The organism is Variovorax sp. dw_308 (genome assembly GCF_019207085.1).
Classification (GTDB): Bacteria; Pseudomonadota; Gammaproteobacteria; order Burkholderiales; family Burkholderiaceae_C; genus Variovorax.
Genome location: NZ_JAATOM010000008.1, coordinates 114,515 through 170,752 on the forward strand (window position 1 = coordinate 114,515; position 56,238 = coordinate 170,752).

General features: G+C 66.4%; 54 protein-coding genes (2 of these 54 only partly in view). 36 read left to right on the plus strand and 18 right to left on the minus strand.

Annotation, left to right across the window (positions count from 1 at the left end; translation table 11 throughout):
* A protein-coding gene (locus tag HCU76_RS17715) for a nucleoside deaminase (RefSeq protein WP_218510180.1) crosses the window boundary here: on the plus strand, positions 1–476 show its 3' portion. The gene continues 10 nt to the left of window position 1, outside the view; the window shows 476 of its 486 coding nt (coding positions 11–486); its start codon lies off the left edge, out of view; the stop codon is at positions 474–476.
* An 18-nt stretch (positions 477–494) separates the two neighbouring features.
* Here HCU76_RS17715 and dkgB read toward each other — a convergent pair whose 3' ends face one another.
* Positions 495–1,310: a 2,5-didehydrogluconate reductase DkgB gene (dkgB, locus tag HCU76_RS17720; protein ID WP_218510181.1), complete on the minus strand. Its 816-nt coding sequence runs from the start codon at positions 1,308–1,310 to the stop codon at positions 495–497.
* 41 nt (positions 1,311–1,351) lie between these two features.
* A complete protein-coding gene (locus tag HCU76_RS17725) occupies positions 1,352–2,626 on the minus strand; it encodes an MFS transporter (protein ID WP_371319847.1) in 1,275 nt (424 codons plus the stop codon).
* Between the two features lie 96 nt (positions 2,627–2,722).
* Between HCU76_RS17725 and HCU76_RS17730 the strand changes: the two genes are divergently transcribed.
* Positions 2,723–3,637, plus strand: coding sequence for a LysR substrate-binding domain-containing protein (locus tag HCU76_RS17730; protein WP_213952925.1), 915 nt, complete (start codon positions 2,723–2,725; stop codon positions 3,635–3,637).
* A gap of 111 nt (positions 3,638–3,748) precedes the next feature.
* On the opposite strand, the gene HCU76_RS36665 is transcribed toward HCU76_RS17730, so the two are convergent.
* A complete protein-coding gene (locus HCU76_RS36665) occupies positions 3,749–4,135 on the minus strand; it encodes a GNAT family N-acetyltransferase (RefSeq protein ID WP_256354268.1) in 387 nt (128 codons plus the stop codon).
* 252 nt (positions 4,136–4,387) lie between these two features.
* Here HCU76_RS36665 and HCU76_RS17740 point away from each other — a divergent pair, with 252 nt between their 5' ends.
* Positions 4,388–4,885 carry an I78 family peptidase inhibitor gene (locus HCU76_RS17740; RefSeq protein WP_371319848.1) on the plus strand — a complete coding sequence of 166 codons (498 nt, stop codon included), beginning with the start codon at positions 4,388–4,390 and terminating at the stop codon, positions 4,883–4,885.
* 178 nt (positions 4,886–5,063) lie between these two features.
* Here HCU76_RS17740 and HCU76_RS17745 read toward each other — a convergent pair whose 3' ends face one another.
* Positions 5,064–5,807 carry a hypothetical protein gene (locus HCU76_RS17745; RefSeq protein ID WP_218510182.1) on the minus strand — a complete coding sequence of 248 codons (744 nt, stop codon included), beginning with the start codon at positions 5,805–5,807 and terminating at the stop codon, positions 5,064–5,066.
* Between HCU76_RS17745 and dapF the strand changes: the two genes are divergently transcribed.
* The 27 genes from dapF to HCU76_RS17880 all read left to right on the plus strand — a co-directional run bounded on the left by dapF (position 5,806) and on the right by HCU76_RS17880 (position 36,095).
* A complete protein-coding gene (dapF, locus tag HCU76_RS17750; protein ID WP_213952929.1) occupies positions 5,806–6,681 on the plus strand; it encodes a diaminopimelate epimerase in 876 nt (291 codons plus the stop codon). The genes HCU76_RS17745 and dapF overlap by 2 nt on opposite strands.
* Entirely contained in the window at positions 6,678–7,367 is a 690-nt protein-coding gene (locus HCU76_RS17755; RefSeq protein WP_213952930.1) for a DUF484 family protein, read from the plus strand. The genes dapF and HCU76_RS17755 overlap by 4 nt, the downstream gene beginning before the upstream one ends.
* Positions 7,364–7,993 carry a YdcF family protein gene (locus tag HCU76_RS17760; protein ID WP_256354256.1) on the plus strand — a complete coding sequence of 210 codons (630 nt, stop codon included), beginning with the start codon at positions 7,364–7,366 and terminating at the stop codon, positions 7,991–7,993. Before HCU76_RS17755 ends, HCU76_RS17760 begins: the two co-directional genes overlap by 4 nt.
* Complete coding sequence (locus HCU76_RS17765) at positions 7,971–8,996, plus strand: tyrosine recombinase XerC (protein WP_213952931.1); 1,026 nt, start codon at positions 7,971–7,973, stop codon at positions 8,994–8,996. Before HCU76_RS17760 ends, HCU76_RS17765 begins: the two co-directional genes overlap by 23 nt.
* A gap of 22 nt (positions 8,997–9,018) precedes the next feature.
* Positions 9,019–10,227: a class I SAM-dependent rRNA methyltransferase gene (locus tag HCU76_RS17770; RefSeq protein WP_213952932.1), complete on the plus strand. Its 1,209-nt coding sequence runs from the start codon at positions 9,019–9,021 to the stop codon at positions 10,225–10,227.
* Between the two features lie 236 nt (positions 10,228–10,463).
* Positions 10,464–11,510, plus strand: a complete 1,047-nt coding sequence (locus HCU76_RS17775; RefSeq protein ID WP_213952933.1) for a GTP-binding protein — start codon at positions 10,464–10,466, stop codon at positions 11,508–11,510.
* 757 nt (positions 11,511–12,267) lie between these two features.
* Entirely contained in the window at positions 12,268–12,813 is a 546-nt protein-coding gene (gene dksA, locus HCU76_RS17780) for an RNA polymerase-binding protein DksA (protein WP_256354257.1), read from the plus strand.
* A 3-nt stretch (positions 12,814–12,816) separates the two neighbouring features.
* Complete coding sequence (locus HCU76_RS17785; protein ID WP_213952935.1) at positions 12,817–14,403, plus strand: STAS domain-containing protein; 1,587 nt, start codon at positions 12,817–12,819, stop codon at positions 14,401–14,403.
* A gap of 46 nt (positions 14,404–14,449) precedes the next feature.
* The gene (gene hslV / locus HCU76_RS17790; protein WP_213952936.1) at positions 14,450–14,995 is read left to right on the plus strand and encodes an ATP-dependent protease subunit HslV; all 546 of its coding nucleotides are present in this window, start codon (positions 14,450–14,452) and stop codon (positions 14,993–14,995) included.
* A 140-nt stretch (positions 14,996–15,135) separates the two neighbouring features.
* Entirely contained in the window at positions 15,136–16,464 is a 1,329-nt protein-coding gene (hslU, locus tag HCU76_RS17795; RefSeq protein ID WP_213952937.1) for an ATP-dependent protease ATPase subunit HslU, read from the plus strand.
* Positions 16,465–16,723: 259 nt separating this feature from the next.
* Positions 16,724–17,155 (plus strand): division/cell wall cluster transcriptional repressor MraZ, encoded by a 432-nt coding sequence (mraZ, locus tag HCU76_RS17800; RefSeq protein WP_213952938.1) that lies wholly within the window; start codon positions 16,724–16,726, stop codon positions 17,153–17,155.
* 8 nt (positions 17,156–17,163) lie between these two features.
* Entirely contained in the window at positions 17,164–18,087 is a 924-nt protein-coding gene (rsmH, locus tag HCU76_RS17805) for a 16S rRNA (cytosine(1402)-N(4))-methyltransferase RsmH (protein WP_218510183.1), read from the plus strand.
* A 7-nt stretch (positions 18,088–18,094) separates the two neighbouring features.
* Positions 18,095–18,436, plus strand: coding sequence for a cell division protein FtsL (gene ftsL / locus HCU76_RS17810; protein ID WP_218510184.1), 342 nt, complete (start codon positions 18,095–18,097; stop codon positions 18,434–18,436).
* A 1-nt stretch (position 18,437) separates the two neighbouring features.
* Positions 18,438–20,186 carry a penicillin-binding protein 2 gene (locus HCU76_RS17815; protein ID WP_218510185.1) on the plus strand — a complete coding sequence of 583 codons (1,749 nt, stop codon included), beginning with the start codon at positions 18,438–18,440 and terminating at the stop codon, positions 20,184–20,186.
* On the plus strand, positions 20,186–21,685 hold the full coding sequence (locus HCU76_RS17820; protein WP_218510186.1) for a UDP-N-acetylmuramoyl-L-alanyl-D-glutamate--2,6-diaminopimelate ligase: 1,500 nt from the start codon (positions 20,186–20,188) through the stop codon (positions 21,683–21,685). The genes HCU76_RS17815 and HCU76_RS17820 overlap by 1 nt, the downstream gene beginning before the upstream one ends.
* Positions 21,685–23,109 (plus strand): UDP-N-acetylmuramoyl-tripeptide--D-alanyl-D-alanine ligase, encoded by a 1,425-nt coding sequence (gene murF / locus HCU76_RS17825; protein ID WP_218510262.1) that lies wholly within the window; start codon positions 21,685–21,687, stop codon positions 23,107–23,109. The genes HCU76_RS17820 and murF overlap by 1 nt, the downstream gene beginning before the upstream one ends.
* An 18-nt stretch (positions 23,110–23,127) precedes the next feature.
* On the plus strand, positions 23,128–24,306 hold the full coding sequence (gene mraY, locus HCU76_RS17830) for a phospho-N-acetylmuramoyl-pentapeptide-transferase (protein WP_213952943.1): 1,179 nt from the start codon (positions 23,128–23,130) through the stop codon (positions 24,304–24,306).
* A gap of 7 nt (positions 24,307–24,313) precedes the next feature.
* Positions 24,314–26,437, plus strand: a complete 2,124-nt coding sequence (gene murD / locus HCU76_RS17835) for a UDP-N-acetylmuramoyl-L-alanine--D-glutamate ligase (RefSeq protein WP_371319849.1) — start codon at positions 24,314–24,316, stop codon at positions 26,435–26,437.
* The gene (gene ftsW / locus HCU76_RS17840) at positions 26,434–27,735 is read left to right on the plus strand and encodes a putative lipid II flippase FtsW (protein ID WP_218510187.1); all 1,302 of its coding nucleotides are present in this window, start codon (positions 26,434–26,436) and stop codon (positions 27,733–27,735) included. Before murD ends, ftsW begins: the two co-directional genes overlap by 4 nt.
* On the plus strand, positions 27,732–28,790 hold the full coding sequence (gene murG / locus HCU76_RS17845; protein ID WP_218510188.1) for an undecaprenyldiphospho-muramoylpentapeptide beta-N-acetylglucosaminyltransferase: 1,059 nt from the start codon (positions 27,732–27,734) through the stop codon (positions 28,788–28,790). Before ftsW ends, murG begins: the two co-directional genes overlap by 4 nt.
* On the plus strand, positions 28,787–30,244 hold the full coding sequence (murC, locus tag HCU76_RS17850; RefSeq protein ID WP_218510189.1) for a UDP-N-acetylmuramate--L-alanine ligase: 1,458 nt from the start codon (positions 28,787–28,789) through the stop codon (positions 30,242–30,244). Before murG ends, murC begins: the two co-directional genes overlap by 4 nt.
* A gap of 8 nt (positions 30,245–30,252) precedes the next feature.
* Entirely contained in the window at positions 30,253–31,263 is a 1,011-nt protein-coding gene (locus HCU76_RS17855; protein ID WP_345944606.1) for a D-alanine--D-alanine ligase, read from the plus strand.
* Between the two features lies 1 nt (position 31,264).
* Positions 31,265–32,062, plus strand: a complete 798-nt coding sequence (locus HCU76_RS17860; RefSeq protein ID WP_213952947.1) for a cell division protein FtsQ/DivIB — start codon at positions 31,265–31,267, stop codon at positions 32,060–32,062.
* An 18-nt stretch (positions 32,063–32,080) separates the two neighbouring features.
* Entirely contained in the window at positions 32,081–33,310 is a 1,230-nt protein-coding gene (ftsA, locus tag HCU76_RS17865; RefSeq protein ID WP_213952948.1) for a cell division protein FtsA, read from the plus strand.
* A gap of 192 nt (positions 33,311–33,502) precedes the next feature.
* On the plus strand, positions 33,503–34,714 hold the full coding sequence (gene ftsZ, locus HCU76_RS17870; protein ID WP_213952949.1) for a cell division protein FtsZ: 1,212 nt from the start codon (positions 33,503–33,505) through the stop codon (positions 34,712–34,714).
* A gap of 261 nt (positions 34,715–34,975) precedes the next feature.
* On the plus strand, positions 34,976–35,899 hold the full coding sequence (gene lpxC, locus HCU76_RS17875) for a UDP-3-O-acyl-N-acetylglucosamine deacetylase (protein WP_213952950.1): 924 nt from the start codon (positions 34,976–34,978) through the stop codon (positions 35,897–35,899).
* Between the two features lie 19 nt (positions 35,900–35,918).
* Positions 35,919–36,095, plus strand: a complete 177-nt coding sequence (locus HCU76_RS17880; RefSeq protein WP_213952951.1) for a hypothetical protein — start codon at positions 35,919–35,921, stop codon at positions 36,093–36,095.
* A 221-nt stretch (positions 36,096–36,316) separates the two neighbouring features.
* On the opposite strand, the gene ruvC is transcribed toward HCU76_RS17880, so the two are convergent.
* The 3 genes from ruvC to HCU76_RS17895 form a co-directional block, all read right to left on the minus strand.
* Positions 36,317–36,859, minus strand: a complete 543-nt coding sequence (ruvC, locus tag HCU76_RS17885; RefSeq protein WP_213952952.1) for a crossover junction endodeoxyribonuclease RuvC — start codon at positions 36,857–36,859, stop codon at positions 36,317–36,319.
* 224 nt (positions 36,860–37,083) lie between these two features.
* Positions 37,084–38,118: a phosphatidate cytidylyltransferase gene (locus tag HCU76_RS17890; protein ID WP_213952953.1), complete on the minus strand. Its 1,035-nt coding sequence runs from the start codon at positions 38,116–38,118 to the stop codon at positions 37,084–37,086.
* A 64-nt stretch (positions 38,119–38,182) separates the two neighbouring features.
* A complete protein-coding gene (locus HCU76_RS17895) occupies positions 38,183–38,944 on the minus strand; it encodes a 1-acyl-sn-glycerol-3-phosphate acyltransferase (protein ID WP_218510190.1) in 762 nt (253 codons plus the stop codon).
* A gap of 124 nt (positions 38,945–39,068) precedes the next feature.
* On the opposite strand from HCU76_RS17895, the gene HCU76_RS17900 reads away from it, so the two are divergent.
* The gene (locus HCU76_RS17900) at positions 39,069–39,749 is read left to right on the plus strand and encodes an AroM family protein (protein WP_218510191.1); all 681 of its coding nucleotides are present in this window, start codon (positions 39,069–39,071) and stop codon (positions 39,747–39,749) included.
* A gap of 183 nt (positions 39,750–39,932) precedes the next feature.
* Here HCU76_RS17900 and HCU76_RS17905 read toward each other — a convergent pair whose 3' ends face one another.
* The 4 genes from HCU76_RS17905 to HCU76_RS17920 are packed head-to-tail and all read right to left on the minus strand — an operon-like array spanning position 39,933 to position 43,688.
* A complete protein-coding gene (locus HCU76_RS17905; protein WP_218510192.1) occupies positions 39,933–41,975 on the minus strand; it encodes a PAS domain-containing protein in 2,043 nt (680 codons plus the stop codon).
* Between the two features lie 7 nt (positions 41,976–41,982).
* Positions 41,983–42,807, minus strand: coding sequence for a triacylglycerol lipase (locus HCU76_RS17910; RefSeq protein WP_218510193.1), 825 nt, complete (start codon positions 42,805–42,807; stop codon positions 41,983–41,985).
* Positions 42,808–42,816: 9 nt separating this feature from the next.
* Complete coding sequence (locus tag HCU76_RS17915) at positions 42,817–43,305, minus strand: hypothetical protein (RefSeq protein WP_218510194.1); 489 nt, start codon at positions 43,303–43,305, stop codon at positions 42,817–42,819.
* Positions 43,306–43,310: 5 nt separating this feature from the next.
* Positions 43,311–43,688, minus strand: coding sequence for a helicase SNF2 (locus HCU76_RS17920; protein ID WP_218510195.1), 378 nt, complete (start codon positions 43,686–43,688; stop codon positions 43,311–43,313).
* Positions 43,689–44,157: 469 nt separating this feature from the next.
* Here HCU76_RS17920 and HCU76_RS17925 point away from each other — a divergent pair, with 469 nt between their 5' ends.
* Together HCU76_RS17925 and HCU76_RS17930 are read left to right on the plus strand one after the other, a co-directional pair.
* Positions 44,158–44,964 (plus strand): alpha/beta fold hydrolase, encoded by an 807-nt coding sequence (locus tag HCU76_RS17925; RefSeq protein ID WP_218510196.1) that lies wholly within the window; start codon positions 44,158–44,160, stop codon positions 44,962–44,964.
* Positions 44,965–44,985: 21 nt separating this feature from the next.
* Complete coding sequence (locus HCU76_RS17930; RefSeq protein ID WP_218510197.1) at positions 44,986–45,753, plus strand: SDR family NAD(P)-dependent oxidoreductase; 768 nt, start codon at positions 44,986–44,988, stop codon at positions 45,751–45,753.
* 61 nt (positions 45,754–45,814) lie between these two features.
* On the opposite strand, the gene HCU76_RS17935 is transcribed toward HCU76_RS17930, so the two are convergent.
* On the minus strand, positions 45,815–46,573 hold the full coding sequence (locus HCU76_RS17935) for a response regulator (RefSeq protein WP_218510198.1): 759 nt from the start codon (positions 46,571–46,573) through the stop codon (positions 45,815–45,817).
* A 70-nt stretch (positions 46,574–46,643) separates the two neighbouring features.
* Positions 46,644–48,302 carry a PAS domain-containing sensor histidine kinase gene (locus HCU76_RS17940; RefSeq protein WP_218510199.1) on the minus strand — a complete coding sequence of 553 codons (1,659 nt, stop codon included), beginning with the start codon at positions 48,300–48,302 and terminating at the stop codon, positions 46,644–46,646.
* A gap of 302 nt (positions 48,303–48,604) precedes the next feature.
* Between HCU76_RS17940 and HCU76_RS17945 the strand changes: the two genes are divergently transcribed.
* The 3 genes from HCU76_RS17945 (at position 48,605) to HCU76_RS17955 (ending at position 51,463) form a co-directional block, all read left to right on the plus strand.
* Positions 48,605–49,489: a response regulator gene (locus HCU76_RS17945; protein WP_218510200.1), complete on the plus strand. Its 885-nt coding sequence runs from the start codon at positions 48,605–48,607 to the stop codon at positions 49,487–49,489.
* Positions 49,490–49,680: 191 nt separating this feature from the next.
* Positions 49,681–50,073, plus strand: a complete 393-nt coding sequence (locus HCU76_RS17950; protein WP_371319850.1) for an MAPEG family protein — start codon at positions 49,681–49,683, stop codon at positions 50,071–50,073.
* A gap of 28 nt (positions 50,074–50,101) precedes the next feature.
* The gene (locus HCU76_RS17955; protein WP_256354258.1) at positions 50,102–51,463 is read left to right on the plus strand and encodes an epoxide hydrolase family protein; all 1,362 of its coding nucleotides are present in this window, start codon (positions 50,102–50,104) and stop codon (positions 51,461–51,463) included.
* 275 nt (positions 51,464–51,738) lie between these two features.
* Here the strand turns inward: HCU76_RS17955 and HCU76_RS17960 are convergent, their stop codons facing one another.
* The 5 genes from HCU76_RS17960 to HCU76_RS17980 all read right to left on the minus strand — a co-directional run.
* Positions 51,739–52,524, minus strand: coding sequence for an IclR family transcriptional regulator (locus HCU76_RS17960; protein WP_218510201.1), 786 nt, complete (start codon positions 52,522–52,524; stop codon positions 51,739–51,741).
* 208 nt (positions 52,525–52,732) lie between these two features.
* Positions 52,733–53,482, minus strand: a complete 750-nt coding sequence (mtgA, locus tag HCU76_RS17965; RefSeq protein WP_218510202.1) for a monofunctional biosynthetic peptidoglycan transglycosylase — start codon at positions 53,480–53,482, stop codon at positions 52,733–52,735.
* Positions 53,483–53,491: 9 nt separating this feature from the next.
* Positions 53,492–54,331, minus strand: coding sequence for a shikimate dehydrogenase (gene aroE / locus HCU76_RS17970; RefSeq protein WP_218510203.1), 840 nt, complete (start codon positions 54,329–54,331; stop codon positions 53,492–53,494).
* A 46-nt stretch (positions 54,332–54,377) separates the two neighbouring features.
* A complete protein-coding gene (locus tag HCU76_RS17975; protein ID WP_218510204.1) occupies positions 54,378–55,232 on the minus strand; it encodes an energy transducer TonB in 855 nt (284 codons plus the stop codon).
* A protein-coding gene (locus HCU76_RS17980) for a ribonuclease catalytic domain-containing protein (RefSeq protein WP_218510205.1) crosses the window boundary here: on the minus strand, positions 55,229–56,238 show its 3' end. 1,045 nt of this gene lie beyond the right edge of the window; only the last 1,010 of its 2,055 coding nucleotides appear in the window; its start codon lies beyond the right edge, outside the window; it ends in the stop codon at positions 55,229–55,231. The genes HCU76_RS17975 and HCU76_RS17980 overlap by 4 nt, the downstream gene beginning before the upstream one ends.

Here is a 56,238-nt window from a genome sequence, read left to right on the forward strand (position 1 = left end):
AGACATTCATGCGGCGCGCCCTGGCGCTGTCGGCCCGGGCACTCGACACGCCCGGCACCGAACCCTTCGGCGCGGTGGTGGTGAAGGACGGCGCCGTGGTCGGCGAAGGCTTCAACCATTCGGTCGCACATTTCGACCCCACCTCGCATGGCGAGGTGGAAGCCATCCGCGACGCCTGCCGCAAGCTGGAGACGGTGGACCTGTCGGGCTGTGATCTCTATTCCTCGTGCGAGCCCTGCGCGCTGTGCGCGGCGGCGATGCATATCGTGGGCATTCGCAAGCTCTATTACGGTGCGTCGCTGGCGCAGTCGGGGGAGGCGTTTGCGGGTGTGTCCGCGGCCGACCGGCATCCGATCGACGTGGAGACCCTGCGTGCCGAAGCCGGCGCGCCGCTGCACAAGCGCGCGCTGCCGGCGGAGCAGAAACTGGACGGCGAGGCGATCCCCATCCTGCGCGCCTGGGCGGCCTCGCGATAGTTCGGGCGGCTCAGCGGCTCAGTCCCACAGCGGCGCGAGGCCGTCCGGGCTGACGAGGCGCTCCCCGCGGTCGAGCGCCGCGATCTGCGCCATCTCCTCGTTGCTGAGATGCAGCGCTTGCGCCTTCAGGTTGCTTTCCAGGTTGGCCGCTTTCGTGGACGACGGAATCACCGCATGTCCGAGTTGCATCGCCCAGGCCAGCGCCACCTGCGCGGTCGTGGCGCCGCGGGCCAGGGCGATGCGCTGCAGCACCGGGTCGCCCAGCACCTTGCCGTAGGCCAGCGTCATGTAAGAGCTGATGCCGATGCCCTGGCGGCGTGCAAAGTCCGCGAGCTTGCGGTTCTGCAGGTAGGGATGCAATTCGACCTGGTTTGTCGCGATCGCCTGCGCACCCACCGCGTCGATGGCCTGCCGCATCAGGTCGATGTTGAAATTCGACACGCCGATGCGCTTCGTCAGCCCCTGCGCCTTGGCTTCGGCCAGCGCGCGCATGAATTCGGCCACCGGCACCGCGTTGGCGGGCGAGGGCCAGTGGATCAGCGTCAGGTCGACATGGTCGGTGCGCAACTTCGCGAGGCTGTCCTTCAGGCTCTGCGCGAGCTTGGCCTTGGGATAGTTGTCGGTCCAGATCTTGGTGGTGATGAAGAGGTCCTCGCGCGCGACGCCGCTCTCGGCAATCGCCTGGCCCACCTCGGCCTCGTTGCCGTAGATCTGCGCCGTGTCGATGAGCCGAAAGCCGAGCGAAAGGCCGGTCTTCACCGAGTCGATGACGGTCTGGCCGGTCAGGCGGAAGGTGCCGAGGCCGAAGAGGGGAATGCTGTTGTTGGTGTTCATGGTAGGAGTATTTGAATGCGGGATTTGAAAGGGTTCATTCCTCAACGCAGCATGGAAGGGGAGCGAGGGCTGTGCGGGGGCACCCGCGGATCCGGCTTTGCCGGGCCGCCGGGTGCGCCCCCTGGAGGGGATGCGCCGAAGGCGCTGCGGGGGTGGGCCAGCCTGCGGTCGAGCACGCCGCTCCATTGCGTCAGCGCAAGAGACACCAGCACCACCAGCGCGCCGATCCAGGGCGTATGCATCAGCCCCAGATGCGTGACGATCAGGCCGCCGGCCCAGGCCGCGCCGGCAATGCCGAGGTTGAAGGCCGCGATGTTGAGGCCCGAGGCCACGTCGACGGCCTGCGGCGTGAAACGCTCGGCCTGCTTGACGACGTAGACCTGCAGCCCCGGCACGTTGCCGAACGCGACCGCGCCCCAGGCCAGCACGGTCAGCAGGGCCAGCCACTTGTGTGGCGCTGTGAAGTTGAAGACCAGCAGCACCACGGCCAGCAGCGCAAAGATGATGCGCAGCGCCGGGATCGGCCCCATGCGGTCGGCCAGCTTGCCGCCCCAGATGTTGCCGACGGCGACGGACACGCCGTAGACCAGCATCACCCAGCCCACCGCGCCGGGGCTGAAGCCCGAGACTTCGGTGAGGATCGGCGCGAGGAAGGTGAACGGAATGAAGGTGCCGCCATAGCCGATGGCCGTCTTGGCATAGACCAGCAGCAGGCGCGGCTCGGCCAGCACCTTGGCCTGTTGCGCCAGCGAGGCCGGCGGCGTGTGGCGAATGTCCTTCGGCACGAACATCCAGCTGCCGATGAACGCGATCACACCCAGTGCCGACACGGCCAGGAAGGTCTCGCGCCAGCCGAAGTGCTGGCCGATGAAAGTGCCCAGCGGCACGCCCGTGACCAGCGCCACGGTGAGGCCGGTGAACATGATCGCGATGGCGCTGGCGGCCTTGTCCCCGGCGACCAGCCCGGTCGCGATGGTCGAGCCGATCGAGAAGAACACGCCGTGCGCGAGGCCGGTGAGCACGCGCGCGGCCACCAGCGTCTCGTAGCTCGGCGCCTGCCAGGCCAGCAGGTTGCCCGCGGTGAACAAGGCCATCAGGCCGAGCAGCAACAGCTTGCGCGGCACCTTGCCGGTGAGCGCGGTGAGCACCGGCGCACCGATGGCGACGCCGAGCGCATAGAGGCTGACCAGCAGGCCAGCCGACGGAATGTCGATGCCGAGGTCCGCGGCAACGGTGGGAAGCAGGCCGACGATCACGAACTCGGTCGTGCCGATGGCAAAGGCGCTGAGCGTCAGCGCGAAAAGGGCAATGGGCATGAAAGGCAACTCCTGTGGGATGGCATGGAGTGTCGGCCGATCGTCTTTGCAGAAAAACCCGTCAGTCGGCACAATTCTGTTGACTGCGAGTCAACAATGAAAACTACCCTCGAGGAATTGCAGGCCTTTGCCGCCGTGGTCGGCACGGGCTCCATCACGGCCGCGGCCGACCAGCTGGGGCAGACCGTCTCTGGCGTGAGCCGCGCGCTCGCCCGCCTGGAAAAGAAGCTCGACACCACCCTGCTGCGCCGGACCACGCGCCGCATCGAGCTCACCGAGGAAGGCCATGCCTTCCTCGTCCACGCCCGCGCCATCCTGGCCTCGATCGACGATGCCGAGGAGCACATGGCCGCGCGCCGCCAGCAGCCCGCCGGGCGCTTGCGCGTGAACGCCGCCACGCCCTTCATGCTGCATGCCATCCTGCCGCTGGTGCCCGAGTTCCGCCGCACGTACCCGCAGATCGCGCTGGAGCTCAACACCGACGAGCTCAACATCGACCTGCTGGAGCGGCGCACCGATGTCGCCATCCGCATCGGAGAGCTGCGCGATTCCACGCTGCACGCACGGCCGCTCGCGATCAGCCGGTTGCGTGTGCTCGCAAGTCCGGCCTACCTCAAGGCGCACGGCCGTCCCAAGGCGGTGGCCGACCTCGGCAAGCACACGTTGCTCGGTTTCACGCACCTCGATTCCTTGAACCGCTGGCCCTTGCGCGGCACGCATGGCGACGAATGGGCCATCACACCGACGATCGGCGCCTCCAACGGCGAGACGCTGCGCCACCTGGCCTTGCAGGGCAGCGGCATCGTCTGCCTGTCGGACTTCATGACGGCCGGAGATCGAGCGCGAGGCGACCTGGTGCAGGTGCTTGCGAAGGACACCGTCGATGTGCGGCAGGCCATCAACGCCGTCTACTACCGCAACACGCAGTTGGCGGCGCGCATCGCCTGCTTCCTGGACTTCCTCGCCGCGCGCTTCGGCGGAGGGGCAGGGTGCTGGTCTCGGAAGGTGTGAAGATTTCGTAGCGAGGGCGCCGATGTCGGGTCGAGGACCGGAACCGCACTCTCGTGCGGTGAGGACCGCAGGCCCGAGATCGGCGTCCGCAGTAGAAAGATTCAGACCTTCTCAGGCGTCCGGCAAGGATTCGAGCTTGATGCGATAGCGCAGCTCGCGGTTGCCGCCGATGGCGGGCACGGTGATGAATTCCTCGACCAGCACGCCGCCGTTGCGCGCGATCACGCGTTGCGACGCCAGGTTGTCCGGCGTCGTCGTGATCTCGACGTAGCGCAGGCCTTCGGCGACTGCGTCGCGCAACAGCAGCCGCAAGGCTTCCGTGGCGTAGCCGCGCCCGCTCTTCCACGGCACCACGCCGTAGCCGATGTGGCCCAGGCAATACGGCGGCAAGGCGTTGCTTCCCTTCTGCCAGCGCAAGCCGATGCTGCCGCAGAACTCGCCGTCCCAGATCCAGCGCCGATAGCCCGGCAGCTTGGGCACGGTCGAGCCGTCGGGCATCGTCACCGGCGGGCCAGCACCTTCGCGGTCGACCAGGCCGGCCAGGAAGGCGTCCGCGTCGCGCCGTATCTGTTCGATTTCCTCGCGCCCGGCGTCGGCACGGAGGTTGTTGGGTGACCAGCCGCGCTCCAGTGCCGCGAGGTAGCCTGGCAGGAATGCGCGTGACCCGGCCAGACCAGGCGAGGCAATGATGAGGGCGTGCGGGTGTTCATCGCGTGACGGTAACTCGTGCGTGCCTGGGAACCACGGGAGGTGATCCTGCGCACCGCTATTTGGATGGCGATTGCCCCGCGTCTCGTCCGAGGCACCTTCGGCCTATGTCATGTCGCACAGAGGGGCACACCGCCAGTGGGACGGCCGGGGGCTACCATGCAAGCCATCGATAAATGGCAAAACGGGGAAACCATGAACTGGCTGGAACGCACGCAATTCACATGCGGACTGCTGCTTGGCGTGGCCACCGTGGCCGGCTGCCAGATGCGCGGCGACGTTCGGCCCTTGTCTTCCGAACTGCCGCCGCCGCCGAATTTCGCCGGCACCATGCCCCAGGAATGCCGCGCCACCGAAGCCCGCTTTGCGCTGGGCAAGCCGATCGACGCAAGCACACTCGAGGAAATGCGTCTGCGTGCCGGCGCCCGCAGCGCCCGCAGCGTGCGCCCGACCGATCCGCCCCCGCGCGACGTGGATGCCACTCGCCTGAACGTCGATATCGAAGCGAGTGGTCGCATCGTCGGCGCGCGCTGCGGCTGATGAGGGAGACTCTGATCAGGTCCCCCGCGGACCGCGCATCCTCTGCCCGGGCGGTCTGCGGCGTTGCAGATCCTCGCCATGGCTTGGGCCATGGCTGCGGTTTGCGCCTTGCATCCCATCCCGAGCCGAGGCGCGCGTCCTCGCGGGGGACTTGATCAGAGTCTCCTGAGCGCCGCCTTCAGTCGCTGACCTCGCATGCATTCGGCGCAAGCCGTCCCGACACGCCGATCGGCGTGCGGATGGCGATGCGCGAGCGAGGCATGTACCGGTGGAGCAGGTGCTCGATGTCGATGTAGCCACCCGCGTTCAGCCGCTCGACCATGCGCTCGATCATCTGCCCGTAGGCGCTGCGCACCACGGGCAGCAGGCAGGCATCGAAGGACCAGAGGCGCGACATCAGCTGGAAGTTGTCCGCGGCGTCGTTGCCCGTCACCTCCGGCGCAAACTGGCTCGCGTACCGGCCCGAGAAGACCATTTGTCCGCGGTAGCCCGGATCACCGTAGTCGCCGATGCAGAAGCGCTCGTCCAGCCGATACCTCCCTGACAGCTTGAAGATTCGATCGACCCCGTCCAGCAGCGCTTCCTGGCTGTGCAGGAAATGCTGGAAGCAGGTCATCTCGGTCAGGTTCTTGACCACGTCGGGATTGGGCGCCTTGTAGATCGCCTGCACGTCGTGCAGCCCCGAGTAGTCGAACAGCCGCGTCACCGCCGGCGACAGCACGCGGGCCTGCGCCGGCTGCAGGCCGTCGCCGCACATGTCCAGCAGATGGATGGCCGCATCCGGCACGCGCTGGCGGATCGAATCGATCGTGCCGATCGTGTCTCGCAGTCGCTCCTCGGGCGCGAACATGCCGGACCTGGCGTTGATCGCGCTCGTCACGATGAAGGCAGCCTGCATGCCGCGCAGGATAATCGCGCCCATGCGAATTCGCTTCACCAAGATGCAAGGGGCCGGCAATGACTTTGTCGTGCTCGACGAGACCCGTGGCAGCCTCGGGCTCACGGCTGCGCAATACCGCTTCCTCGGCAACCGCCACTTCGGCGTCGGCGCCGACCAGATCCTGACCGTGCGGCCCTCGCCCGCGCCGGGCATCGATTTCCAGTACGTGATCCACAACGCGGACGGCGGCGAGGTGGAGCAGTGCGGCAACGGTGCACGCTGCTTCATGCGCTTCGTGCGCGAGCGCGGCCTCACCACCAAGGAGGCAGTGCGCGCGCAGACGCTGTCTGGCGTCATCGAGCCCCGCATGGGCGCCGATGGCCGGGTCACCGTCGACATGGGCGCGCCTGTCTTCGAGCCCGAGAAGGTGCCCTTCGACCCGGCCGGCCTCACGCCGCAGCCCGAAGGCGCCTGGGAAACCTGGCACCTGGCCATCAGCACCCATGCCGAGAGCGCCATCCTTCCCGTCACCGTGCTGTCGATGGGCAATCCGCATGCGGTGCAGGTCGTGAACGACGTCGACACTGCGCCAGTCGCCACGCAAGGCCCGCTCATCGAGCACCACCCGCGCTTCCCGCAACGCGTCAACGCCGGCTTCATGCAGGTCGTGAGCCGCTCGCGGATCCGCTTGCGCGTATTCGAGCGCGGCGCCGGCGAGACGCTGGCTTGCGGCACCGGGGCTTGCGCGGCGGTGGTGTCGGGCATCCGACTCGGCCTGCTCGACAATCGCGTCGACGTGGAAACGCGCGGGGGGCTCCTCACCATCGAATGGGCGGGCGTTGGCCTGCCCGTGTTCATGACCGGCCCGGCCGTGACCGTGTTCGAAGGCGACATCGAGGTACCCGAGCAGCCATGAAACCCACCCATTCCGACGCCATGAACCCGATCACCGAAGACGACATCGCCAACTACCTCGCCAACACGCCGGACTTCTTCGAACGCCATGCGCAACTGCTTTCGCAGGTGCAACTGACCAGCCCGCACGGCAACCGTGCCGTCAGCCTGCAGGAGCGCCAGGCCGAGATGCTGCGCGAGAAGATCAAGGCGCTGGAGCACCGCGTGATGGACATGGTGCGCCACGGCACCGAGAACGTCGTCACCGCCGACCGGCTGCAGCGCTGGACAAGAGGCTTGCTCACCACGCGCGATGCGCGCGGCCTGCCCTGGCAGATCGCGGCCGACCTGCAGACGCTGTTCATGGTGCCGCAGACCGCCATCAAGGTGTGGGACTGCGACGCGACCTACTGGAGCGAGGGCTATGCCCAGTGGGTCACCGACGACGTGAAGACGCTGGCCACCTCGCTCACCGCACCGTACTGCGGGCTCAATTCCGGCTTCGAGGCGGCCAACTGGCTGGGCGATGCGCGCGCGGCCGTGTCGATCGCGCTGATCCCCCTGCGCGCCGAGCCGGGCGCGCCGGCCTTCGGCCTGCTGGTGCTCGCATCGCCCGATGCGCAGCGCTTCAACCCCGAGATGGGCACCGACTTCCTCGAACGCATCGCCGACCTGGCGTCGGCAGCGCTCTCGCGGCTGCGGCCTTGACGCTGCTGGCCCGCGCCATGGCATGGCGCTGGCGTCTGCTGGGCGCGGCGCTTCTCCTTTGCGCGCTGCATGTGGCGCTGGCCGCCATGATCTGGCAGCACGCGAGCGAACGCATCGCGCATCCGCCCACGGGTACGGCCGATGGCGCCCTGGTGCTCGGCAACCGGGCCTATGTGGGCGGCGAGATCAATCCCTGCCTCACCAACCGCGTCGACCGCGGCATCGAGCTCGCACGCAGCGGCCAGGTGCGGCAACTGGTCGTGTCGGGCGGCAAGGACATCGAGGACGCGCGCATCGAGGCACAGGTGATGGAGGCCTATGCGCGGGAGACTGGCTTCAGCGGCCCCGTGCTGAAGGAGGCGCTGTCGTCGTCGACGCGGCAGAACCTCGCCATGTCATGGCCGGTGCTGGAGGCTGCCGGCATCAAGCGCGTGATCGTCGTTTCCGACCCGTACCACCTCTGGCGGATCGAGCGGCTGGCGCGTGCGAGCGGATTCGACCGCGCCTTCGACGTGCAATACGCGGCGGCGTCGCCGACTTGCGGGAAAAGCCCCTTCCTGTTCTTCAAGGGCGTGGTGCGCGAGCCGCTGGCGATCGTCAACAATGCGCTGGCCGGGTATTTCTGACGGCCAACGCGTGCCTGGAAGGAAATTCGCTGTGGATTCGGACCTGATCGAGCGCTATCTGGAACATGTGCGCGTGGAACGCCGGCTGGCCGCGCGCACGGTCGAGCTGTATGCGATCCACCTGCGCACGCTGGCCGAAAAGGCCGCCGCGGCGAGCCTGCCGCTGCAACAGGTGCAGACCGCCCACATCCGGCGCTGGATGGCCCAGCTTCACGCGGCAGGGCGCGAGTCGCGCGGCATCGCGCTGGTGCTGTCGTGCTGGCGCAGCTTCTATCGCTGGCTGGGCAACGAGCGCCTGGTCGATGCCAATCCGGTGCAGGACGTGCACGCACCCAAGGCCGACCGTCCGCTGCCCAAGGCATTGGCCGTCGACGACGCCGTGCGGCTGGCGGAACACCGCGATCCTGAGGCCGACCCGTGGACGGAGGCGCGCGACCACGCGATCGTCGAACTGCTCTATGGCTGTGGCCTGCGCGTGAGTGAACTGGTCGGGCTCGACGTGCGGGCCAGCGCGGTGGCGCGCGGCTGGGTCGACCTGGCCGCTGGCGAAGCGCATGTGCTTGGCAAGGGTGGCAAGCGCCGCAGCGTGCCGGTGGGCGCCAAGGCCCGTGAAGCGGTGGGGGCCTGGCTGGCCGTGCGCGACGACTGCGCCGCGCTGCCGGCGGCCACCCTGCGCGACCCGGTCGGCGCCACGGCCCTCTTCATCGGCCGCAATGGCGCGCGGTTCTCGGCGCAGGCGGTGTGGAAGGCCTTGCGCCTGCGCAGCCTGAAGGCCGGCTTGCCGGCGCCGGTCCATCCGCACATGCTGCGGCACTCCTTCGCGAGTCACCTGCTGCAGTCGAGCAGCGACCTGCGCGCTGTGCAGGAGTTGCTCGGCCACGCCAACATCACCACCACGCAGGTCTACACGCGGCTGGATTTCCAGCACCTGGCCAAGGCGTATGACGCGGCCCATCCACGCGCCAAGGCGCGCCCCGAGACACGAAAGGCCAGGAAGGCCTGAACAACATCACCAGGGAACCCCCATGAAAGCATTGCGGCTGCGGCCGGGCAAGGAGCGGTCGCTGCTGCGCCGCCATCCATGGATCTTCGAATCGGCCATTGCCAAGGGCGGCGGGGACGCGGGCGAGACGGTGCGCGTCGAGTCGCATGAAGGCAAGTTCCTCGCATGGGCCGCATTCAGCCCCGCATCGAAGATCCGTGCCCGCGCCTGGAGCTTCGACGAAGCCCAGCGCATCGATGCCGCCTTCTTCGCCGGGCGTGTCGCTCGGGCGGTGCAGGCGCGCGGCCTGTTCGACTTGCAGAGCGACGGCGTGCGTCTGGTCCACGGCGAGGCCGACGGCCTGCCCGGGCTGATCGTCGACCGCTACGGCGACACGCTGGTTGCGCAATTCCTGTCGGCCGGCGTCGAGCGCTGGAAGGCAGTGCTGCCCGATGCCTTGCTCGCCGCCACCGGCTTGACCAGGCTCTACGAGCGTTCCGACGCCAGCGGCCGCGAGCGGGAAGGCCTGAAACCGACCACCGGCTGGCTGCGCGGCGACGGTCCGACCGAGCTCACCATCCGCGAGCACGAGTGGCAACTCTCGCTCGACATCGCCACCGGCCACAAGACCGGCTTCTACCTCGACCAGCGCGACAGCCGGAAGCGTTTCGCGGAGATCGCGGGGCATCGCAAGTTCCGCCGCGTGTTGAACTGCTTCTGCTACACGGGCGGATTCACCGTCGCGGCGCTATCCGGCCTGCGTGCCGCCGATGCGTTGGAAGGAGCGGTGTTGACCTCGGTCGATTCCTCGTTGCCCGCACTCCAGCGCGCCGAAGCGCATGTCGCGCTCAACGGATTCGCCGGCGCCGACAACCAGTACCTCGACGCCGACGTCAACGCCACCTTGCGCCGCTTCATCGCGGACGGCAAGACCTTCGACGCCATCGTGCTGGACCCGCCGAAGTTCGCCCCGACGGTCGCCCATGCCGAGCGCGCCGCCCGCGCCTACAAGGACATCAACCGCCTGGCCCTTCAGTTGCTGGTGCCCGGCGGCGTGCTGCTGACCTTCTCGTGCTCCGGCGGCATCAGCGCCGACCTGTTCCACAAGATCGTCGCCTCGGCGGGTATCGACGCCGGCGTCGACGGCTACATCAGCGAGCGCCTCGGCGCCGCGCCGGACCATCCGATGACCATCGAGTTCCCGGAGGGCGAGTACCTCAAGGGGCTGGTGGTGGTGCGCCGGCCGGCGTGAATTCGGGCAGCCGAACGCCGAAGTCGCAAAGGTTTCGCAGAAGGCGCAAAAAAGAGAATCAAAGAATTCCTTGAGTATTTCTTTGTCTTCCTTCTGCGACCTCTGCGAAACCTTTGCGACTTCGGCGTTCGGCTGCCCGCTCCCGCATCCCGGCAAGCCCAACCCCACGACAGCAGACCTATTCCCCGCCCGCTAAACTTTCCGCCCTTTCCCTGTTTTCGCGACCGGAGCACCTCATGGCCCTCATCCCCGCCACCATCCTCACCGGCTTCCTCGGCTCCGGAAAAACCACCTTGTTGAAGCGCATCCTGACCGAGGCGCACGGCCAGAAGATCGCCGTCATCGAGAACGAGTTCGGCGAGGAGAACATCGACAGCGACATCCTCGTCACCGAGTCGAAGGAGCAGATCGTGCAGATGAGCAACGGCTGCATCTGCTGCACCATCCGCGAAGACCTGCGCGAGGCGCTGCAGGTGCTGGCTGCCAAGAAGCGCAAGGGGCTGCTCGACTTCGACCGCGTGGTCATCGAGACCACCGGCCTGGCCGACCCCGGCCCCGTTGCGCAGACCTTCTTCATGGACGACGAGATCGCCGAAAGCTACCTGCTCGACTCGATCCTGACGCTGGTCGATGCCAAGCACGCACCCCAGCAGCTCAATGACCGGCAGGAGGCCCGCCGCCAGGTCGGCTTCGCCGACCAGATCTTCATCAGCAAGAGCGACCTGGTCGCCGCCGACGAGACCGAGGCGCTGATCCATCGCCTGAAGCACATGAACCCCCGCGCGCCGCAGCAGAAGGTGCATTTCGGCGAGGTGCCGCTGTCTTCGGTGTTCGACCTGCGCGGCTTCAACCTGAATGCCAAGCTCGACATCGACCCCGACTTCCTCAAGGAAGACGACCACGATCACCACGATCACGAACACGGCGAGAACTGCGACCACCCTTCGCATGCGCACGAAGGCCACGGCCACCATCACCACACGGACGACGACGTCAAGAGCTTCGTCTACAGGTCCGACCGCCCCTTCGACCCGGCCCGGCTGGAGGACTTCCTCGGCGCCATCGTCAACATCTACGGCCCGCGCATGCTGCGCTACAAGGGCGTGCTGAACATGAAGGGCACCGAGCGCAAGGTGATCTTCCAGGGCGTGCACCAATTGATGGGCAGCGACCTCGGCCCGGCCTGGGGCGCGGACGAAGCCCGCCAGAGCCGCATGGTGTTCATCGGCATCGAACTGCCGCGCGAGATCCTGGAACAGGGTCTCGACCAGTGCCTGGTTTAGCCTTTGCCCCAGGTCGCTGCGCCACCGCGTGACGCGACTCCCGCCCCCTCACCGGGGCCGACATCGGTGGCCCGGCAGAGCCGGTTCCACGATGTCCCTGGTGAAGAGCCGCCCGCGCGCACCCCGAGGCTGCCCCATCGCGGGTGATACCGACAGCCCGAAGGAACTGGTTTCGCGATGTTCCGGACGTGAAATGATCCGGGGGGAGCGTTATCGGCCGCAACTCGACACTTTCGTCTATACAATCGCGCGCCTGTTCCGGGAGCCGCTTTCGTTTGCCATGCAGAAGAGAAGTCACTACCGGCACAGTAGAGAGCGCGTTCGTGGTCTGAATTCGGGGGTATAACCCGTGGTCGCTGCTGGCGAGCTTGCACTAAAAATCGGGAACCCGCGAGGCATGTGTTCGCCAACGTTCTTGCGGGGAGAGTACCTGTAGAGCGCGATCCAGCCCGTCCTAGGAGCCAGTACCGTGAAGAAACCCGCCGCCGAGGCAGCGCCCGCCACACCGGCCGTCAAGAAGACAGCCGGCAAGGAGGCTGCGCCAGAAGCGCCCAAGGCTTCCGCCACGAAACCCGGCCCCGCCCCGCCCCCCCTCGCCAAATCCGCAAAACCGGCCAGTCATCCTGCCGTCCCTTCCGCTTCTGTCACGACCCCCATGAAAAAAACGGCTGCCGCCCCCACTCCCGCTCCGGCCCCTGTCACGCCGGCCCCCCGCGTTGGACGCGTTTCGCGCCTGTCCCAGCTGACTGTGCCGTCCATGGCCCAGTCCGTGGCCTCGACCGCCGCCAAGTCCAGCTTCACGCAGGTCGCATCGACCGCGCTGGTGCCGCCGCCGCACGTCGCGCTCAAGAAAGACCCCAAGCTTGCCAACAACTGGAAGACAAAGACGCCGGAACAGTTGAGCGATGCCGAAGTCATCGCCATGCCCGACAGCGAGTACATGAACGACAAGCAGATGGCCTTCTTCCGCCTCAAGCTGGTGGGCCTCAAGCAGGGCATCCTCGAGAACGCCGGCGAAACCACCGAGCACCTGCGCGAAGACACGGTCGTGGTGCCCGATCCGGCCGACCGCGCCACCATCGAGGAAGAGCATGCCCTCGAACTGCGCACCCGTGACCGTGAGCGCAAGCTGCTGAAGAAGATCGAGCAGTCGATCCAGCGCATCGACGCCGGCGACTACGGCTACTGCGACGAGACCGGCGAGCCGATCGGCGTCGGCCGCCTGCTGGCCCGACCCACGGCCACCCTTTCCCTCGAAGCGCAACAGCGCCGAGAGCTCAAGCAGAAGATGTTCGGCGACTAAGAAATGGCCAAAGAGGAGCCCGGCCGCCTGCTGTCCAAAGTAGCCAAGTTCGTCCGCAACCCGCTCAAGGACTGGGCGGAACTGGATGAGCAGGATGCTGGCTCGTCCGACACTGGCTACAGCCGGGAGATGCTCAAGGAAATGATCGAGCGGCGTCAGCGCAACGACTTCGTGCGCCGGCGCGAGTTCGACATGCTGCGCAAGCTCCGCCAGCGCGAAGCCTCCGGTTCGCGCGAGGCCACACCGTCCTCCTTCAGCATCAGCAGCACCACCGGCAAGACTGCAGGCCGCGCACTCACGCTCAAGAAGATCGACGAGATCGAAGAGCAGATGTCGCAGCAATGGTGGAAGAACCGGCAGCAAGGCTCCAACGGCGAACCGATGACTCCCGCCGCCATGGCGGCGCAGCAGGCGCGCGCCTACGCCGACACCGAGCCGGGCCAGGCGCCACCCGTCGCTGGCGACGCGGCGTCCGGGGAGTCGCACCTGCCCCGCCCGCCAGGTATCGACAGCGGCCTCGAGGAAGCCGCGATCCGTTTCGCGCACGGCGACGACCCCGGCGCCGAGGCCATCCTGCTCCAGACACTGGCGCCCGAGGCGCCGCAGGCCGACAACGTCGAGATCTGGCGCGCGCTGCTCGACTTCTATCGGGCCACTGGCGACTTCGACAAGTTCTCGCAGACCAGCATGCGCTATGCCCAGCGCTTCAAGAAGCCGGGCCCCGAATGGATTTCGCTGCGTGCCCTGGCGCGGGAAGTGCAGGTGGCCGGTGCGGCCGAACTCGACAGCCGCGGCGCCGGCGGGCCGGACGGGGCGGACTGGTCCTGCCCCGAGCAACTCACCCGAGGCGGCCTCGCCGGACTGACGCAGGCCCTCTCGGGCGCCGGCCCGGTCTGGACCCTCGAATGGCACAACCTGGCCGGCATCCATGCCGAAGCCGCCGGTCCCTTGCGTGCGCTGATGGAGCATTGGGCCGCATCGCCGGTGCAGCTGCGATTCGCGGGCGCCGAGCAGCTGCTGGCCGTGCTGGCCGCGGCCACGCCCACCAACAACCGCAACACCGAGCCGGTCTGGTGGCAGTTGCGCATGGCCATCCTGCGCGTGATGAACGATGTCGACGGCTTCGAGTTGACTGCGCTCAACTACTGCATCACCTACGAGGTGTCGCCGCCTCCATGGGAAGACCCCGCTGGCAGCTATGCCGCGGCGGATCTGGCAGCGGCGCCGCAGCCGAAGCCGTCGGGCATGTCGCTGGCCAGCATGCGCATGGGCCTCGGGACTTCCGTCGAACCGGCGCCGGCGCCCGCCGTCGCGGGCCACCGCCTGCTGGTGGGTGAGTTGACTGGCGAATGCCACGACGTGCTGCACGAGCTCGACGCGGAACTGGTCGATGCGCAGGTGCCAACGGTGTCGTGCGCCGCCCTGGTCCGCATGGACTTTGCGGCGGCTGGCACATTGCTCAACTGGGCAATGGCGCGCGCCGCACGCGGCCAGCGTGTCGAGTTCGTGGATGTGCAGCGCATGCTCGCCGCCTTCTTCAAGGTGATCGGCATTGCCGATCACGCCTCGGTCGCGGTGCGCTCGAATTAACAGGCAAGGGGCTTGCATCGCCCCTCGACAACCCCAGATGGCTTCGATGGAACAGTTTCACGGAACGACGATCGTCAGCGTGCGCCGCAAGACCCCTGACGGCGACCAGGTCGCGATCGGCGGCGACGGCCAGGTCACGCTGGGCAACATCGTCATCAAGGGCACTGCGCGCAAGGTGCGGCGGCTCTATCACGGCAAGGTGCTGGTGGGCTTCGCCGGGGCCACGGCCGATGCCTTCACGCTGTTCGAGCGTTTCGAGGCCAAGCTCGAGAAGCACCAGGGCCAGCTGGCCCGCGCCGCGATCGAACTCACCAAGGACTGGCGCACAGACCGCGTGCTGCGCCGCCTCGAAGCCATGCTCGCCGTGGCCGATGCAACCACTTCCCTGATCATCACCGGCAACGGCGACGTGCTGGAGCCGGAAGGCGGCATCGTGGCCATCGGCTCGGGCGGCGCCTACGCGCAGTCGGCGGCCAAGGCCCTGCTGGACCACACCGACATGCCGGCCGACCAGATCGTCAAGCGCTCGCTCGAGATCGCGGGCGAGCTCTGCATCTACACCAACATGAACCACACCGTCGAGGTGTTGTAGCCCACCCCCAAGCTGCGCGCACTGCGTGCGCTCCGCCAACCCCTTCGAGGGGACGCCGCTCGCGGCCCGGCCATGCCGGTTCCGCGGCGACCGCTGGAAAGGGGGCTGCATGCGCATAGACAACCAAAAGATTCGTTGCCATGTCCATGACCCCCCAGGAAATCGTTTCTGAACTCGACAACCACATCGTTGGCCAGCCGCAGGCCAAGCGCGCCGTGGCCATCGCGCTGCGCAACCGCTGGCGCCGCCAGCAGGTGGACGACAAGCTGCGCGCCGAGATCACGCCAAAGAACATCCTCATGATCGGCCCGACGGGCGTCGGCAAGACCGAGATCGCGCGCCGGCTGGCCCGCCTGGCCGATGCGCCCTTCATCAAGGTCGAGGCGACCAAGTTCACCGAGGTGGGCTATGTCGGCAAGGACGTCGATTCGATCATTCGCGACCTGGCCGAGATCGCGGTCAAGCAGACCCGCGAAAGCGAGAGCGCCAAGGTGCGCATGCGGGCGGAGGACGCGGCAGAAGACCGCATCCTGGACGTGCTGCTGCCCTCGGCGCGCAACGCCGAGGGCGTGGTCGAGGCCGACAGCAACAACGCCACCCGGCAGGCTTTCCGCAAGAAGCTGCGCGAGCATCAACTCGACGACAAGGAAATCGAGATCGACCTGGCCGAGGCGCGCGCGCCGCTCGAGATCATGGGCCCGGCCGGCATGGAGGAAATGACCGAGCAGTTGCGCGGCATGTTCGGCCAGCTCGGCAACCAGAAGCGCAAGACCCGCAAGCTCAAGATCTCCGAAGCCTTGCGGCTCCTCATCGACGAGGAAGCCGGCAAGTTGCTGAACGAAGACGAAGTGCGCGCGCAGGCCATCACCAGCGCCGAGCAGAACGGCATCGTCTTCATCGACGAGATCGACAAGGTGGCCACGCGCAGCGAATCGCAGGGCAGCCCCGATGTGTCGCGCCAGGGCGTGCAGCGCGACCTGCTGCCGCTGGTCGAGGGCACCGCCGTCAGCACCAAGTACGGCGTGGTGCGCACCGACCACATCCTGTTCATCGCCAGCGGCGCCTTTCACCTGAGCAAGCCGAGCGATCTGATCCCTGAACTGCAGGGGCGCTTTCCGATCCGGGTGGAACTGTCGTCGCTCTCGGTCTCCGACTTCGAGAGCATCCTCACGCAGACCCGCGCCTCGCTGGTCAAGCAATACCAGGCCTTGCTCGCTACCGAAGGCGTCACGCTGGAATTCACGCCCGAAGGCATCACGCGACTCGCCAGCATCGCCTTCGAGGTCAACGAGCGCACCGAGAACATCGGCGCCCGCCGACTTTCGACGGTGATGGAGCGCCTGCTCGACGAAGTCAGCTTCGACGCGACCAAGCTCGAAGGGCAGACCGTTCGCATCGACGCGGCCTACGTCGACGCCCGCCTGCAGGCATTAAGTCACGACGAGGACCTTTCCCGGTTCATCCTGTAAGCAACAACTGCGGCTGCAGCCGCTTCACGCAACACATTCATTGCGTGAGCTAAGTGCTTCATTTGCAACGACATTCGCGTTTTCCAGCCTGCGAAAACACCGCTAAGTCGTTGATTCCATTGCAAAAAATTGCCGCGACCGCCTGTTGCGACGTACTTGTTTCCTGCTACAGTGCAAAAAAGTGCATTTAAGTGGGAAAAAGTGTCTGTAGAAGCTCCGTTTTGGAGGTTTTCAGCGTCTCACAACCAAGGTCGTTTTCGTGTTTCAAGGCGCTTCATCGCTGAATCTGGATGCAAAGGGGAGGCTGTCCGTGCCGACCCGGCACCGTGACGTCCTCAGCGCGACCGCCAACGGCCAACTCACCATCACGCGCCACCCGCACGGCTGCCTGATGATCTTTCCGCGTCCCGCATGGGAGCAGTTTCGCGAGCGCATCGCCGCCATGCCGCTCAAGGACCAATGGCTCAAGCGCCTGTTCCTCGGCAATGCGATGGACGTCGACATGGACGGCACCGGCCGCATCCTGGTTTCGCCGGAGTTGCGCGCGGCGGCCAGCATCGGCAAGGACACCTTGCTGCTCGGCATGGGCAGCCATTTCGAGCTCTGGGACAAGGCCACGCACGACGCCAAGGAAGCCGAGGCACTGGCCGCCGGCATGGCCGAGGGCGCGTTCCAGGACTTGGCCTTCTGAAGGCGATCGTGGACAACGCATGGACCCACACGACCGTCTTGTTGAACGAAGCGGTCGAAGCCCTGTTTGCCGACGCACCGGCAGCAGCGGGCACCTACGTGGACGCCACCTTCGGGAGGGGAGGCCATTCCCGGCTCATCCTCTCAAGACTGGCGCCGGATGGCCGCCTCATCGCGTTCGACAAGGACGCGGAAGCGGTCGCCGAAGCAACGCGCATCACGGATGCGCGTTTTTCCATCCGTCACCAGGGCTTCCGGGACCTGGGCGAGTTGCCGTCCGGCAGCGTGGCCGGCCTGCTGATGGACCTGGGCATCAGTTCGCCCCAGATCGACAACCCGGCGCGCGGATTCAGTTTTCGATTCGACGGCCCGCTCGACATGCGCATGGACACCACGCGCGGCGAGAGCGTGGCCGACTGGCTGGCAACAGCCGAACAACAGCAGATTGCCGAGGTAATACGTGACTATGGCGAAGAACGGTTTGCTGTTCCGATTGCAAAGGCGATTGTTGCTCGCCGACAGGAACGGAGCCCAGTTTCAACCACCACCGAACTGGCCGAGCTCGTGGCTGGCGCGGTCAAAACCCGCGAGCAGGGCCAGAACCCTGCAACGCGCACATTTCAGGCTCTTCGGATTTTCATCAACGCCGAGCTTGAAGAGCTGCAACAGGCGCTAGAAGCGAGCATCGACGTGTTGCAACCCACGGGCCGGCTTGCAGTGATCAGCTTCCACTCGCTGGAAGACCGGATCGTCAAGCAGTTCATCGCGAAGCACTCGCGCGAGGTGTATGACCGCCGCGCGCCCTTTGCCGCGCCGGTGGCCATGAAGCTGCGGAGCGTGGCGCGCATCTTCCCGTCGGACGCCGAAGTGGCGGCCAACCCGCGTGCCCGCAGCGCCGTGCTGCGCGTGGCCGAGCGCACCGACACCGTCTAGACCCACGATGGCCCGGTTCAACCTGCTCCTGCTCATCGCCGTCCTTGCGACGGCGCTGCTGCTCGTGCACACGCAGTACCGGTCGCGCCAGCTTTTCACCGAGATGGAACGGGTCAACGCCGAAACGCACCGGCTCGAGGTCGAGTTCGACCGCCTGCAGGTCGACAAGCGGGCCCAGGCCACGCCGCTGCGCGTCGAGAAGCTGGCCAAGGAACAACTCAAGATGGCGACCACCACCCCCGCCATCACGCTCTACGTCCGCCAGGACGGCAGCGTGATCCCGGCCGTGGTGTCGCCAGCGCCACCCGTGCCTGCGGGCGGCGGCGCGACGACGAAGAAGGGGCATTAGCATGACCCGCCGCAGCGTCCAATACACCACCAGCCCGCTGCTTGCGAGCAAGACGCCCGTGTGGCGCAGCAAGTTCATCGTGGCCGGCGTGGCCATCGGCTTCGTCGCGCTGGCAGGCCGCGCCGCCTATGTGCAGGTCATCAACAACGCCTTCTTCCAGCGCCAGGGCGAAGTGCGCTATGCCCGCACGCTGGAGCTGCCCGCCAACCGCGGGCGCATCCTCGACCGCAACGGCCTGATCCTCGCGTCGAGCGTCATCGCACCGAGCATCTGGGCCATTCCGGAAGACATCGAGCGCGACGACCCCGAGGTGCGCGCCAAGCTCAAGCAGGTGGCCAAGCTGCTCGGCATGTCGCAAAAGGACTTCGACAAGAAGCTGGCCGACGAGGACAAGACCTTCGTCTGGATCCAGCGCCAGGTCGATGAGCCGATTGCCAAGCAGATCGCCGCGCTGGACATCCAGGGCATCTACCAGCGCAAGGAATACAAGCGCCAGTACCCCGAGGGCGAAGCGGCCGCGCACGTGGTGGGCTTCACCAACGTGGAAGACCACGGCCAGGAAGGCATCGAACTGGCCTTCGACAAGGACCTGGCCGGCAAGACCGGCTCGCGTCGTGTGATCAAGGACCGGCTCGGCCGCGTGGTCGAAGGCTTGGGCGAGTCGATTCCCCCGATCGAGGGCAAGGACATCCAGCTCAGCATCGATAGCAAGGTGCAATTCTTCGCCTACCAGAAGCTGCGCGATGCAGTCACCGCCAACAAGGCCAAGGCCGGCAGCGTGGTGGTGCTCGACTCCATCACCGGCGAAGTGCTGGCCCTGGCCAACTACCCGAGCTACGTGCCGGACAAGCGCCAGAACCTGACCGGCGAGCAGTTGCGCAACCGCGCACTGACCGACACCTTCGAGCCCGGTTCGACGATGAAGCCGATCACCGTGGCCACCGCGCTCGAACTCAAGCGCGTGACGCCGCAGACACTGATCGACACCGCGCCCGGCAAGCTGACCATCACCGGCTCGACCATCAGCGACACGCACAACTACGGCACGCTGACTGTCGAAGGCGTGATCCAGAAATCGAGCAACATCGGCGCCACCAAGATCTCGCAGCGCCTGGCGCCGCGCGAGATGTGGGAGTCGTTCAGCTCGCTCGGCTTCGGCCAGAAGCCGCAGCTCACCTTCCCTGGCGCCGTGACCGGGCGGCTGCGCCCGTGGAAGACCTGGCGGCCGATCGAGCAGGCGACCATGTCGTATGGCTACGGCCTGTCGGCCTCGCTGTTCCAGATGGCGCATTCGTACACCGCCTTCGCCCACGATGGCAGCCTGATCCCGGCGACGATGCTCAAGAGCGACGAGCCGGCCGTCGGCGTGCGCGTGTTCTCGGCCGAGAACGCGAAGGCCGTGCGCCGCATGCTGCAGATGGCGGCAGGGCCGGGCGGCACGGGCCCGCTGGCGCAGACCATCGGCTATTCGGTCGGCGGCAAGTCCGGCACGGCGCACAAGCAGGTCGGCAAGGGCTATGCGAGCAACAAGTACCGCTCCTGGTTCACCGGCATGGCGCCGATCGAGAAGCCGCGCATCATCGTCGCGGTGATGCTCGACGAGCCGACGGCCGGCAGCTACTTCGGCGGCATCGTGGCCGCGCCGGTGTTCAGCGAAGTCGTGCAACAGACGCTGCGCATGATGAATGTCGCGCCCGACCTCGCGGTGAAGCCGCAGGTCGTGACCAAGGGCGTGGAGGAGAGCTTCTGATGGACGACATCCGCTTCAAGTCGCCCAACGAAGCCGGTCACTGGCTGCGTTCGCGCGTGGGCGGGCACCTGCATGCCGACAGCCGCCGCGTCGGCGACGGCGATGCCTTCATTGCGTGGCCCGGCGCGGCGACCGATGGCCGCGCGCACGTCGAGGCGGCGCTCGCGCAGGGCGCCGCGGCTTGCCTGGTCGAGCGCGAGGGTGTCGAGGCCTTCGGCTTCGAGAGTGATTCGGTGGCCGCCTACGGAGGGCTGAAGGCGGCCACCGGGCCGATCGCCGCGTCGTTCTACGGCTGGCCGTCGACCCAGCTCGCACTGCTGGCCGTGACCGGCACCAACGGCAAGACCTCGACGGCCTGGTGGCTGAGCGAGGCCTTGTCCACGCATGCCGGATTGGGCCCGTGCGCGGTGGTGGGCACGCTGGGCATCGGCGTGCCGCCGGACCTGGAATACACGGGCCTCACCACGCCCGACCCGGTGATGCTGCAGCGCGAACTGCGCGGCTTCGTGTCGCGCGGCTTTGGCGCCTGCGCCATCGAGGCCTCATCGATCGGCATCGCCGAGCGCCGGCTCGACGGCTGCGAGATCCGCGTGGCCGTATTCACCAATTTCACGCAGGACCACCTCGACTACCACGGCAGCATGGATGCCTACTGGCAGGCCAAGGCCGAATTGTTCCGCTGGCCTGGCCTGCGCGCGGCGGTCATCAACATCGACGATGTGCATGGCGCCAGCCTGATGGGCAATCTGCTCGACGAATACTGTGGCGGGCTGGACGTCTGGACGCTCACGGCCGCCGGTGGTCCGGCGCGCTTGAGCGCGCATGACATCGGCTATGGCCCGGAAGGATTGCGCTTCTCGGTGACGGAGCAGGGCGGCGGCACGGAGCAACTCGCGACCCGGCTCATCGGCCAGTACAACGTGTCCAACCTGCTGGGCGTGATCGGCACCTTGCGCGCGCTGGGGCTTTCGCTGGCCGATGCGGTGAATGCCTGCCGCGGCCTTGGCAGCGTGCCCGGCCGCATGGAGCGCGTCGCCGTCGAGGGCCAGCCGCTGGTGGTGGTCGACTACGCCCATACGCCGGACGCGCTCGACAAGGCGCTGGAAGGCCTGCGGCCCCTGGTCACGGAACGCGGCGGCAAGCTCTGGTGCCTGTTCGGTTGCGGCGGCGACCGCGACCCGATCAAGCGGCCGATGATGGCGGCCGTGGTGGAGAAGGCGGCCGATCGCGTGGTGGTGACCAGCGACAACCCGCGCACCGAAAAGCCGGCCGCGATCATCAGCCAGATCATGCTGGGCCTGGCCCAGCCCGACGAAGCGCAGATCGAGCCCGACCGCGCCAAGGCCATCGCCGACACCATCGCGCAAGCCGCGCCGCAGGACGTGGTGCTGCTGGCAGGGCGTGGCGACGAAGCCTGGCAAGAAGTGGCTGGCGAGAAGATCGCCTTCTCGGACCGCGTGCATGCGGCGGATGCGCTGGCGCGGAGGGTGCGTCCATGATGATGACGCTCGCGCAAGCCCAAGCCTGGATTCCGGGCGCACGCCTGGTTGGCGACGGGGCCACGCCGATCGCCCGCGTGCACACCGACACGCGCTCGCTCGCGGCAGGCGACCTGTTCGTGGCGCTCAAGGGCGAGCGGTTCGATGCCAACGAATTCCTGGCCGATGCCAAGGCCAGCGGCGCTGTCGCGGCCATCGCGCATGGCGGACTAGAGGCCGCGGGCTTGGCGGGGCTGGAAGTCGGCGACTCGCTGGCCGCGCTGGGCGCCCTTGCGGCGGGATGGCGCAACCAATACATGCTGCCGCTGGTCGCGGTTACCGGCAGCAATGGCAAGACCACGGTCACTCAGATGATCGCGAGCATCCTGCGCAACGCGGTGGGCGACGATGCGCTGGCGACCGCCGGCAATTTCAACAACGAGATCGGCGTGCCGCTCACGCTGCTGCGCCTGCGCGCGCAGCATCGGCTCGCGGTGGTCGAACTCGGCATGAACCATCCGGGTGAGATCGCACGCCTGTCTGCGATCGCACGGCCGACGGTGGCGCTGGTCAACAACGCGCAGCGCGAGCACCAGGAATTCATGGCCACGGTGGAAGCGGTGGCGCTGGAGAACGGCGCGGTGCTGGCCGCGCTGCCGGTCGATGGGACGGCGGTGTTCCCACATGGCGATGAGTTCACGCCGCTGTGGACGCGGCTCGCAAGCGAAGGCGAGGGTGCGCGACGCCATTGCCTCACCTTCGGCGAAGACCCGGCAGCCAGTGTGTCGCTGGTGGCGGCCGAGTGGCTGGGCCAGGCCTGGCGTGTCACCGCCCGCACGCCGCTCGGCGACTTGCGCTGCACGCTGCGCATCGCGGGCCGTCACAACGTGCTGAACGCGCTCGCGTCGGTGGCCTGCGGGCTGGCGGCCGGCGTGTCGCTCGACCACATCGCCCATGGCCTCGATGCCTTCGAGCCCGTGAAGGGCCGTTCGCGCGCCAGTGCGCTGCAGCTGGCCAATGGCCGCACCGTCACGCTGGTGGACGACAGCTACAACGCCAATCCCGACTCGGTGCGCGCGGCCATCGACGTGCTGGCTACGCTGCCGGCGCCGCGCATGCTGGTGCTCGGCGACATGGGCGAGGTGGGCGACCAGGGCGAGCGCTTCCATGCGGAAGTCGGCGCCTGGGCCCGCGAACGCGGCATCGACAATTTTTTTGCGCTCGGCGCGGCCACGACCCACAGCGTTGTGGCCTTCGGCAAAAACCCGGGCCGGGCGCGCCATTTCGAAAGCATCGACTCGCTCAACGCGGCGGTGCTCGCACTGCTGCCGCAAGCCGGCAGCGTGCTTGTCAAGGGTTCGCGCTTCATGCGCATGGAGCGCGTGCTGCAGGCGATCGCAGAAGCCGCCCCATTACAACAAGAGGAGACCGGTCATGACCATTGAAACGCTCGGTTTCAACACATGCTGCTGAGCCTCGCCCAGTGGCTGCAAACGCTCACGCCCGAGTTCGGGTTCCTGCGCGTGTTCCAGTACCTCACCTTCCGTGCGCTGGGGGCATCGATGACGGCGCTCGTCGTGGGGCTGGCTGCTGGCCCCTTCGTGATCCGCCGGCTGGCCGCGCTGAAGATCGGCCAGCCGGTGCGCGGCTACGGCATGGAGACGCACCTGAGCAAGAGCGGCACGCCGACCATGGGCGGCGTGCTGGTGCTGTTCTCGATCGTGCTGGCGACGTTGCTCTGGTTCGACCTGTCGAATCGCTTCGTCTGGATCGTGCTGTTCGTGACGCTGGGTTTCGGTGCGATCGGCTGGGTCGACGACTGGCGCAAGGTGGTGCGCAAGGACCCGGAAGGCATGCGCTCGCGCGAGAAGTACATGTGGATGTCCGTGGTCGGCCTGCTGGCCGCGTTCTACCTGCTGTTCAGCATCTCGGAGAGTTCCAACTGGCGCGTGCTGCAGCTGTTCTATGCCTGGGTGCGCTCCGGATTCGACCTCAACTTTCCGCCGAAGACCAACCTGCTGGTGCCCTTCTTCAAGGAGATCAGCTATCCGCTCGGCGGCATCGGCTTCGTCATCCTCACCTACCTGGTCATCGTGGGCGCGAGCAATGCGGTCAACCTCACCGACGGGCTCGATGGGCTGGCGATCATGCCGGTGGTGATGGTGGGCTCGGCGCTGGGCGTTTTCGCGTACGTGACGGGCAGCGTGGTGTATTCGCGTTACCTGTTCTTCCCGCACATTCCTGGCTCGGGCGAGTTGCTGGTGTTCTGCTCGGCGATGGCGGGCGCGGGCCTCGCATTCCTCTGGTTCAACACGCATCCGGCGCAGGTGTTCATGGGCGACGTGGGCGCGCTCGCGCTGGGCGGCGCGCTCGGCACCATCGCCGTGATCGTGCGGCAGGAGATCGTGTTCTTCGTGATGGGCGGCATCTTCGTGGTGGAGGCGATCTCCGTGATGATGCAGGTCAGCTACTTCAAGTACACGAAGAAGCGATTCGGCGAGGGCCGGCGCATCCTGAAGATGGCGCCGCTGCACCACCACTTCGAGAAGAGCGGCTGGCGCGAGACGCAGGTGGTCGTGCGCTTCTGGATCATCACGATGCTGCTGTGCCTCGTGGGCCTGTCCACGCTGAAGCTGAGGTGAGGCGAGCGTGAAGCATCTCAAAGACCTGCCCGTCCTGATCCTCGGCCTTGGCGCCTCGGGGTTGGCGATGGCGCGCTGGTGCGTGCGCCACGGCGCGGTCGTGACCGTGGCGGATACGCGCGAGTCGCCGGCGCAGTTGGCCAAGCTGCAGGAAGAATTGCCCGGCGTGGCTTTCGTCGGCGGAGCCTTCACGGCGGCGCTGGTGGAAGGCAGCGCCATTCGTGCGGTGTATCGCTCGCCGGGGTTGTCGCCAGCGACCATTGCGCCGGTCGTGGATGCGGCGCGTGCGGTGGGACTGTCCGTCGTTGGAGAGCTGGACCTGTTCGCGCGGGCGCTGCTGGACCTGCGGACGGTGGATGTGCCGGTGGTTGTGGAACAGGCATCGACTACTGAAGCGGAAGTTCAGGCGGACCTGCCTTTTGATGCAGTGGAGCCCGTCGCTTCGGTCGCATCGCCCAGTGAAGCGACACAGGCGCCGCCTGCGGTCGAACCGCTGCCTGCTGATGAAGCGGTCGCCGTCGACACGCAGCCCGAACCGGCGGGCATGACGGACATCGAAGCGGAGCCCATCGCCCTGTCGGCCGACACCGGCCCGGAGCCGCTCCCTGAAGCGAAGACCGCCACCGCAACGGCGGTCGCAAGCCTTGAGTCGGTCGCCGACGCGGAACACGGCGAAGAAGCGCCGCAGGACGACACCAGGTCCGGCGTGCCTGCTGAGACCTCGACGGTGCCAACTGCACCCACGTATGGGGCGGCCGAAGGCACACCCGGGTCCAGCGAGCCTCCTGCGCCACCGATCACCGCGCCGACGCACCAGCCCGGCAAGCCCTACGTCCGCACCGCGGCAAAGGAAGCGGCCGAGTTCGTTGCACGCATCGCCGAACTCTCCGTCCCCGTCGCACTTGCCGTGCCCGAGGAAGAATCGCCGCGGCCCGTGCTCGCGGCAGAACCGTTGCCGGCCAAGGGCTACACGCCCTCGGTCCTCGCCATCACTGGCACCAACGGCAAGACCACCGTCACCTCGCTCACCGGCCAGTTGGTCGAACGCGCGGGCAAGACCGTCGCGGTCGCCGGCAACATCGGTCCGACGCTGCTGGACACCCTGAGTGCGCACATCGACACCGACACGCTGCCGGATGTCTGGGTGCTGGAGTTGTCCAGCTTCCAGCTCGACGGCGTGCAGGGCTTCGAGCCCACGGCCGCCACGGTGCTGAACCTGACGCAGGACCACCTCGACTGGCACGGCGACATGGCCGCCTATGGCGCGGCCAAGGCACGCATCTTCGGCAGCAAGGGCCTGCTGGTCCTGAACCGCGACGACGATGCCGTCATGCGCATGCTGCCCGCGCCGGTGCGCGTGAAGCTGCAACGCCCGCAACATCGCAGCTACATCAGCTTCGGCGCCGGCATGCCGCTGCGCCCGGGCGACTTCGGCATCGAGCGTGTGAACGGCATGGCCTGGCTGGTGCGCGCGTTGGAGGCTGACGAGACCCAGAAGCGCAAGCGCGGCGCCGTGCAGGAAGAAGAGATCTTCGTGCAGCGCCTGCTGCCGGCCAACGCCTTGCGCATTCGCGGCCAGCACAACGCGCTCAATGCGCTGGCCGCGCTGGCACTGGCAAGCGCCGCCGGCTGCCCGCTGGGCCCGATGCTCTACGGCTTGCGTGAATACAGCGGCGAGCCGCATCGCGTGGAACCGGTCCACATCGTCGACGAGGTCGAGTACTTCGACGACAGCAAGGGCACCAACGTCGGCGCCACCGTGGCGGCGCTCATCGGGCTGGGCGTCGACCGGCGCATCGTCCTCATCCTCGGCGGCGAGGGCAAGGGGCAGGACTTCTCGCCGCTGGCCGCGCCCGTGCGGCAATACGCGCGCGCCGTCGTGCTCATTGGCCGTGACGCGCCCATCATCGAGGAGGCACTGGCGGGCACGGGCGTCTCGCTGGTGCATGCCGGGTCGATGGAAGAAGCGGTGCGCGCGGCCGCGAAGCGGGCCCACCACGGCGATGCCGTGCTGCTGTCGCCGGCCTGCGCCAGCTTCGACATGTTCAAGGACTACGCGCACCGCGCGGCCGTGTTCTGCGAGGCCGTGGAAGAACTCGCGAATGCGCCTGCGGATGGAGACGGCGAATGAACCAGGCCGTGTCCAACACCCCGAACACCCCGCGCGAAGGCGGCCGCTTCAGCGGCTTGTTCCGCCGTGCCAAGTCGGGCATCGACGCGTTGCCGATGCACCTGCCGGTGCGCCTCGGCGGCACTGACATCTCGCAGACCAAGGCCACGCCGATGCGCGTGCTCGGCTTCGACCAGGCCCTGCTGTGGGTCACGCTGGCGCTGCTGATATGGGGGCTGGTGATGGTCTATTCGGCTTCCATCGCCCTGGGCGACAACCCGCGCTTCTCGCGCATGAACTACAGCCAGTATTACTTCGTGCTGCGGCATGCGTTGTTCCTCGGCGTCGCCTTCGTGGCCGCGCTGCTGGCCTTCCAGGTGCCGATGAAGACGTGGGAGCGCGCGGCGCCCTGGCTGTTCATCGCCTCCCTGCTGCTGCTGGTGGCCGTGTTGATTCCGCATGTGGGCCGCAGCGTCAATGGCGCGCGCCGCTGGATTCCACTGGGCTTCATGAGCTTCCAGCCTTCCGAGCTCGCCAAGCTGGCGATGGTGCTCTATGCGGCCAGCTACATGGTGCGCAAGATGGAGATCAAGGAGCGCTTCTTCCGCGCCGTGCTGCCGATGGGCGTGGCGGTGGTGGTGGTCGGCATGCTGCTGCTGGCCGAGCCGGACATGGGCGCCTTCATGGTGATCGCCGTGATCGCGATGGGCATCCTGTTCCTGGGTGGCGTGAATGCGCGCATGTTCTTCGTGATCGCCATGCTGGTGGTGGTGGCCTTCGGCATGATCGTGGCCTCTTCGCCGTGGCGCCGCGAGCGCATCTTCGCGTACCTCGATCCGTTCGGCGAGAACAACGCGCTCGGCAAGGGCTACCAGCTGTCGCACTCGCTCATCGCCATCGGGCGCGGCGAGGTGTTCGGCGTGGGCCTTGGCGGCAGCGTCGAGAAGCTGCACTGGCTGCCCGAGGCGCACACCGACTTCCTGATGGCCGTGATCGGCGAGGAGTTCGGCCTGGTCGGCGTGCTGCTGGCCATCGTGCTGTTCTTCTGGCTCACCCGCCGCATCATGCACATCGGCCGCCAGGCCATCGCGCTGGACCGCGTGTTCTCGGGGCTGGTCGCGCAAGGCATCGGTATCTGGATCGGCTTCCAGACCTTCATCAACATGGGCGTGAACCTGGGCGCATTGCCGACCAAGGGGCTGACGCTGCCGCTGATGAGCTTTGGCGGATCGGCCATCCTGTTGAACCTCATTGCGCTAGCGGTGGTGCTGCGCATCGACTACGAGAACCGCGTCCTCATGCGAGGTGGGCGCGTATGAAAACAGCGCTGGTCATGGCAGGCGGCACGGGCGGGCACATCTTCCCGGGCCTGGCCGTGGCCGAGGAGCTGCGCACCCGCGGCTGGCGCGTGCACTGGCTTGGCGCCCCCGGCAGCATGGAGCAGCAACTGGTGCCGCCGCGCGGATTCGCCTTCGAGCCGGTGCAGTTCGGCGGCGTGCGTGGCAAGGGGCCGATGACGCTGGTGATGCTGCCGCTCAAGCTGCTGCGTGCGTTCATGCAGAGCATCGCGGTCGTGCGCCGCGTGAAGCCCGACGTGGTCATCGGCCTTGGCGGCTACATCACCTTCCCCGGCGGCATGATGAGTGTGCTGCTCGGCAAGCCGCTGGTGTTGCATGAACAGAACTCGGTCGCGGGCATGGCCAACAAGGTGCTCGCGAGCGTGGCAGACCGCGTGTTCAGCGCGTTCCCCGATGTGCTGAAGAACGCGAAGTGGGTGGGCAATCCGTTGCGCGCCGCATTCCTGTCGCAACCGGGCCCGCAAGAACGCTTTGCCGGACGCAGCGGGCCGCTCAGCTTGCTCGTGGTCGGCGGCAGCCTCGGCGCGAAGGCGCTCAACGCGGTGGTGCCCAAGGCGCTCGCCTTGATCGCCCCCGCGCTGCGTCCCGTCGTCACCCACCAGGCCGGCAGCAAGCAGATCGACGAGTTGCGCGCCAACTACGCGGCGGCCGGCGTCGAAGGCAAGCTGACGCCCTTCATCGAGGACACCGCGAGCGCCTATGCGGAAGCCGACCTCATCGTCGCGCGCGCCGGCGCCAGCACCGTCACTGAAATCGCAGCCGTGGGCGCTGCCACGCTGTTTGTTCCTTTTCCCTCGGCGGTCGACGACCACCAGACCACCAACGCCCGCTTCCTCGTCGATGCGGGCGGCGGATGGCTGGTGCAGCAGACCGAACTGACGCCTGAATGGTTGGCTGATTTGCTACAGAAGACATCACGCGACGAACTGGTCGCACGGGCCCTCAAGTCGGCCACGATGAAGAAAACAGAAGCGGTCGACGAAGTCGTCCGCGCGTGTGAGGAGCTCGCCAGATGAAGCATGCGATTCACCACATCCACTTCGTCGGCATCGGCGGCGTCGGCATGAGCGGCATCGCCGAGGTGCTGCTCAACCTCGGCTACACGATCTCGGGCTCCGACCTGTCCGACAGCGCCACGCTGCGCCGGCTCGCGGGCCTCGGCATTCGCACCCATGTGGGCCACGACGCGGCCAACATCGCGGGGGCCGATGCGGTCGTCACCTCGACGGCCGTGCAGGGCGGCAGCAATCCGGAGGTGGTGGCGGCGCGTGCCAGGAAGATCCCGGTGGTGCCGCGCGCCATGATGCTGGCCGAGCTGATGCGCCTCAAGCAGGGCATCGCCATCGCCGGCACGCATGGCAAGACGACCACCACCAGCCTGGTGGCCAGCGTGCTCGCCGCCGCGGGTCTGGACCCGACCTTTGTCATCGGCGGCCGCCTCAACAGCGCGGGCGCCAATGCACAACTGGGCAGCGGCGACTACATCGTGGTCGAAGCCGATGAGTCGGACGCCTCGTTCCTGAACCTGCTGCCCGTCATGGCCGTGGTCACGAACATCGACGCCGACCACATGGAGACCTATGGCCACGACTTCGGCAAACTGAAGAAGGCCTTCGTCGACTTCCTGCATCGCATGCCGTTCTACGGCGTCGCGATCCTGTGCACCGACGATCCGGCGGTGCGCGACATCGTGCCGGAGGTGTCGTGCCCGGTCACGAGCTACGGCTTCAACGAAGGCGCGCAGGTGCGTGCCATCAACGTGCGCGCGGTGGGCGGGCAGATGCACTTCACGGTGCAGCGCCGCAACGGCGTCACCCTGCCCGATCTGGACATCGTGCTGAACCTGCCCGGCGAGCACAACGTGCTCAATGCGCTGTCGGTGATCGCGGTGGGCGTCGAGCTCAATGTCCCCGACGAAGCCGTGCAGCGCGGGCTGGCCGAATTCACCGGCGTGGGCCGCCGCTTCCAGCGCTACGGCGAAGTCGCTGTGCGGGGCAAGCAGGCTGAAGGTGGCTTCACGCTGATCGACGACTACGGCCATCACCCGGTCGAGATGGCGGCCACGATCGCCGCGGCGCGCGGCGCGTTCCCGGGCCGTCGGCTGGTGCTGGCCTTCCAGCCGCATCGCTTCACCCGCACGCGCGACTGCTTCGAGGATTTCGTCAAGGTCATCGGTACCGCTGACGCGGTGCTGCTCGGCGAGGTCTACGCGGCCGGCGAGCAGCCGATCGTGGCCGCCGATGGTCGTTCGCTGGCGCGCGCACTGCGCGTGGCCGGCAAGGTGGAGCCCGTTTTCGTGGATGACATCGGCGCGATGCCGCAGGCCATTCTCGACAACGCGCGCGATGGCGATGTGGTGATCTGCATGGGTGCAGGTTCGATTGGCGCCGTGCCGGCCCGGGTCGTGGAACTCGGCGGCGCGGCGTCGCAAAAAGCGGAGCGCTTCACGCGCGAGGGGCGGGCATTGTGAGCGTCGATGTGAAATCACTGGGCAAGGTGGCCGTGCTGTTCGGCGGCAGTTCTGCCGAGCGGGAAATCTCGCTGCTGTCGGGCAATGGCGTGCTGGAGGCGCTGCGCTCGCGCGGCGTCGATGCGCATGCCTTCGATCCGGCGCAGCGCGACCTGGCCGACCTGAGGCGCGAGGGCTTCGCACGCTGCTTCGTCGCGCTGCATGGCCGCCACGGCGAGGACGGCACCGTGCAAGGCGCGCTCGAACTGCTCGGCATTCCCTATACCGGCTCCGGCGTGCTGGCTTCGAGCCTGGCCATGGACAAGGTCATGACCAAGCGCCTGTGGCAGGCCGATGGCTTGCCCACGCCCAAGTACGTGCGCCTCGCGCACGACCAGCAAAGCCGCGAGCAGATCCGCGCCGTGCCGGACGTGCTGGGCCTGCCGCTCATCGTCAAGCCGCCGCGAGAAGGCTCGTCGATTGGCGTGACCAAGGTGCAGGGCTATTCAGAGATGCAGGACGCGGTCGCGCTGTCCGCGAAGTACGACGCCGATGTGCTCTGCGAGGAGTTCATCGAGGGCGAGGAAGTGACCTGCGCCGTGCTCGGCCAGGGGCTGCAGGCCGTGGCCCTGCCGGTGGTGCGCATCGCCGCGCCCGAAGGCGCCTACGACTACCAGAACAAGTACTTCACCGACGACGTGAAGTACCACTGCCCGAGCGGCCTGCCGGAAGCGGAAGAGCGCGCCATCCAGCACATCACGCTGGCCGCGTACCACACGCTCGGCTGCCGCGGATGGGGCCGCGCGGACCTGATGATCCGCGCCAGCGACCGCAAGCCCTTCCTGCTCGAGATGAACACCTCGCCCGGCATGACCAGCCACTCGCTGGTGCCTATGTCGGCGCGCGCGGCAGGCACCAGCTACGAGGACCTGTGCCTGCGCGTGCTGGCCTCGGCCGCGCTGGATTCGTCGGCCGGGCGCGACGCCAACGCTCCCTCGGCGGGCAGCGATGGCGCAACGGCGCGGAGCGCGGGGAACTGACATGGCCGACAGCATCGCCGTCCCCTTCGACGTCAGGCTCATGAACATCACCGCGAACCTGGTGTTCGTGGTGTGTGCGCTCGTGCTGCTGGCCGCCGGGGCCTGGTGGGTGCTGCGGCAACCGTTCTTCCCGTTGGCCGCGATCCGCGTGGACGGCCAGGTGACCCACAACAACGAGATCACCTTGCGGGCCAATGTCGCGCCGCAACTGTCAGGCAACTTCTTCACCGTCGACCTGGCCAAGGCGCGCGCGGCCTTCGAGTCGGTGCCATGGGTGCGCAAGGCCGTGGTGCGGCGCGAATTCCCGAACCGCCTGCGCGCCACGCTGACCGAGCAGGTGCCGGTGGCGCATTGGGGCGACGAATCCACGTCCAGGCTGGTCAACAACTTCGGCGAAGTCTTCGAAGCCAACGTGGCCGAGGTCGACGACGAACTGCCGCGGCTCGACGGCCCGGTCGACCAGGCCGGCCAGGTGCTCGGCATGTACCGCGTGCTCGTGCCGATCTTCCAGCCCTATGAATTGCAGATCGACGAACTGGAACTGTCCGGACGCGGCAGCTGGAAGGTGGTGCTCAGCACCGGCGCCATCATCGAACTCGGTCGCGGCCAGGCCGACCAGGTCGCGTTGCGCCTGCAGGTGTTCCTGAAATCCGTGACGGCAGTGGCCCAGCAATACGGCCGCAACCTGTCGTACGTTGAAGCTGCCGACCTGCGGCACCGCGATGCCTACGCACTGCGCATGCGCGGCGTCACCACGGTCGTCAACGATCCCAAGAAACCCGACCCCAAGAAGAAATAGAGAACCCAAGGACTTTTCATGCCCAAAGAATACAAAGACCTTGTCGTCGGACTCGATATCGGAACTGCCAAGGTAATGGTGGTCGTGGCCGAGGTGCTGCCCAATGGCGAACTGAAGCTGGCTGGCCTCGGCGTGGCGCCGAGCAATGGCCTGAAGCGCGGCGTGGTGGTGAACATCGACGCCACCGTGCAGAGCATCCAGCAGGCGCTCAAGGAGGCCGAGCTGATGGCCGACTGCAAGATCGGCCGCGTCTACACCGGCATCACCGGCAGCCACATCCGCGGCATCAATTCGAGCGGCATGGTGGCGGTGAAGGACAAGGAAGTCACCCCCGCCGATGTGGCCCGCGTAGTGGAGACGGCCCGCGCCATCAACATCTCCAGCGACCAGCGGCTGCTGCTGGTGGAGCCGCAGGAGTTCGTGATCGACGGCCAGGACGTGAAGGAGCCGATCGGCATGAGCGGCATGCGCCTGGAAGCCAAGGTGCACATCGTGACCGGCGCCCAGAGCGCGGCCGAGAACATCATCAAGTGCGTGCGCCGCTGCGGCCTGGAAGTGGACCAGCTGATGCTGAACCCGCTGGCCTCGGCGCAGGCGGTGCTGAGCGAGGACGAGCGCGAACTCGGCGTGTGCCTGGTCGACATCGGCGCTGGCACCACCGACGTGGCGATCTTCACCAACGGCGCGATCCGCCACACGGCCGTGATCCCGATTGCCGGGGACCTGATCACGAGCGACATCGCGATGGCCCTGCGCACGCCGACCAAGGACGCCGAGGACATCAAGGTCGAGCACGGCTATGCCAAGCAACTGTTGGCAGACCCGGACACGCAGGTCGAAGTGCCGGGCCTCGGCGACCGTGGGCCGCGCATGCTGAGCAAGCAGGCACTGGCCGGCGTGATCGAGCCGCGCATCGAGGAGATCTTCTCGCTGGTGCAGCAGGTGGTGCGCGAGTCGGGCTTCGAGGAAGTGCTGTCGTCAGGCGTGGTGCTGACCGGCGGCAGCGCCGTCATGCCCGGCATGGTGGAACTGGGCGAGGACATCTTCCTCAAGCCGGTGCGGCGCGGCATCCCGAAGTATTCGAGCGCGCTGTCCGACATGGTCGCGCAGCCCCGTGCCGCGACGGTGATGGGCTTGCTGGAAGAAGCGCGCTTTGCACGCATGCGCGGCTTCAAGGTCGCGCAGAAGAACGGGTCGGTCAAGACCGCGTTCGGCCGCTTCAAGGACTTCATCGTGGGGAACTTCTGATCATGCGCACCTGCACACTGAACCCGGCCAGGCCCCATGTTCCCCATGCCCGCGCGGGACCGCCGCGCCATTTCAACGAGCGATGGCGACGCACAGGCCCTCCGCCATAGAGCGACACCGGTGACTGCGCAAGACGACAAAAGAAATTCATTCATCACATAACGGCAACTGCAAAAAATGAAGGAGTCAGAAATGACCATCGAAATGATCGAAATGGAAGAGTTCAACCAGGGCACGCAAATCAAGGTGATCGGCGTGGGTGGGGGCGGCGGCAATGCAGTCGCGCACATGATCGAGCGCGGTGTGCAGGGTGTGCAGTTCGCCTGCGCGAATACCGATGCGCAGGCGCTGTCGCGCAGCAATGCGCCCAAGCTGATCCAGCTCGGCAACAACGGCCTTGGCGCGGGCGGCAAGCCGGACAAGGGCCGTGACGCGGCCGAGGCGGCGCTCGACGAGATCCGCGCGGCCATCGACGGCGCGCACATGCTGTTCATCACGGCCGGCATGGGCGGCGGCACCGGCACCGGCGCGGCGCCCGTGATCGCGCGCGTGGCAAAGGAGATGGGCATCCTGACCGTGGGCGTGGTCACCAAGCCCTTCGACTGGGAAGGCGGCAAGCGCATGAGCAATGCCGACAGCGGCCTGGCGGAGTTGGAAGCGAACGTCGATTCGCTGATCGTGATCCTGAACGAGAAGCTGCTGGAAGTGCTGGGCGACGACGTGACGCAGGCCGAAGCATTCGCGCATGCCAACGACGTGCTGAAGAACGCGGTCGGCGGCATCTCGGAGATCATCAACGAGTACGGCGGCGTGAACGTCGACTTCGAAGACGTGCGCACCGTGATGGGCGAGCCCGGGAAGGCCATGATGGGCACGGCCGCCGCCAGCGGCCCGGACCGCGCCCGCATCGCCGCCGAACAGGCCGTGGCCTGCCCGCTGCTCGAAGGCATCGACCTGTCGGGCGCCAAGGGCGTGCTGGTGCTGGTGACGGCATCGAAGGGCTCGCTGAAGCTGGCCGAATCGAAGCTTGCGATGAACACCATCCGTGCCTACGCCTCTGCCGATGCGCACGTGATCTACGGCGCTGCCTACGATGAGAACCTGGGTGACGAGATGCGCGTGACGGTGGTCGCCACCGGCCTGTCGCGCCAAGGGGTGAGCCGCAAGCCGGAACTCGAGGTGATCCGCCGCACCGGCACCGACAACGTCGGCTTCAGCTTGCCGACCCTCAACACGGGCGCGGTCGGGCATGGCGGCCACGGCAACACGAAGTACGACAACATGTCGGTGCCGAGCGTGTGGCGCACCAATCGCACGGCGGCGACCGCCAAGGTGGATGCGCTGTCGTCGGGTGGCATGGAAGACATCGAGATCCCCGCCTTCCTCCGCCGCCAAGCTGACTGATATGGCATTGAGCTACTGCGCGCCCCAATCTCGCACCTGCGCTGCTCGCCGTACAGGAGTACGGCTGCGCTGCTCGGCGCGAGCTTGGGGCGCTCGCTACGCTCACTGCCACATCAGTCGGGCCGGGGTGGCACATGACCTCGGGGCGCCTCGCTTCGCTCGCTTTCCTATCCGGCTGTACCGGGAGGGCGCATGTCGGCTATTGGGGCGATAGCCCGACGGGTGGTGCGCTCGGGGGCTGCGGCTCCTAAAATCACGGCCGTGCTGCAACAACGAACCCTCAAGGCCATCACGCGCGCGGTCGGCGTGGGGCTTCACAGCGGGCAACGCGTGGAACTCACGCTGCGCCCGGCGCCGGTGGATACCGGCATCGTCTTCCGGCGCGTGGACTTGCCTGAGCCGGTGGACATCGCGATGACGCCGGAGGCGGTGACCGACACACGGCTGGCGTCGACCATTTCCTCAGGTGGCGCCAAGGTGCAGACCATCGAGCACCTGATGTCGGCCTGCGCGGGGCTGGGCATCGACAACCTGCGCATCGACATCACGGCCGACGAGGTGCCGATCCTGGACGGCTCGGCTTCTTCTTTCGTGTTCCTGCTCCAAAGCGCGGGCATCGTGTTGCAGGCCGCGCCGCGCCGCTTCATCCGGGTGATCAGCCCGGTCGAGGTGCACGAGGGCAAGGACCATGACGCCAAGTGGGCGCGGCTCGACCCGTACCACGGCTACAAGCTCAGCTTCGAGATCGACTTCGACCATCGCGTGGTGAGTTCGACCGGACAGCGTTTCGAGTTCGACCTGGGCAGCGGCTCCTACAGCCGCGACATCGCGCGGGCGCGTACCTTCGGGTTCACCAAGGAAGTCGAGTACATGCGCAGCAAGGGGCTGGCGCTGGGCGGCGGGCTCGACAACGCCGTCGTCATGGATGACACCAAGGTGCTCAATGCCGGCGGATTGCGCTACGACGACGAGTTCGTCAAGCACAAGATCCTCGATGCGATGGGCGACCTCTACGTCGTTGGCCGCCCGCTGCTGGCCGCCTACAGCGCTTTCCGCTCCGGGCATGGACTCAACAACAAGCTGCTGCGCGCCTTGATGGAGCAACCCCAGGCCTGGGAAATCGTCACCTTCGACGACGAGAAGCGCGCGCCCGCCGGTTTCGCCGAGGTCGCGCGCGCCTGGTAGCCCGGCAAGCCAGCAGCCAATGCTTCTCTTTCGCTGGGCCATCCTGCTGTTGCTGCTGGTGGCCGGCGTGTCATTCGCCTTCTATGCCGGCACCGGCCAAGCCAGGTACCGGCGCTTCGGCTGGATCGTGCTCAAGTGGACGCTGCTGGCGGCGTTCGGCTTCTTTGCGGTGCTGATTGCGGAGCGCGGGTTCTGATCAATCCTTGCAGGTGATCGAAGGTTCTTCTTGATTGCGAGCTTGACCGTACGCGAAGGACGCGAAGGTTCCGCGAAGGACGCGAAAAGAACCCCAAGAAAGGAATCCCTTCCTTATCCTTTGAATTGAATCTTTCGCGTCCTTCGCGGAGCCTTCGCGTCCTCTGCGTACGGTCAAGTCCGATCCCGCATCCGCGGCCATTGCTGCTGCGCAGTCCGAACTCAGCGCGTACGCCCCTGCCGATACCCGCCCCCGGAGCCTTTCGTCACCGCCGCCCCCAAGCGCTCCATCGACCTGCCGACATGCGCATGCGTGATCGCGATGCCCAGCGCATCGGCCGCATCGGCGCCCGGCAGGCCCGGCAGGTTCAACAGCCGCTTCACCATCTCCTGCACTTGCGCCTTGGCCGCATTGCCATGGCCGGCGACGGCCTGCTTCATCTGCAGCGCGGTGTACTCGGCCACGCTGAGCTTGTTGACGACCAGCGCCGTCAGGCAGGCGCCGCGCGCCTGGCCCAGCATCAATGTCGATTGGGGGTTGACGTTGACGAACACGATCTCGACCGCCGCAGCCGTCGGCTGGTAGCGCTCGGCAATCTCGCCGATGCCATCGAACAGCACCTTCAGCCGCAATGCCAGTTCGCCGCCGACCATGTGCTTGGTGCTGATGGTGCCGCTGGCCACATAGCGCAGCGAATGGCCATCCGCGTCGACCACGCCGAAGCCGGTGGTCTGCAGGCCGGGATCAATGCCGAGGATGCGCATCTGAGCAAGGGCAAGGTGCCCCCTGGGTGGGTCGACGGCGGCATGCAGGGGAGGAAGGCATTGACACAGGAATGTAGTCGAACTGCCCCATGCAAGGGCGTCGGCGAGGACGATCAAAAGAAAGAAGAAAAGAATCTCTTTCGGAGTTCCTTCGCGTCCTTCGCGAACCTTCGCGTCCTCTGCGTACGGTCAAGTCCGATTCCGCATTCCCGGCGACCACCTGTTCAAAGCCCGAAATACCAGCGCACCGAATGAAAGAAGATCGGCGCCGCAAAGCACAACGCATCCACCCGGTCGAGCAGGCCGGCGGCTCCGGTCACGCCCACGCCCTTCTGGCCCCAATGCGGTATGCCACGATCGCGCTTCAGTGCCTTCATCACGAGGTGGCCCATCGAGCCCGCCACGCAGGCGATCAGCGACATCGCCATGGCCTGTCCGTACTTGAAGGGCGTGATGAAGGACATCAGGCCGCCCACCACGGTGCCGATGGCCATGCCCGCGCTCCAGCTGGCCCAGTTGAAGCTTCGGCTCACGTTGGGCGCGAAGGGTGGGCGCGTCAACCAGCGCCGCAGCTGGCTGCTGCCTTCGGCCGGCGGGTAGACGAAATGCCGCGCGATCAGGTGCTGCACCACCATGCAGGCCTGCACCACGAACACCAGGAAGAAGACGAGGAACGCGCTCTTGCCCTCGAAGCCCGGGAACGACAGCAGCAGCAAGGCCGGCACGTGGCTCATGCCGTAGACGCAGACCATGATGCCCCACTGCAGCTTGGCATTGCGTTCGAGGAAATGGCTCGGGTCGTTGGCCAGCGCGCTCGCCGTGGGAATGGCCAGGAACACGTAGACCGGGATGAACACGGTGAACAGGTTGAAGTGCGCCGTGCCCACCAGGATGAACTGCAGCGGCAGCACCACGAAGAAGGCCAGGATCAGGCTGCGGTGGTCGCCGCGCCGCGTCGGGGACAGCGTGATGAATTCGCGCAGCGCCAGGAACGCGAGCAGGCCGAACAGGAAGGTCGCGAAGCCGGGCCCCAGCACCCAGCCGGTCCAGAACATCACCGCCATGCCCCAGCTGGTGCGAAGCAGGCGGCGGAAGTCGTTGAAGTCCTGCAGCCATGCTTCGCCGCGGTCATGGTTGCGGCGCTCCCGCAGGCCGATGATCAGCGTGGCGATGCTCACGATGGTCAGGATGCCGAAGACGATCAGGAACAGGGCGCCGACCTGTTGGCCCGGTGTCAGGCTGCGCAAGGATTGATTCATGAACGGGGCTTCTTCAACTCGGAAGGTGTGAATGCGCGGGCATGGCGGGGGCGCTCACACGATCTCAAACATCGCGCAGCGCGAGCACGGCGGCACGGGCGCGCTCCAGGAACGGGCGGCGTTGCTCGCCTTCCTGCACCTGCATCGGCGCGCCGAAGGTCACGGAGCAGAGGATCGGCACAGGCACCACTTCACCCTTGGGCATGACTCGCTGGATGTTGTCGATCCACGCCGGCACCAGCACCACGTCGGGGAACATCTTCGCCAGCGCATAGAGGCCGGACTTGAACTTCTGCGGCTCGCCGGTGTTGCCGCGCGTGCCCTCCGGAAAGATGATGATCGAGTCGCCGCTCTTGAGGGCTTCGACGAGCGGCGTCAGCGGGTCGCTGCTGTCCAGGACGGCGGCGGGCGCCGCGGCCACGGCCTCGGGTTCGGCTTGGGGTTCGGGTTCGGACGGCACCAGCGGCAACTGGATCGCCTGGACGGGCTCCATCGATGGCTCGACCCGTTCAGCCGGCGGGGGAGGCGAGGGCGGCGGTGCTGCCGCCTGGCCGCGATCCACATACACCGCATGGAACACCTCGGTCGTGATCCAGCGCTTGACCGGCGTGTTGGCCCAGTAGTCGCGCGCAGCGATCGGCCGGGTGATCACGCGCAATTCCTCGGGCAGCGCGGCCCAGATCATGACGATGTCGGCATGGCTCTGGTGATTCGCGAAATAGATGCGCTGTTCCGCCTTGGGCGGGCAGCCATACCAACGTGCCTGCGAGCCGGTGAGCAAGCGCACCACGCCAAGCAATATCCATCCCACGAGTTTTGCCAACATGGCCGCGATGATAAGGCGCGAAGACGCGGGTGCCGCAGGATCAGGACTGGCACGGCATCCGGATCGAGTGGATAAAGAGTTCAACTAAACGGGTATGTGTTCCGTAAAATGGAACTATTGATGAATGGCCACCTTCCGGCTTGCCTTGCTCACGATCGGTCAGTCGCCACGCCCCGACATGACGCAGGCCATCAGGCGCGCATTGCCCGCGCATGTTCAGGTCGACGAGCGAGGCGTGCTCGATGGCCTGTCGCGCGGCGAGATCGAACAGCGATTCGCCTCGCGCCCAGGCAGCGCGCCATTGATCACGCGCCTGTCCGATGGAAATGCCATCACGGTGGATTCGGCCGCGGTCGAGGCAGGCCTGCAGGATTCGATCGACCACCTGGAGCAGGATGGCGCCGACGCCATCGTCGTTCTCTGCACGGGTCGCTTTCCGGCGCTGCGAGCCGACCGCGCCTGGCTCATAGAGCCTGACACCCTGGTGCCGGCGGTGGTGGCCAGTCTCGTGGGCAGGGGGCGCCTGGGCGTCATCGCGCCCATGCCGAGCCAGATCGGCATGGTGATGGAGAAGTGGAACGCATTGCCGGGCTGCCACGTCGCCGCGGCCGCTTCCCCCAATGCGTCCGACGATGCGCTCGTGGCGGCGGCGCAGTCGCTGAGCGAGCAAGGCGCCACCGCACTGGTGCTCGACTGCATGGGCTACACCGCAGCCCACAAAGCCGCCTTGCAGCGACAGGTCCCCGGGTTGCCCGTCTTCGTCTCGGCCGGCGTGCTGGCATCCTCGCTGGCCATCGCCTTCTAGGGGCAGTCGATGAAGACGCGCACCTTGGCGCTCAAATGCCGGTTCGGCCGGTAAGTCTCGAGCGCCTGAACCTGCCCGGCGATCGTGCTCCTCGGCAGCAGTAGCAGGTCGGCCGTCCGCTTGAATCGGGACGGCTTCCCGAACGTCGGTGCCCTTGGCGCGAGTCCAGAATTTCGCGCTATCTCACCGTTTCGCCGCAACAAGCACGCGGGCTATCGCGGCTGCGAGGTGCTGCTTCGACAACGGCTTCTTCAACAGCTCATCGGCGCCTGCATCGATCGCTTCCTGCCCAATGATGCCGCCGACGTAGCCGCTGAGCAGAATGATCGGAACAGAAGGTCGGATGATCCGCAGCTCGCGAATCAACGCGGAACCCTGCATCTCAGGCATGCGCTCATCGGTGACAACGACATCAAAGCGATCCGGGTGCGCACGAAACGCTGCCAACGCATCAAGGCTCGACGTGAATCCGACGGGCACATAGCCCAACTCAGAAAGCGACACGGTCATCAGACTGACCAACGCCGATTCATCATCGATGACCAGAACTTGCTCATGGCTGCCGACGCTCGATAACGGCGCTTCAACAGCCACATCAGGCGCGACATCACCGATGCGCGGCACGTAGACAGAAAAGACACTGCCAGAGCCCAACACGCTCTTGACCCCGATCGCCCCGCCAAGCTCGGCCACCACGTTGTTCACCATGGCCAGGCCCAGCCCGGTTCCGACGCCTTGGTCCTTGGTCGTGAAGAACGCATCGAAGATCCGGTGCAATGACTCCGGTGCTATGCCACACCCGGAGTCGGCGACCTCCAATGCGACATATTCACCAGGCTCCAACACCCCACTGGTCAGCACGCGGGGCGCAGAGATTTCCAACACCTCCAGCGAAACCTGCAACGTGCCACCTTTGCCCATCGCGTAGATGGCATTGGTCCCGAGGTTCATGACCAGTTGATGCAGCTGCGTCGGGTCTCCCAGAATGGCGGCGCGCCCGGCGTTCAAGCGAGATTCGATTTGAATTTCCCCCGGAAGCGTGGCCCTTAGCAACTGCAGCGCTTCCTGGACGATGCGCTCAACACTCACTGGTGTCCGAGGCGCGCTCGCGCTGCCGCTGCTGAACACCAGGATGCGCTCGACCAGCGCCCTCCCCCGCTCGCCCGCAACCAGGATGCTTTCGATGCTGTGTCGCAAGCGGCTGCCCAGTGGCGCATCGCGCAGTGCCATTTCCCCGTAGCCAAGGGTTGCCGCAAGAATATTGTTGAAGTCATGTGCGATGCCGCCTGCCATCGTGCCAGTGACTTCGAGCCGCTGCGCCTGCAGCAGGGCGGCCTCGGCGCGCTTTTGGGAATCGATGTCGGTCACCGATCCCGCCATGCGTATCGGGCGTTTCTCGCTGTCAACGATACAAACCCCGCGGACACGAACCCAGTGATAACTGCCATCCGCATGCCGCATGCGCCATACAACGTCGAGCATGTCAGCAGCGCCCGAGAGGTACGCGTCAGCGTGCCGTTTTCGGAGATCGGCGTCATCCGGATGAACCGTCGACATGTTGTACCAGTCTGCGCGCGGCCGGGTGGTCCGTCCCGGATCCAGCCCGAAAAGACTCTGCCCCCGAACTGAGAGGAACATCTCGTCGCTGACCATGTCCCAGTCGAACACGCCATCGTTGGATCCCGCAACGGCCAGCGCAAAACGCTCCTCGGAAGCCACCAGGTCAGCTTGTCGGGCCTTGTAGATGTCTATGTCTCGCATGGTCCCCACAAAGCGAGCCGGTCGCCCGGACGGATCGCGAACGCAAATTCCACACATCCTCATCCAGTGATAGCTGCCATCGTTGTGGCGCACGCGGCACTCACGCTCGAAAGCCGGAATACGGCCCGCGAGAAAGTCATCCAGCGCCTGGAAATGGCCTGGCTGGTCAGCGGGATGAAACTGGATCGCCGAAAGCCAATCGCTGCGCGTCTTGACACTCGCGTCGGGTCGCAGGCCGTGGAGTGCGAGTCCGCGTTCGTCGAGGAGCGCGTGATCCTTGAAGATGTCCCAATCGAAGACACCGTCGCTCGAGCTGGCGATGGCAAGCGCAAGGCGCTCTTCGCTCCTGCGAAGCCCGACGAGCTCGACCTTGGCTGCGTTCAACGCGTTTGCCAGTCTCGCGTTCTCCGTCCGGAGGGCTTCGTGGCTTCGACGATCTGGTCTGGATTTGGCGATGCGTTTCATCGGGTTCCTATCGAAGCAAAAGACCCATGCGCAGGGCGGCTGCACTGTGAAGCACCGACGTGTGGGTTCCAATTTCCTTCACGACGAACGCGGCGCGGCGCTGCATCTCGGCACTCGTCTGGCTGCGGCGGCTGATGGTTCCGTCGCCGATGCACCGGGGATCGTCATGCTCGATCGTGTAGACCAAGGTGAACGGGGTTGCGATGTCCTGGCGCCAGATCGCCATCAGCGCCTCGCTGCCAGGCGCCAGGTCTGTCCATATCGGAAGCGGGGAACGGGAAAACCAGATGCCAAGCCGTGCCGCAGAGCTGCCGTCCCAAGGCGTGTTCACGCTGACCAGGCGCGAGACGATGATTCGCTTTTCCATCTCGGCGACCGCGCGCCATGCCACCAAGCCACCCATGCTATGCGCAAACACGCTGATATGCGAAACCCGATACCGCTGCAGCAGTGCCAGAACGCCATCGGCCAGTTCTGTCCCGCTCTGGGCGACAGAGTTGCCGGACGCATAGTACGCAAACCAGGCCTGCTGAGTCGCGGGATCCAGGTTCTCAGCCACTTCGGAAAGATCTCGGGGCGAACCATTGGCACCGTGCACAAAGAGCACAACCTCCTTTGAACTGTCGGGCTCGGACGCCATGTAGATGCCGCCGTACTTGAAATCCAGCGGGTGTGTCATGCCGGCATTCGCCACCGACGATTCGAAGCGGGCGTCTGCGTCGATGTCGACAACATCCGATGCCCCAGCCTGCCCGCTGCTCGCCAGCATTGCAAGTGCGGCCAGCCCCAGGCCGAACGCCGTGCGATGGACCTTCAAGCGGAATGAAATCATGCTGACTCGTCAACCGACGGCAACGAATCGGTCCGCCCGCGCAGCGTCTCGAACGGCGGGCAGATCGGTGGCCAACAGATCGACCGGCGCCCGTTCGCACAGCCATGCATTGGGGGCGGCGAACCATTGCGCCATTTCCCAGCCGTGGAACGCGCTGCCGAGCTCGAGGATGACGTCTAGTGCTCCGGCCTCTGGAAGCATCTTGAACCCGGAGAATTGAAAGGCTGGGATCCAGAACGTATCGCTCCATTGGAATGCCAGCAACTCACCGGCAACGATCTGGCGCGCCAGACTGGCGTGGTCGCCTTGCTGCCGTTGAGTCAGCAGCGCTGCCAGATGCTCGCCGCGGTACAAGCCGCCCGACCCGCGGAAAGCATCGAGCAACGCCACGAACTGCGCATCGCTGCCTCGCAGTGAAGTCACCTGGTCGGGCACGCCCGATCGGCAGCGCCTGGCGGCGGCGCCTGGCCGGGTCGAAGCATGGAAGAGCGAGGACATGGCGGTCACTGTCCGGGATAGAAGCCGAGCGCTGCGGCACGGGCCCCGATGCGCACCGCCGAACGGTCGGTGCTGCGCGCCGTTGCCTTGGTGACGCCCGACGATCCACCCTCCGCAAACGGATCGGCCGAATGCGATGCGAGCACGGCTTGCTGACGCACCAAGCTGCGGTCCGTCGATGCAAGCAACGCCGGTGCAGCGGTTGCGCTTGTGCCCTCGCTGTAAGGATTCAAGTTGTGGGCGGCGACGACGGCTTGGGACGCAACTTCCGCCCGGCTGATCTTGCTGGACGCGATGTGCACGCCCTGATAGGTCTCAGATTGCACGCTGGTGGCGGCGAGCATCGACAAGGCAGCGACAACGATGATCTTCGAGGTGTTCATTAGGATTCTTTCAATGGTTTGAGTGGATCGACACCATGCGGTGGCGAGACTCCATTGGCATCCCGCGATGTGTGCGCCTTGTGTCCTGCTTCGTGGGTTTTTGCTTCGCCACGTACCTGAGCCACGGCAGATACAGCGGCGGACACGACTCTTGCGCTTCTCCATCTGTCGATGTGCGGCAAGGCGGCCACCGCCTCAATTCGACCAGGAAGCAGTTTGAGGAAGGCTTCCGGCAGATGTGCTCGCGCCCGTGTCGGACATCGCGTTGCGGTGGCTCTGAAGCCGATCAGTCGCAGCGTTTGCTTCCGGAATCCCTGCCCCGGCACCGACCGAGCGAAACCTACTGTGTGTGCCGCCGCGCCGTATACGCCGCCGTACACGATGCGCGTCTTCTGCCGCGGAACGCCCTACAACCGGCGTTCGAACCCGGCGCATACAGCGCCGCCCCTTTCAACTACCGGACCCATCCATGCCAACTCCGCTCACCCGCCTCGTGCGCACAACGGCCGCCCTCGGCCTCATCGCGCTCGCCGCGACGCTGCCTCTCGGTGCGGCCGCTCAGCCCGCGCAAGCGGCCAGGCCCACCATCGTGCTGGTGCACGGTGCATTCGCAGAATCGTCGAGCTGGGATGGTGTCGTACGAAGGCTGCAGGCCCAGCATTACCCCGTCATCGCAGCGGCCAATCCGCTGCGCGGCGTGAAGTCCGATGCATCGACTATCGCGGCCATCGTCGACTCGACCCAAGGTCCCGTCGTACTGGTCGGCCACTCGTATGGCGGTTCGGTGATCTCGCAGGCAGCGCTCGGCAAGCCCAACGTCAAGGCTCTGGTCTTCGTCGCCGCCTTTGCACCGGAGGAAGGCGAAACCGCAGTCGAGCTTTCAGGCAGGTTCCCGGGCAGCACGCTCGGGCCGACGCTCGCGCCCGCTGTGACGCTGACAGAGGGTGGCAAGGACCTGTACATCGAGCAGGGCAAGTTTCGCGATCAGTTCGCAGCCGACGTACCTGCGGCGGCTGCGCGGCTCATGGCCGCCGCGCAGCGTCCGGTCACGGAAGCCGCACTCAATGAGCCTGCCGCATCGCCTGCGTGGAAGACGGTGCCCTCGTACTTCGTCTACGGCGACCGTGACAAGAACATTCCGGCCGCCGCGCAGGCTTTCATGGCGCAACGCGCCAAGTCGCTGAAGACCGTCGTGGTCAAGGGGGCGTCGCATGTCGTCATGACCTCGCAGCCGGACGCCGTCGCAAAGCTCATCGTCGAAGCCGCCACCCATTGACCGATCCTTCAGGAAGCAACCATGACAACACCAGTAGCCCTTATCACCGGTGGTTCGACGGGCATCGGCAAGGAAACCGCCAGGCAGCTTGTCGGCAAGGGGGTCCACGTGATCATCGGCGGCCGGCGCGCGGAAGCCGGCGCGCAGGCGGTGGCCGAGATCAGCGCCTTCGCGGCGGCGACGGGAGCCAGCGGCAGCGTGCGCTTCGTCCAGAACAGCGTCGACGACGAAGCAGATGTTCGCCGGATGATCGACGGCATCGTCAGGGACCACGGGCGCCTGGACCTCGCGGTGAACAACGCCGGCATTTCCACCGAGAACACGATGATCGGCGACTCCGATACGCAGGCTTTCAGGGCGATGCTGGAGACCAATGTGCTGGGCCTGTATCACTGCATGAAGTTCGAGATTCAGCAGATGCAGCGGCAGTCCGGCGGCTCGATCGTCAACCTGGCCTCCATCGCGGGCTTGAACGGAATTCCATGGGCGTCGACGTACGCGGCGACGAAGCATGCGGTGGTAGGACTGACCCGGTCGAGTGCCCTGGACTATGCAACCCAGAACATCCGCATCAATGCTGTTGCGCCGGGTGCCATCCGCACGGATCTGATCGCCAGCCAGATCGCCCTCGGCAAATACAACGAAGCGAGCATCCAGGCCTTGCATCCGATGATGCGGATGGGCCAGCCCGAGGAAATAGCGCGCGGCATCTGCTGGCTCCTGTCCGATGAAGCGAGCTTCGTGACTGGCCACGTGCTGAGCATCGACGGTGGCTTCCAGGCGAAATAGAGCCCAAGCGTTTCATGCCGCCCTGGCGAATGGCGGCATGGGGCGTGACCATACGCCAACTTCAGCCGTTCACGACCTCGACGGCCGCGCTGAACACATAGCCGACGCCGCGCTCGGTGAGGATGAGGGTCGGCTCCATGGCATCGACTTCGATCTTCTTGCGCAGCCGGCCGACTTGCACGTCGACAGAGCGATCAAAGACCTCGGCGTTGTGCAGGCGCGTGAGGTCGAGCAGTTGCTCGCGCGCCAGCACGCGCTGGGGCGCGGACAGGAAAGCAACGAGCAGGTTGAAGTCGCCGTTCGACAACGAAACGGGCTCGTCGTTCGGCCCGGTCAACTTGCGCAGGCGGACGTTGAGTTCCCACCCGGCAAATCGGTAAGCGCGGATTTTCGCGAGCGCGCCGGCCGTGGTTTCCTGCATTCGCGAGCGCCGCAATAGCGCCCGTATCCTCGCCAGCAGCTCTCGCGGTGAAAAAGGCTTGGTCAGGTAGTCGTCTGCACCGAGTTCCAGGCTCATCACCCGGTCGGCTTCGTCCTTTCGGCCCGTCAGAATGATGATGGGCAGGTTGGAATTCGCGCGCAGCTGTCTGGCGATCTGCAACCCGTCTTCACCGGGCAATCGAAGGTCGAGGATCAGCAGGTCAACCGAGTCACGGGCAAGCACCTGGGCCATCTCATGGCCCGTTGGCACCGCGGTGGTGCGTATCTCGAACTCGGAGAGGTATTCCGCGATCATCTGCCGCACCAACGGATCGTCGTCAACGATCAAGACGTGCGTGGTCGCAATGGGTGCGAATGACGTCGACTGGTCGGGGTGCATCGACCCTCCTGTGTACGACGAGGGCGCGAGGCCCATGTGCGAAGACTGTAGCATCGGCCCCGCAAAACGCCTATCGGCGCGACGCCTCCGGTCGAGGACCCAGGAGGCGCGCCAAGACCGACGCCAAGTCGCGCACCGACAACGGCTTTTTTCGCAACTCGTCGGCGCCCGCCGCGACAGCCTCGTGACTGATGTTGCCGCCAAGATAACCACTGAGCAGCAGTATCGGGACAGCCGGGCGGATGCTGCGCAGTTCGCGGATGAGCATCGAACCCGACATCGCCGGCATGCGTTCATCGGTGATCACGGCATCGAAGCGGTGCGGATACGCCCGAAAAGCTGCCAGCGCCTCGATGCTCGAAGAGAAGCCGACGGGCACGTATCCCAGTTCCGACAGTGAATCGACCATCAAGCGCATCAGCGCCGGCTCATCATCGACCACCAGGATCTGCTCGTGACACCCGACGATCGACGCGGGCGCCTCGACGGCGGCCGCAGGCGCCGCGTCGCCGCTGCGCGGCAGATAGACCGTGAAGGTGCTGCCCGCGCCGATCTTGCTCTCCACGTGCACCGAACCACCGAACTCCGCGATGACGCCGTGCACCAGGGCCAGGCCAAGCCCGGTGCCAACGCCGTCATCCCGGGTGGTGAAGAAGGCATCGAAGATGCGGTGAAATTTGTCGGCGGCAATGCCCGAACCCGAATCGGTCACCTGCAGCGCAACGTATTCGCCCGGGTTCAGGCGGCCTGTTGTCGTGATGCGCGGTGCAGCGATGTCAACCACCTCCAGGGCGATCCGCAGAGTCCCTCCCTCCGCCATGGCATGGATGGCGTTGGTTCCCAGGTTCATCACCACCTGGTGAAGTTGCGTCGAATCTCCCATGACCGCGGCGCAACCTGCATTCAGGCAAGACTCGATGTGGATGTCGGCGGGCAGCGTCGCGGCAAGCAACTCCAGCACTTCCTGGACCACACCCTCGAAATGAACCGGCACGCGTTCGCCGACGCCACTGCGGCTGAACACCAGGATGCGGTCGACGAGTGCCCGGCCGCGTTCGCCCGCCACCAGGATGCTCTCGATGCCATGACGCAGCCGGCTGCCGGCTTCCGCGTCACGCAACGCCATCTCTCCGTAACCGAGGATCGCCGCGAGGATGTTGTTGAAGTCGTGCGCAATGCCGCTCGCCATCGTGCCGGTGACCTCCAGTCGCTGCGCCTTGAGGAGCGCCGTCTCTGCGCGCTTTTGCGGATCGATATCGCAGATCGAGCCGACCAGTCGGATCGGCCGGCCCGCCGGATCTCGCACCGTGCGTCCGCGCATGCGCAGCCAGTGGTAGGCGCCATCGTCGTGCAGCACCCGCCATTCGCGTTCATACACCGATAGCCGATCTGCCAATTGGTCGATCACCAGTTTTGCGGGTGTCAGCGCATCGTCGGGATGAACCTTGAAGAGTGACTGCCAGTCGCTGCGCGGCCGAATGGACGGGCCCGCTTGCAGGCCGTGAAGCAACTGGGCGCTTTGCGAGAGATAGAGCAGATCAGTGACCATGTCCCAATCGAATATGCCGTCGCCGGTGCTGGTGATTGCCAACTCGAATCGTTCTTCGATGCCACGGTGGAGCGCGGCGGCATGCTCGGCTGCACGCAAGGCTTCCCTCAAGCTGGCGTTCTCGTCCGCCAGGCCTTCGGCGCCCCGGGTGTCTGGCTTGGGATGGATGCGGCGCTTCATGTGCCGGATTGAAGCAGGCCATCCGCATGTCCGTGTGACGAAAGCAGCGTGCAGTGTGACGGCTGTCGCACGTCACCGTTGCTGACACGGAGACCGTCCTCAGTGCCGGGACAGCACCGGCCTCCAAGGTGCCACATCCGCATCGCTCGCGTGGCGATTGACACGCGCACAGACAACACCTGACTTCAACGCCGCCAAGGGCGCAGCCACAGTGAGCCAACCCGTCGCACAGCGATAGGCAAGACGCGCAACTGTTGCGCCCTGTTGTTGATTGCAGCGTTCACACGCAAAAGGAAAAGCACATGTTCGATGCCCTCGGATCATTGCCGGTTCAGGCCCTGAAGTGCCCGCCGGACTTCATCACCGTCGCCAGACGCCCGATATCGAATCATCGCCCCGCAAGGCTTCGGTCCGAGTGGTCGACGCGCGCAGGACGATCTGCACCGGCCGCGCAGAAGCCCGCCGACAACATCCTGATCGTCGACGCTGACCGGAGCACGCGTGAGCTGCTCAAGGACTACCTGGTGAGGAACGGCTTGCGGGTGGAGGCGGTTCCCACAGGTCGCCACATGCGAAATGCGCTGGATGGCGCGGGGCCATTCGATCTGATCATCCTGGACCCGCTGCTGCCCGGCGAGAACGGCATGACCCTGTGCCGCGATCTCCAGAACGGCAAGTTCAAGGCCACACCCATCCTGATGCTGACGACGCTGCACGAAGAGGCCGACCGGATCCTGGGGCTGGAGATGGGCGCGGACGACTACCTGTCCAAGCCCTGTTCGTCGCGCGAACTCCTGGCACGCCTTCGTGCCATCCTTCGCCGCACGCGCATGCTGCCGCCCAACATGCGATCGAGCGGCGAGGCACCGATGATCGCCTTCGGAGAATGGGAGATGGACACCATCGCCCGCCATCTTCGCGACGAAGGCGGAAAGCTGGTGGCCCTGAGCGGTGCCGAATACCGGCTCTTGCAAGTCTTCCTCGAGCATCCGCAACGGGTGCTCACGCGGGACCAACTGCTGGGCTTCACGCAGGGGCGTGATGCCGATCTCTTCGAGCGTTCGATCGACCTGCTGGTCAGCCGGCTGCGGCAGCGCCTGGGGGACGACGCGCGCGAACCGCGCTATATCAAGACCGTGCGCAGCGAGGGCTACGTATTCGCTTCGGCCGTGACGTCGAAACACTGACCTGCCCGGCCAGCCACGTCTGTTCGTATGTCCACGTATCGGCCCGCGCAACAGGTACACGCCGACTCAACTCTGCCCGCGCACGACATGCCGGAGATACATCCGCCCCGTTCAATGGGCATGTCCGCAGACGCATCGGGCCACCGAGCCGTCCGGCGACCACCACCTTCTTCTCCAGCCAGGAATCAACCATGTCGAACATGCACCCTCTCGTTGTAACCAGTGTCGCGATCCTGGGCTTGCTGCTCTTTGGACTCGGGCTCGCCGTGACGGTTGTGCGCGGCAGGACCCAGGTCCTCACCGGCACCGCTTCCGATCCTGACCATCTGCTGAATCGCCTCATCCGGGCCCACGGCAACACGGCCGAGTACGCCCCGTTCCTTGCCGTGCTCTTCCTGTTCCTCGGCTCCCACCAGCCTGGCGGCCTGACGCTGGGCCTCATCGCGGTTGCCACGGCCGCGCGTGTCCTTCTTGCTGTCGGCCTGATCACGTCGTTGTCGCGTCTCAATGCCTTGCGGGCGATCGGCGCAACGCTGACCTACGTCACGGGCCTCTGGCTATCGATCCTTTTTCTCCTGGCTTGATGGCCGCAACTCACCCGCTCACTCATCAATGGAGATCGTTCCCATGCACAGCTCTAGAAACGTTCAACAGCACCCATCGAAAGTTCGATTTGCGTCCGCCATCTGCGCGGCCAGCCTCATGATTGCGTCGGGCCTGGCGTTCGCGGGCCAGGCCGACGCCGCCGATCCGCCGGCCGATCGAAGGCAGAGTCGGGCAGAGTCCCCGTCCGAGGCGATTCGCCCGTTCAAGGTTCATATCCCGGACAAGGCCCTGAAAGATCTGAAAGCCCGACTGCAAGCGACGCGCTGGCCGGACAAGGAGACGGTAGACGACGCATCCCAGGGCGTCCAGCTGGCGAAGCTGCAAGAGCTGGTGAGGCACTGGGCGACCGACTACGACTGGCGCAAGCTGGAGACGAGGCTCAACGCGCTGCCCCAGTTCGTCACGACGATCGACGGGGCGGAAGTCCAGTTCATCCAGGTCCGGTCACGCCATCCGAATGCCATGCCGCTCATCCTGACGCATGGATGGCCAGGGTCTCCTCTCGAGTTCATCGACGCGATCGGTCCTCTAACCGATCCGACCGCATTTGGAGGACGACCTGAAGACGCCTTCGACGTCGTGATTCCGGCCATTCCGGGGCATGGCTTTTCGAGCAGGCCCAAAGACCTGGGTTGGGGGCCCGACCGCGTGGCTCGGGCTTGGGACGTGCTGATGCATCGCCTTGACTACAACCGATACGTATCCCAGGGTGGCGATCATGGCTCCGTGATTTCGGACGCCCTGGCCCGGCAAAAGCCCCCAGGCCTGCTCGGCATTCATCTGACCATGCCGGCCACGGTACCGCCTGAGCTCGTCAAGGGCATCCATGGCGGCGACGAGCCACCGGCGGGACTCTCTGGCGCCGAACGGACGGCGTATCAAACGCTGAGCAGGTTCTTCGCTCGCAACGCCGCGTATGGCGCCATGATGGTCACCCGGCCGCAGACTGTCGGGTACGGCCTGAACGATTCACCGGCAGGCCTCGCGGCCTTCATGTACGAGAAGATCACCGAGTGGACCTATCCCTCCGGAAACGCCGAGGCCGTGCTCGGGAGGGCCCGGATTCTCGACGACATCTCGCTCTACTGGCTCACCAATACGGCCAGCTCCTCGTCGAGGTTCTACTGGGAGAACAACAACAACAACTTCAGCTCGGCCGCGCAGCGAACGACGGAGATTTCGGTCCCGGTCGCCATCACGGTCTTTCCGGGCGAGATCTATCGCGCACCGAAGTCGTGGGCGGAGCGCGCCTACCCGACGCTCTACTACTTCAGGGAGGTCGATCGAGGCGGGCACTTCGCGGCCTGGGAACAGCCGCAGTTGTTTGCAGAAGAGATGAGGGCCGCTTTCCGGCCCCTGCGCAAATAGGCGGCTTGATGTATCCGGCTTTGGCCGGATGCACACGGCGGATTGAAATGAATGCTCTTGCGGGGCCGTCCAAGCCTGCGCAGGCAGGCTCCGAGCCGCGTCCCTCAGACCCTCGAGGAGGTGCACGCAGCGGCCCGGCAGGAGCCGTTTCGCGGGTGCCCACGAACGTGCTTCGACGCGCTCGCACTGGCTTCATGCGTCGAGGGTCGCACGATGGTGCAGCGGAATCGGATTGGGTCGCTCTCGTGAAGGCGGCTCGCCAGTTTGAACAGGCCCTAAGCTCGCGCAGTCGTCGTGCCGAATGCCAGCCAGTAGGGATCGCCGACCTGCTTGCCCACGCCCATTGCCGCGTCGCGCACGATGATGCCGAAGCGCGCAATCAGCGCATCGGTCAGGTCGGCCACGGGCAAGGCGATGCCGATGCCGTAGAGCTGCCCATGTGCCGAATCGATGACCGCCGACGAGATGCCCGCCACGTTGTCGACGTACTCGCCGCGCGACAGCGCCCAGCCCGTTGCGCGGACTTGCGCCAATCGTTCCAGCAGGTCCTTGCGCGTGCGCGGCACATTGCCGCGGCGCACCTCCATGCGCGGGCCGATCAGCGCGACCACCTCGGCGTCGGTGAGCCGGGCCAGCATCGCGCGGCCGATCGAACTCGCATACGCCGGTGCGCGCGTACCGGGCGGCGTGTAGATCTGCAGCACGCCGGAACCGGCGGAGGTGCGCATCTGGATCACCACCGAATCGCCTTGGTCCATGACGTTGAGGTAGCCCGTGTATCCCGTCTTCGCGACCAGTGCGAGCAATGCCTCCTCCAGCAGCGAGGCCACGTTGCGCGAGGCGCGGAAGTGGTAGGACGCCTCCATGATCACGCTGCCCGGTCGGTAGGCGCGCGTCAGGGCGTCGCGCTCGAGGAAGCCATAGGTGGCCATCATGCTCAGCGTGCGCGAGGCGGAGCTCTTCGGCAGGCTCAGTTCGTTGGCGACGTCCATCACCGTGATGTCGCGGCGCAGCCGCGCGATCAGCTTCAGGACGTCCATGGCATTGGCAAGGGTGCTCATCGTTCGGTTCCGTCGGGGTGCATCGGATCTTAGGGCCCCCTCGAGGCCTCTCCTCTTGACAGGCTGCCGGCGCAATCCATCATTGAGTTCTAGATTTTATCGATAAGTTCCATAATATGGAACTACCTTGAAAAAAGCCCGCCCGCTGGAGGCCTCGCTCGGCGAAGGCTTCGCGCCCGGCGCGCGCGAGCCCGCGCTGGCCTGACGGTCAGGGGAGGTCGGCCGAGGGCATGCGCGCGACGATGGTCGCGCTGCGCCCCAGGATGTAGGCCGAGGTCGGCCGGCGCTCGAAGAACTTCGGGCTCGGCAGCATCACCGCGAGCCGTGCCGCCTCGTTGGCATTCAGCCGCGAGGCCGGCTTGTTGAAGTAGTGCCGCGACGCGGCCTCTGCGCCGAACACGCCTTCGCCCCATTCGACGTTGTTGAGGTAGATCTCGAGGATGCGCTGCTTGCTCAGCAGCAGTTCCAGCAGCGTCGCCAGCACCAGTTCCTGGCCCTTGCGCAGCAGGGTTCGCTCGCCCGAGAGCAGCAGGTTCTTGGCGAGTTGCTGCGTGATGGTGGAGCCGCCGCGCAGCCTCGGCGGGCGCGCCGGCTTGCCGCTGGCTGCCGCCTGCGCCGCCCGCCTGGCGGCGATCTCCTCGGCCTTGGCATTGCGCTGGCGGGCCTTCTCGATCGCCTCCCATTCCACGCCCTGGTGGTAGATGAACTCGCCATCCTCGCTGGCGATGACGGCGCGCTTGAGCGTCTCCGAGATCTGCGCGTAGGGCACCCAGTCCTGCTGCCACTCGTGCCCGCCATTGGCACGGCCATGCGTTGCGATCTGCCAGGCCTCGGAGCGTTGGAATGCCGTCGATTCAGGATTGATCGCGGCCATCGCCGCGATGCGCACGACGAAGAAGAGTTCGAGAGCCAGTCCTGCCACCAGCAGGCACAGCACCCAGCGGAACACGACGCGCATCGCCCGTCGTCAGCCCGCGACCAGCGCGCGCAGTTCCGCCAGCACCTGCGCGGAGGGCGGCCGCACGCCGCGCCAGGTTTCAAAGGCCTCCGCCGCCTGCTCGACCAGCATGCCGAGGCCGTCGCGCGGCACCGCGCCGTTCTCGCGCGCCCAGTCCATGAAACCTTGCGCAGCCGGCCCGTACATCATGTCGACCGCCAGCGCGCCGGGCTTCAGCACGCTGGCGGCCACGGGCACGCCGCCGCCGCTCAGGCTCGACGCCGTGGCGTTGACCACGACGTCGAAGTCGCCGCTGACGGTGCCGAGTTCCTGCGCTTCGATCTCGGCGTGGTGCGACAAGGCGAGCGCCGCATGCCGCTGCACCAGCGTCACTGCCTTGCCAAGTGTTCGATTGGCCACCACCACGCGCCGCGCACCCGCTTCGAGAAAGGGCCCGAGCACGCCCGATGCACCACCGCCAGCGCCGACCAGCAGCACATCGCGGCCTTGCAGTTCGACGCCGGTGTTGCGCGTGATGTCGTTGACCAGGCCGGCGCCGTCGGTGTTGTCGCCATGGATGCCGTCATCTCGAAAGCTCAGCAGGTTCACGGCCTGCGCCAACGTAGCGCGCTGTGTCACGTGTTGCGCCAGCGCCGCCGCATCGAACTTGAACGGCACCGTGACATTGCAACCGCGCGCCGTGCCCGCGGGATCGGCGCGCAACGCGGCCACCGCCGTAGCAAAGCCACCGAGCGGCACCAGGCGCCGGCCATAGTCCAGCGCCTGCCCGGTGAGTTCGGCGAAGCGCATGTGAATCCACGGCGAGCGGCTGTGCTCGATCGGGTTGCCCATCACGCAATACAGGTCCATGGCCTTCTCCCTTGTTGTCTGTCTCGAAGTCGCGATCAGAGTGCCGTCAGGGTGCGGAGGGCCGGGCCTCGAGCGTCTCGTCGCGGGTGAAACGGAAGCGGGAGGGCAGCACGATCTGGTCGGTCTGCCTGCGCATCGCGTCGGTGAACTTGCCGAAATTGCCGATGCTGCGCACGATCGCCTGGGCGCGCTTGTCGAGCACCGTGTTGCCGGAAGTCTCCACGATCTCCGCGCCGATGACGCTGCCGTCGTGGTTGATCGTGACCAGCATGGTCAGGGCGCCGTACAGCTTCTTGCCTGAGGCCTCGGGGAAGTTCTCGGTGCCGCGCGCCTCGATGCGCCGGCGCAGCGCATCCACATACATCGCGTAGGCGGCCTCGCGCGTGGCGGGGCTGATGTAGCGCTTCTTGGGCCGTGCGTTCTCTTCGTTCACCCGCTTCTCGATCTCGGCGAGCAGTTCGAGCAACTGGCGGCGCTGTTCCTCGCGGTCGCTGCTTTGCGCCGGGTCGCCCGAGTTGCGCGGATCGGGCAGGGGCATGGTGGCGAGTTGCTGCCGGATCTGCGCGAGCAGCAGTTGCTGCTGCGCCTGCATCGATTCGACCTGGCGCTGTGAATCCTCGGACGCATCGCCCACCGCGGTGAAGGCCGAGGGCGGCAACGGGCTGGTGGCGCGGCCGCGCTCCAGGTCGCCGCCGCCGGCCAGCGAGCGTTGCGCGATGGCCTGCGCCTTGTCGGGCTTCTCGTTGGTCGCCGCATTGACCAGGATGACCTCGAGCGCGGTCTCCTTGAACGCGCGGTCGAAGGCCTCGGGATCGGCAAATCGCACGGCCAGCAACACGCCGTGGGCGAGGATCGAGATCCCCAGCGCGATCTGCAGGACGCTGAAGTCGCGCAGGTTCATGCGGGCACGTTGTCCGGCGTGGCCTCGCTGTCCGCCATATCCACGGCGATGGCGATCGGGCCCGCGACTTCCTCTTCGTCGCCGCCGTCATCCTCGATGGCTGCCGCGTCGGGCGCCGCATCGAGCCGCGCCAGCACGGTGCCGTGCACGTCGAGCGCGATCTCGTCGATGTCGCCGAGCTTCACCCGCAGATGCGCCCCGCGCTCCTGCTGGCCGGCCACCGGGAACACCAGCGGCAGGTTGTCGGCGCGCACCAGCGCACCGTTCGGGAAGTCCTTCATCACGGTCGCGTCCAGTTCGGTGATGCCGTTCTGCTGCAGGTACTTGAGCGTCCAGAAGCGCTCCATGCCGGCCTGGTAGGCGTTGTAGGTGCTGTAGGCCGCATCGAAGCCCGAGAGGATCGAGAACAGGTCGGCGTCCTTGGGCTTGAACGGCGCGGCCAGCGCGGCGGTCTTGCCGTGGCGCGCGGCCGCGATGATCTGCCACTGGTTGACCAGGTCGGTGTAGCGGCGCAGCGGGGAAGTGCTCCACGCATAGCTCTTCACGCCGATGCCCGCATGAGGCGCCGGCCTGGTGCCCATGCGGACCTTCACACCCGGCGCCAGGCTGGCCTGGCTGCGGTAGAGGCCCGGCACGCCGAACTCGCCGAGCCAGCTGCCCCAGGTGCTGTTGGTCAGGATCATGGCCTCGGCCACGATGAGGTCCAGCGGCGCGCCACGGCGGCGGGTGCTGATGCTGACCTTTTCTTCACCGCTCGGCTCGCCGACATTCCCCTCAAGCCGGAAGTTGTAATCGGGCCGGTTGAAGTTCTCCGGCTTGCCGCGCACGACTTCGCGCTGCGCCTTCAGGCTGCGCGCCAGGCGGAACAGGAAGCCGAGCGGTTCGCGCAATTGCGTGGCCACCGCCGGCGCGTCGCCGTCGGGCACGCTGGCGTCGGTCAGCCATTCCTCGCTGACGAAGGCGTCGAGCTGGTCATGGCGCAGGTTGGCAACGATGGGCACGCGTT

Excerpts from the sequence above, each read along its gene's own strand:
- HCU76_RS17775 (WP_213952933.1), top strand. The coding sequence starts at position 10,464 with ATGGCCCTCATCCCCGCCACCATCCTCACCGGCTTCCTCGGCTCCGGA.
- aroE (WP_218510203.1), bottom strand. The coding sequence starts at position 54,331 with ATGGACCTGTATTGCGTGATGGGCAACCCGATCGAGCACAGCCGCTCG.
- HCU76_RS17940 (WP_218510199.1), bottom strand. The coding sequence starts at position 48,302 with ATGAAGCGCCGCATCCATCCCAAGCCAGACACCCGGGGCGCCGAAGGC.
- HCU76_RS17730 (WP_213952925.1), top strand. The coding sequence starts at position 2,723 with ATGAAAACTACCCTCGAGGAATTGCAGGCCTTTGCCGCCGTGGTCGGC.
- ftsZ (WP_213952949.1), top strand. The coding sequence starts at position 33,503 with ATGACCATCGAAATGATCGAAATGGAAGAGTTCAACCAGGGCACGCAA.
- HCU76_RS17890 (WP_213952953.1), bottom strand. The coding sequence starts at position 38,118 with ATGAATCAATCCTTGCGCAGCCTGACACCGGGCCAACAGGTCGGCGCC.
- HCU76_RS17975 (WP_218510204.1), bottom strand. The coding sequence starts at position 55,232 with ATGAACCTGCGCGACTTCAGCGTCCTGCAGATCGCGCTGGGGATCTCG.
- HCU76_RS17915 (WP_218510194.1), bottom strand. The coding sequence starts at position 43,305 with ATGTCCTCGCTCTTCCATGCTTCGACCCGGCCAGGCGCCGCCGCCAGG.
- HCU76_RS17745 (WP_218510182.1), bottom strand. The coding sequence starts at position 5,807 with ATGGGCGCGATTATCCTGCGCGGCATGCAGGCTGCCTTCATCGTGACG.
- dksA (WP_256354257.1), top strand. The coding sequence starts at position 12,268 with ATGGCCCAGTCCGTGGCCTCGACCGCCGCCAAGTCCAGCTTCACGCAG.
- HCU76_RS17955 (WP_256354258.1), top strand. The coding sequence starts at position 50,102 with ATGGAGATCGTTCCCATGCACAGCTCTAGAAACGTTCAACAGCACCCA.
- dkgB (WP_218510181.1), bottom strand. The coding sequence starts at position 1,310 with ATGAACACCAACAACAGCATTCCCCTCTTCGGCCTCGGCACCTTCCGC.
- HCU76_RS17770 (WP_213952932.1), top strand. The coding sequence starts at position 9,019 with ATGAAAGCATTGCGGCTGCGGCCGGGCAAGGAGCGGTCGCTGCTGCGC.
- hslU (WP_213952937.1), top strand. The coding sequence starts at position 15,136 with ATGTCCATGACCCCCCAGGAAATCGTTTCTGAACTCGACAACCACATC.
- ruvC (WP_213952952.1), bottom strand. The coding sequence starts at position 36,859 with ATGCGCATCCTCGGCATTGATCCCGGCCTGCAGACCACCGGCTTCGGC.
- HCU76_RS36665 (WP_256354268.1), bottom strand. The coding sequence starts at position 4,135 with ATGCCCGACGGCTCGACCGTGCCCAAGCTGCCGGGCTATCGGCGCTGG.
- murC (WP_218510189.1), top strand. The coding sequence starts at position 28,787 with ATGAAGCATGCGATTCACCACATCCACTTCGTCGGCATCGGCGGCGTC.
- mraY (WP_213952943.1), top strand. The coding sequence starts at position 23,128 with ATGCTGCTGAGCCTCGCCCAGTGGCTGCAAACGCTCACGCCCGAGTTC.
- HCU76_RS17765 (WP_213952931.1), top strand. The coding sequence starts at position 7,971 with ATGCGCTGGCCGGGTATTTCTGACGGCCAACGCGTGCCTGGAAGGAAA.
- hslV (WP_213952936.1), top strand. The coding sequence starts at position 14,450 with ATGGAACAGTTTCACGGAACGACGATCGTCAGCGTGCGCCGCAAGACC.
- ftsW (WP_218510187.1), top strand. The coding sequence starts at position 26,434 with ATGAACCAGGCCGTGTCCAACACCCCGAACACCCCGCGCGAAGGCGGC.
- HCU76_RS17935 (WP_218510198.1), bottom strand. The coding sequence starts at position 46,573 with ATGCACCCCGACCAGTCGACGTCATTCGCACCCATTGCGACCACGCAC.
- HCU76_RS17785 (WP_213952935.1), top strand. The coding sequence starts at position 12,817 with ATGGCCAAAGAGGAGCCCGGCCGCCTGCTGTCCAAAGTAGCCAAGTTC.
- HCU76_RS17820 (WP_218510186.1), top strand. The coding sequence starts at position 20,186 with ATGGACGACATCCGCTTCAAGTCGCCCAACGAAGCCGGTCACTGGCTG.
- HCU76_RS17950 (WP_371319850.1), top strand. The coding sequence starts at position 49,681 with ATGTCGAACATGCACCCTCTCGTTGTAACCAGTGTCGCGATCCTGGGC.
- HCU76_RS17925 (WP_218510196.1), top strand. The coding sequence starts at position 44,158 with ATGCCAACTCCGCTCACCCGCCTCGTGCGCACAACGGCCGCCCTCGGC.
- HCU76_RS17910 (WP_218510193.1), bottom strand. The coding sequence starts at position 42,807 with ATGATTTCATTCCGCTTGAAGGTCCATCGCACGGCGTTCGGCCTGGGG.
- HCU76_RS17880 (WP_213952951.1), top strand. The coding sequence starts at position 35,919 with ATGCTTCTCTTTCGCTGGGCCATCCTGCTGTTGCTGCTGGTGGCCGGC.
- HCU76_RS17905 (WP_218510192.1), bottom strand. The coding sequence starts at position 41,975 with ATGAAACGCATCGCCAAATCCAGACCAGATCGTCGAAGCCACGAAGCC.
- murF (WP_218510262.1), top strand. The coding sequence starts at position 21,685 with ATGATGACGCTCGCGCAAGCCCAAGCCTGGATTCCGGGCGCACGCCTG.
- HCU76_RS17945 (WP_218510200.1), top strand. The coding sequence starts at position 48,605 with ATGTTCGATGCCCTCGGATCATTGCCGGTTCAGGCCCTGAAGTGCCCG.
- HCU76_RS17860 (WP_213952947.1), top strand. The coding sequence starts at position 31,265 with ATGGCCGACAGCATCGCCGTCCCCTTCGACGTCAGGCTCATGAACATC.
- HCU76_RS17900 (WP_218510191.1), top strand. The coding sequence starts at position 39,069 with ATGGCCACCTTCCGGCTTGCCTTGCTCACGATCGGTCAGTCGCCACGC.
- ftsA (WP_213952948.1), top strand. The coding sequence starts at position 32,081 with ATGCCCAAAGAATACAAAGACCTTGTCGTCGGACTCGATATCGGAACT.
- ftsL (WP_218510184.1), top strand. The coding sequence starts at position 18,095 with ATGGCCCGGTTCAACCTGCTCCTGCTCATCGCCGTCCTTGCGACGGCG.
- HCU76_RS17895 (WP_218510190.1), bottom strand. The coding sequence starts at position 38,944 with ATGTTGGCAAAACTCGTGGGATGGATATTGCTTGGCGTGGTGCGCTTG.
- mtgA (WP_218510202.1), bottom strand. The coding sequence starts at position 53,482 with ATGCGCGTCGTGTTCCGCTGGGTGCTGTGCCTGCTGGTGGCAGGACTG.
- HCU76_RS17755 (WP_213952930.1), top strand. The coding sequence starts at position 6,678 with ATGAAACCCACCCATTCCGACGCCATGAACCCGATCACCGAAGACGAC.
- HCU76_RS17930 (WP_218510197.1), top strand. The coding sequence starts at position 44,986 with ATGACAACACCAGTAGCCCTTATCACCGGTGGTTCGACGGGCATCGGC.
- HCU76_RS17815 (WP_218510185.1), top strand. The coding sequence starts at position 18,438 with ATGACCCGCCGCAGCGTCCAATACACCACCAGCCCGCTGCTTGCGAGC.
- HCU76_RS17920 (WP_218510195.1), bottom strand. The coding sequence starts at position 43,688 with ATGAACACCTCGAAGATCATCGTTGTCGCTGCCTTGTCGATGCTCGCC.
- dapF (WP_213952929.1), top strand. The coding sequence starts at position 5,806 with ATGCGAATTCGCTTCACCAAGATGCAAGGGGCCGGCAATGACTTTGTC.
- HCU76_RS17960 (WP_218510201.1), bottom strand. The coding sequence starts at position 52,524 with ATGAGCACCCTTGCCAATGCCATGGACGTCCTGAAGCTGATCGCGCGG.
- murG (WP_218510188.1), top strand. The coding sequence starts at position 27,732 with ATGAAAACAGCGCTGGTCATGGCAGGCGGCACGGGCGGGCACATCTTC.
- HCU76_RS17725 (WP_371319847.1), bottom strand. The coding sequence starts at position 2,626 with ATGCCCATTGCCCTTTTCGCGCTGACGCTCAGCGCCTTTGCCATCGGC.